The following is a 46,010-nucleotide window of genomic DNA, read 5'->3' as shown; positions in this document are numbered from 1 at the left end:
ACGCCCAGCATCCGCCTGGCCTGGTCGTAGTACGGCTTCAGCTCCTCCTGCCAGTCGGTGATGTGCCCCCACTGGCGGTCGGCGAAGAAGGCCGGCGGCGGCACGTAGAGGGTGTTGGCGTAGTTCAGCGAACCGCCGCCCACCCCGGCGCCGGCCAGGATCATCACCTTGTCCATCAGATGGATGCGCTGGATGCCGTACAGGCCCAGCGCCGGGGCCCACAGGTAGTTCCGCAGGTCCCAGGAGTTCCTCGGCAGCGTCTCGCGGGTGAAGCGCCGCCCCGCCTCCAGCACCCCGACCCGGTAGCCCTTCTCCGTCAGCCGCAGCGCGGACACCGAACCGCCGAAACCGGAACCGACCACGATCACGTCGTAGTCGTACGGCTGCGGCGGGCCGGACGGCTGCTGCGCTGCTTCGTCCTGCGGTCGGGACACGGGGGACCTCCGGTGGTGCGTATCGGTTCCTGGGAAGGAGGCGGAAGAGGGGCGGGAGCGGGGCGGCGGGAGGGCGGGGCGTCAGCGGAAGCGGAACGCCTTCATCGCGCGCAGGGAGGCACTCATGAAGGCCGCGTACCTCTCGTCGTCCATACCGAGCGACGGGGCCATGGGCAGCAGCCGCTGGGTGGCGACGGTCTGCGCCTCGGTGTACTTGAGGATGCCCTCCGAACCGTGCCGGCGGCCCACCCCGGACTCGCCCATGCCGCCCATCGGCGACTGGACGCTGCCGTACGCGGCGGCGTAGCCCTCGTTGACGTTGACCGTGCCGGTGCGCAGCCGGGCGGCGATCTCGCGGCCCCGGCGGGTGTTCTTCGTCCAGACGCTGGAGTTGAGGCCGTAGGGGGTGGCGTTGGCCAGCGCGACCGCCTCGTCCTCGTCGGAGAAGCGGTAGACGGAGACGACGGGGCCGAAGGTCTCCTCGCCGCAGACGGCCATGGGTGCGGTGACGCCCTCCAGGACGGTCGGCTCGTAGAACAGCGGACCGACGTCGGGGCGTGCCCTGCCTCCGGCCAGGACCTTCGCGCCCTTGGCCACGGCGTCGTCCACGTGCCGCACCACGTTCTCCAGCTGCCGCCGCGAGACGAGCGACCCCATGTCGGCGCCGTAGGCCAGCGCCGAGCCCAGGCGCAGCGCCCCGGTGCGTGCGGTGAACCGTTCCAGGAAGGCGTCGGCGACCGAGGCGTGCACGTAGAGCCGCTCGATGGAGATGCACAGCTGCCCGGCCGAGGAGAAGGCCGCTCGCACCGCGCCCTCGGCCGCGCGGTCGAGGTCGGCGTCCTCCAGCACCAGCATGGCGTTCTTGCCGCCCAGCTCCAGCGAGGTCCCCACCAGGCGGAACGCGGCCCGCTGGGCGACCTCGCGGCCGGTGCGGGTGGAACCGGTGAAGGAGACGTAGTCGGCGTGGTCGACGACGGCCGGGCCGACGACCGGTCCCTCGCCGATCACGATCTGCCAGACCTCGGCGGGCAGCCCGGCCTCGATCAGCAGGTCGCGTGCCCACAGGGCGGTCAGCGCGGTCTCGGTGTCGGGCTTCATGACGACGGCGTTGCCGGCGGCGAAGGCGGGCAGCGCGTCGCCGACCGACAGCTCCAGCGGGTAGTTCCACGGGGCGATCTGCCCGACCACGCCCTTGGGGTGGCGCAGCTCCCGCACCCGGGTGAGCACCGGGATGGCGCCGGTGTGGTTCCGGGGGCGCAGGTACGCCGGGGCCTTGCGGCCGTAGTGGCGTGCGGCGACGGCGACCGCCTGCACCTCCTCGTGTGCGTGCAGCCGCGCCTTGCCGGTCTCCAGCTGGACCAGGTCCAGCACCTCCGACTGGCGGGCCAGCAGCAGGTCGTGGAAGCGCAGCAGGACGGCGGCGCGCTCGCGCACCGGCCGCGCCGCCCACGTCCGCTGCGCCTCGCGGGCCCGGGCGTAGGCCTCGGCGACGTCCGCGGGGGTGGATTCGGGCAGGTCGGCCAGCTTCTCGCCGGTGAAGGGGGTGTGGCACGCGGTGCGGCCGCTGCCCGTCAGACCGCGGGTCAGCCGGGCGACCAGCTCGCCGGTCACCACGTCGGCGGCGGTGCGGGCGGCGGCGGGGGCGGCGGCGACCGGGTTGCCGGCCGCCGTGGGCGCGGCGGGGGCGGCGGTGACCGCAGGGGCCTCAGGGGCCGCGGGAGCCTCAGGGGCCGCGGGAGCCTCGGGAGCTTCGGGGCCGGTGCCCGTCGTCTGCGCCGCCCCGGTGGCGGCGGTACCTGGCGAATCCGTCATACCGGGGAGGGTACGGCGTGGAAAACCTTCTGTGTACCCGGCGGTAACCACTTTTCACGGAATCTGCCAGTGAACACTGGCACAGAACTCGTGCGCCTCCGGACGGCGGTCCGGACGGCGGTCCGGGATGCGACCGGAAAACGGTCTTGAGCGTCGGCCGGGCGGGCGGCCGGGCGGCCGGGGACGGCTCAGCCGGTGGCGCGGTAGGTGTCGGCGATCGTGTCGAAGAGGCGGTTGATGTCGTCCTTCCGGCTCTCCGGCCCCCTCACCAGCAACGAGTGGTAGCGGCCGTCCACGACGACCGCCCGGTCGCACATGTAGGTGCTGTCCGCGCCCTCGCGCCAGCTGAACCGGCCCTCGGCCATCACCGTCCGGCCCACCTGTATCCGCCGCATCCCGGAACTGGTCGCCCAGTCCGCCGCGCGGTACGCGTCCAGCTCCCGCTGGTCGTCGGTGAGGTACGCCATCGGGTCCGAGCCGTACTCCTCGGTGGTGTCCCGGCCGGGCACCACGACGATCTCCAGGTCCCCGTGTGTGAAGACCGTCCGTCCCCGGCCGTCCGGCCCCGCCCGCCGGGCGTCCTCGGGGAGCGCGATCCGGAAGCCGGCCGCGTCCTCGTGCAGCGCGTAGCCGTCGAGCCCCTCCACCGGATCGCCGGCCTGCGGCCGCTCGGTGCCGGGCGCCTTCGAGCCCCCGGGCCCGTCCGGTTCCCCGGCCTCGGCCTCCCGGGGCGGGGCTTCCTCACCGGGCTCCCCCGGCTGCTCCGGCTGCGCGCCCACGCTGCCGGGCCGCTGGTCGGCGCTGTTCCCGGAGGAACCGGCGCCGCCGCCGGGCATGTACACGGCCGCGTACACCAGCGTCCCGGTCAGCAGCAGGAGGACCAGCCCGACCAGGACCATGCCCAGCCGGCGCGGTGACCTCTGTTTCCGGGCACGCCGGTGCCGGGCGTGGGTGGCCACCGGAGAACGCTCCGCCCGCTTCCTGCGCACCAGCTCGCCACGGCGCCTTATGATCGGCAGCCGCCTGGGGTCGGCGGGCCGGCCGGCCTCCAGCGAAAGCGGCGCGGTGACCGTGTGCAGTCCGACCTCGGGCTCGGGCGCGGAACGGATCAGGGAGCGCAGCCAGCCGCCCAGCTCCTCGAAGTCGGGCCGCTCGGTCGGGTCCTGGCGCAGCAGCGACTCCACGACGGGCCGCAGCGCACCGCACTCCTCGGCGAACGCGGGCGGCTCCGCGCACACCATCTGCACCAGCTCGGCCACCGACTCCTCGGGGTAGGGCGCGTGCCCCTGGACGGCCCGGAACAGCAGCGCGCCCAGAGCCCACAGATCGGCCGCCGGGCCGACCGGCGGGGCCAGCCGCCAGTTCTCGTAGACGGGCCCGGCCTGCTCGGGGGCCCAGCGCTCGGTGACGGCGCCGACGATCGCCGTCCTGGTCTGGCGGGCGCGTTCGGCGGCGAGCGCGGTGGTGGGGCCGCGGTAGCGGTCACCGTCCTCATCGCCCCAGCTCCGCGCCGGCGGCGTCCGCTCGCCGTGCGGCTCCTCGCCGTACGCCTCGCCGTACGGGGTCGAGCCGCCGGGGGGCACCGGGCGCAGGTCCCCGGCCTGTCCGCCGTCCGCGTCCCTGCGCGCCTCGACCTCGGCCCGGGCGGCGGCGGCGCGCGTACCGGCCCGGTACGCGGCGATGGCGCCGCTGCGCGCGGCGCGCTCGGCCGCCGGGCCGCCGGGCTCCGGGCGCCCGCCGCCGTCGTCGTGGGGCGTGGGGTGGCCGTGCGCCCCGTACTCCTCCGCCTCAGGGCCCTCGTCGGCGCCGGGACCGGCCAGCTGGCGGGGCACACCGCCCGCCGGGCCCTGGTCCGCCCCCCGGTAGCCGGGCGGCAGGCCGGGGACGCCGGCCCCGGGCACATCGTCCGCCGGACCGTCCGCGGGGTCGTCCACATGGCCGCGCGGCAGCACGCTCGGCGGCGCCGGGAGGGGGTCGTACCCGCACAGCGCCTCCTCCGCCGCGCCGGCGGCCAGCCCGGTGAGCACGGCGCGGCCGTCGTCGCAGACGAGGACGGTACGGGGGGTGATGTTGCGGTGGACCCAGCCGTGCGCGTGGACCGCGCGCAGGGCCGCGAGCAGGTCGGCCGCCAGCTCCGCCGCCCGGTGGGGGCTCAGCGGGCGCTCGGCGAGCAGGGCGGCCAGCGGCCGGGCCGCGACCAGCTCGCTGACGATCCACAGGCCGTCGCCCTCGACGAAGACGTCGAAGACCTGGTCGAGCCGGGGGTGGTCGGGTATCCGGGAGGCGGCCAGCGCCGCCTCCACCGCGCGCCGCACGGCGGGGTCGGCCGGACGCCGCGTGGCACGGCCCGCGCGGTCGTGCCCGTAGCCGCCCCCGCCGAGGAACTCGGCCTCGACGACCTCCGGCAGCGGCACCTGGCGGACCAGCACCTCCTGCCCGCTGGCCGTGTCGTACGCGCGGGACTCCACCAGCTCGTACTCGTCCGACGGCGGACGCGGCAAGCGGTACCGCTCGGCCAGCAGCCGGCCCGAGTACTCGTCCACGGCGCCCTCCCCACACGACCTGGTGCCCTACGGTCCGTCAAGACCCGTTCGCGGCGGCCGGATAGCGGACGCACAGGGTCTGCGTACTATCACGATACGTGCCCGGGCGGCCTCGCGTCGCCCGCCGGCCGGTTGTCCGTCTCAGTCCCGGGGGCGGAACGTCCGGAACGCGGTCTCCCGCGCCGTGCGGCACTTCTCGCCGTCCCACCTGTCCACCTCACAGGTGATCATGATGGCGTAGCCGTGGGTGTCGTCGACCCGGAAGCCGCGGTTGAGGACGCGCACCCGCTTCCCGCTCTCCAGGCGTTCGAACGTCCAGTCCGCGACGGTCGGGTAGTCCCGCCACTTCACGGGCTCGATGTCCACCCGGGAGTAGCCGGTGCTGTCTCCTCGCACGGCGGGTTCCAGGGAGCGCCAGGCGCCCGCCGCGCTGTCCCCGGGGCTGCCGTTGAAGTCGACCTGGATCTTGGGGTAGCCGCCGCCGGGCGGGGTGTACTCGCCGCCGGAGTTCTTTCCCGCTATACGGGTGCGCTCGTAGCCCTCGGGCATGGCCATCGAGAAGTGGAAGCGGTCGTCGGTGACCGTCTCGTAGCCCTCGGGCAGTCCCTCGCCGCCCTGTCCGCCCTTGCCGCCGTCCTCGCCGTCTTCCCGCCCCTCCCGGCCGTCCTCGTCGGCGGACGGCTCGGTGGACGGCTCGGTGGACGGCTCGGCGGAGGACGCGCCCGGTCCGCCGTCCTTGTCGTCCCGCCCGTCCCCGTCGGCGTCCTGCCCGTCGGTCGGAGCCGCGGACGTGCCGGTTCCGGCCCGCCCGCCGGCCTCCTCGTCATCGCCCGCGAACGCGAAGGCCAGGACGGTGCCGAGCAGGGCCAGCACCACGACGGCGACCACCGCGAGCCCGGCGGGCTGCCGTGCCGTACGGGCCGCGCGGGCCACACCGGCCGGGACGGCGGTGGTGGCCGCGGCGCCGCCGGCCGCTCCGGGGGCGCCCGCGGCGCCCTTCCCACCGGTCTTCTCCCCGGCCTCCCCGGCCTTCCCTTCCTCGCCGCGCCCGGCCGAGGCGGCCGAGGCGGCGCGTACGGACCGCAGCGCCCCACGCAGCCGCTCACCGCCCGCGCCGGCCGTGGCAGCCGTGGCAGCCGGGCCGCCCGCGTCGGCCGCCCCGGCCTCGGCCACCGGGAGCACGGTCGTACGAGTGCCCTCCGGCTCCTCCTTCTTCTTCTCCTTCTCGTCCCCGGCGCGCGGCCCGCGGGCCGCGCGCTCCAGCAGCGCCCGCGCGCCCGGCTCGTCCAGCCGCTTGTCCGCGTCCTTGTCCAGCAGGCCGTGGATGACCGCCTCCAGCGCCCCGGCGCGCTTGGGGGGCTCCAGCGGCTCGGTCATCACCGCGGTCAGGGTGGCGATCGCCGACCCCTTGTCGTACGGCGGGTGGCCCTCCACCGCCGCGTACAGCAGCCCGCCCAGCGACCACAGGTCGGAGGGCGGGCCGGGGCGCTGACCGCGCGCCCGCTCCGGCGCTATGTAGGAGGGCGCGCCGACCAGCATGCCGGTGGAGGTGAGGGAGGGGTCGCCCTCGATCTGGGCGATGCCGAAGTCGGTGAGGACGACCCGGCCGTCCTCGTCGGCGATCAGGACGTTGGAGGGCTTCACGTCACGGTGCAGGATGCCCTCGCGGTGCGCGGCGCGCAGCACGTCGAGGATCGCCAGGCCCACCTCGGCCGCCCGTCGCGGCTCCAGCGGGCCGTCCTCGCGCAGCACGTCGGCCAGGGAGCGGCCGTCGATCAACTCCATGACGATCCAGGGGCGGTCGTCCTCGTCGACCACGTCGTAGACGGTGACGGCGCTGTTGCTGCGGATGCGCGCGATGGCCTTGGCCTCGCGCAGTGTGCGGGTGATCAGGCGTCGCTTCTCCTCCTCGTCGATGCTGGAGGGGAAGCGCAGTTCCTTCACCGCGACGGTACGGCCCAGGACCTCGTCCTCGGCCCGCCACACGGTGCCCATTCCGCCGCGGCCCAGGACGTCGCCCAACCGGTAACGCCCGCCCAGCAGCCGTCCGGCCTTCTTGCCGCGGCCGTCCACGTCGCTCATGCGTCCCCTCACACTCAGCCCGCCCCAGCAGTGGCCCCATTCTCCCCCACGGGGCGGACCGCGGCGCACGCGGCCGGGGACACACAACCGGAACGGCGGTGCGCGGGGCGGGGGCTGACGCCCCGGCGTCCGCGGGCGCGCCGGCCGCGCCCGCGGACCGGCCGCGGACCGCGGGCGGACCGGCCTTCCGGCGTCCGCCGGCGGACGGCCCGTCACCGGCGGACGGTCCGTCACCGGCGGACGGTGCGTCACAGCGGCTGGAGCGGCACGATGTCCGGGGCGCCCAGGCGCGCGGCGTCGGCGGTCTGGTCGTCGGGCTGGCGCTGGGACTCCCGCTCGGCCTCGACCCGCTTGTGGTAGTGCTCCACCTCGCGGTCGATCTGCCCGGCGTCCCAGCCGAGCACCGGCGCCATCAGCTCGGCGCACTCCCGCGCGCTGCGCGTGCCGCGGTCGAAGGTCTCGATGGAGATGCGGGTGCGGCGGGTGAGGACGTCGTCCAGGTGGCGCGCCCCCTCGTGGGTGCAGGCGTACACCACCTCCGCCCTGAGGTAGTCGTCCGCGCACGGCAGCGGCTCGCCCAGGCTCGGGTCGGCGGCGACCAGCTCCAGCACCTCGTCGGTCAGCGAGCCGTACCGGCCCAGCAGATGCTCCACGCGCGCCACGTGCAGCCCGGTGCGGGCGGCGATGCGGGCGCGGGCGTTCCACATCGCGTGGTAGCCCTCGGCGCCGACCAGCGGCACCTCCTCCGTGGTGCACTCTGCGACGCGGTGGTCGAGCCCGTGGACGGCCTCGTCGACCGCGTCCTTGGCCATCACCCGGTACGTCGTGTACTTGCCGCCCGCGACGACCACCAGGCCCGGCACCGGGTGGGCGACGGTGTGCTCGCGCGAGAGCTTGCTGGTGGCGTCCGACTCCCCGGCCAGCAGCGGGCGCAGTCCGGCGTACACGCCCTCCACGTCGTCGCGGGTGAGCGGCACGGCCAGCACCGAGTTGACGTGGTCGAGCAGGTAGTCGATGTCGGCGCTGGAGGCCGCCGGGTGGGCCTTGTCCAGATCCCATCCGGTGTCGGTGGTGCCGATGATCCAGTGCCGGCCCCAGGGGATGACGAACAGCACGCTCTTCTCGGTGCGCAGGATCAGCCCGGTGGTGGAGTGGATGCGGTCGCGGGGCACCACCAGGTGGATGCCCTTGGAGGCGCGGACGTGGAACTGCCCGCGTTCGGCGGTCAGCCGCTGGGTGTCGTCGGTCCACACGCCGGTGGCGTTGACGACCTGTTTGGCCCGGATCTCGTACTCGCCGCCCTGTTCCAGGTCCTCCACCCGGGCGCCGACCACGCGCTCGCCCTCGCGCAGGAAGCCCACCACGCGGGCCCGGTTGGCGGCGTGGGCGCCGTAGGCGGCCGCGGTGCGCACCAGGGCGGCGACGTAGCGGGCGTCGTCCATCTGCGCGTCGTAGTACTGCAGGGCGCCCACCAGCGCGTCCTTGCGCAGGGCGGGTGCCACCCGCAGGGCCTGGCGGCGCGTCAGATGCCGGTGGTGGGGCAGGCCGCGGCTGCGCCCGGAGGCCGTGGCGAGCACGTCGTACAGCGCCACGCCGGAGCCCGCGTACAGCCGCTCCCAGCCCCGGTGCCGCAGCGGGTAGAGGAAGGGGACGGGCCTGACCAGGTGGGGGGCGATCCGCTGGAGCAGCAGCCCGCGTTCCTTGAGCGCCTCGCGCACCAGCGCGAAGTCCAGCATCTCCAGATAGCGCAGCCCGCCGTGGATGAGCTTGCTGGAGCGGCTGGAGGTGCCCGAGGCCCAGTCGCGCGCCTCGACGATGCCCGTCGACAGGCCGCGGGTCGCCGCGTCCAGGACGGTGCCGGCGCCGACCACCCCGCCACCGACGACCAGTATGTCCAGCTCGCGCTCCGACATGCGGGCGAGCGCCTCGGCCCGCTCGGCCGGTCCCAGTGCCGCTGTCCTCACCACTGCCTCCCTGATATGCCGATACCCCGGTCGATCGCCCGTCCGTACAGCTGTCCGTACGCCTGTCCGTACCCGCCCTGGCACCTACCCGTTCGTCCGCCGATCCCACGACTTCGACCCGGGCGGACACCGCTCCGCACGCAATCCACCATATCTGTCATATATGCGCTTAACCTGACATCGCCCCACAAGCCAGCCAGCCCCACGATTCCGCCGACGGGGGAAGGGACGCCGCCTCATGCCCGCAGATCTCGCCGTCCTCGGTCTGGGTCATCTGGGTCTTCCCGCGGCCCAGGCCGCCGCGGCCGCCGGTATCCGCACCATCGGCTACGACCCCGACGAGCACGCCGTGCGCGAGCTGGGCGCCGGGCGTCCGCCGGCGGGCGGCGGGCTGTCGGCGGCCGAGGTGCGCAAGATGGCCTCGGCCGGCTTCCGCGCCACCTCGGACCCGTCCGTGCTGGGCCGGGTCCGCACCGCCCTGATCTGCGCACCCACCCCGCAGGGCGAGGGCCGCGCCCCGGACCTGGGCGCGGTACGGGCGGCGGCCCTCACGCTCGGTGAGCGGCTGCGCCCGCGGACCACGGTCGTGGTGGAGTCCGCCGTCCACCCCGGCGGCACCGAGGAGTACGTCGCCCCGCTGCTGGAGAAGGCCTCGGGGCTGCGGGCCGGGCACGACTTCCACCTCGCCTGCGCCCCCTCCCGCCTCGACCCCGGCAACCGCTCCCACGGCTACGCCAACACCCCTCGGGTGATCGGCGGGTTGACCCCGGCCTGCACGGAGGCCGCCGCCGCCTTCTACGGGCGGCTGGTCGAGAAGGTGGTGCGGGCCCGCGGCCTGCGCGAGGCCGAGACGACGGCGGTACTGGAGACCAACTTCCGGCATGTGAACATCGCCCTGGTCAACGAGATGGCCGTGCTCTGCCACGACCTCGGCGTGGACCTGTGGGACGTGATCCGCTGCGCTGAGACCAAGCCGTTCGGCTTCCACGCCTTCCGGCCGGGCCCGGGCGTGGGCGGCCACGGCGTCCCCGTCGACCCCGCCTGCCTGGACCGCGCGGGGCGCACCCCGGGCTATCCGCTGCGCCTGGTCGAGGTCGCCCAGGAGGCCAACGCCCGGATGCCGCGCTATGTGGCCCAGCGCGCGGCGGCCCTGCTCAACGAGCACGGCAAGTCGGCCCGCGGCGCCCGCGTCCTGCTGCTGGGCGTCACCTACAAGCCCGACCTGGCCGACCGGACCGGCTCCCCCGCCCCCGAGATCGCCCTGCGGCTGATGGAACTGGGGGCGCAGATCGGCTACCACGACCCGCATGTGCCGCAGTGGCGGGTGGCCGGCCGTCCCGTCCCGCGCGCCGACTCCCTCCACGAGGCCGCCGCCGCGGCCGACCTCACCCTGCTCCTCCAGCACCACCGCGTCTACGACCTGCAGAGCCTGTCGGCCAAGGCCCAGCTCCTACTGGACACCCGCGGCGCCAGCCCGACGGGGGCGGCCCACCGGCTGTGACGCGGGCGCCCGTCACGGTCGGCGCGCACACGGGGAACAGGGGAACACAGCAAAGGGGCCGGGCCCGGTGGTGCGTCCACCGGGCCCAGCCCCTTCGGCCGTACGAGTTCCGCCGTACGAGTTCCGCCGTACGAGTTCCGCCTTACGGGCCGCCCGCGCTCAGCGGGAGACGGTGACCTCCACGCGCTGGAACTCCTTGAGCTCCGAGTAGCCGGTGGTGGCCATGGCCCGGCGCAGGGCGCCGAAGAAGTTCATGTGGCCCTCGGGGCTGTGCGAGGGGCCGAGCAGGATCTCCTCGGTGGTGCCGACGGTGCCGAGGTTGACGCGCCTGCCGCGCGGCACGTCCTCGTGGACGGCCTCCATGCCCCAGTGGTGCCCGTGGCCGGGCGCGTCGGTGGCACGGGCCAGCGGGGAGCCCATCATCACCGCGTCCGCGCCGCAGGCGACGGCCTTGGGCAGGTCGCCGGACCAGCCCACGCCGCCGTCGGCGATGACGTGGACGTACCGGCCGCCGGACTCGTCCAGGTAGTCGCGGCGGGCCGCCGCCACGTCGGCGACGGCGGTGGCCATCGGCACCTGGATGCCCAGCACGTTGCGGGTGGTGTGCGCGGCGCCGCCGCCGAAGCCGACCAGCACACCCGCGGCGCCGGTGCGCATCAGGTGCAGCGCGGCGGTGTACGTGGCGCAGCCGCCGACGATGACGGGGACGTCGAGCTCGTAGATGAACTGCTTGAGGTTGAGCGGTTCGGCCGCCGAGGAGACGTGCTCGGCGGAGACGGTGGTGCCGCGGATGACGAAGATGTCCACACCCGCGTCCACGACCGCCTTGGAGAACTGCGCGGTGCGCTGCGGCGACAGCGCGGCGGCCGTCACCACGCCGGAGTCGCGCACCTCCTTGATCCGCTGCCCGATCAGCTCCTCCCGGATGGGGGCGGAGTAGATCTCCTGGAGCCGGCGGGTCGCCACGGCCTCGTCCATCTCGGCGATCTCGTGGAGCAGCGGCTCGGGGTCCTCGTAGCGCGTCCACAGGCCTTCGAGGTTGAGCACCCCCAGACCGCCCAGCTCGCCGATGCGGATCGCGGTGCGCGGCGAGACGACCGAGTCCATCGGTGCGGCCAGGAACGGCAGCTCGAAGCGGTAGGCGTCGATCTGCCAGGCGATCGAGACCTCCTTCGGGTCCCGCGTGCGGCGACTGGGCACCACCGCGATGTCGTCGAAGGCGTACGCCCGCCTCCCGCGCTTGCCGCGGCCGATCTCGATCTCAGTCACGTGCTGTGCCCTTCCTACGGTCTACGCCCCCAGTATCCCCGAGCGGGGCACCGGGGACGCGCACCGGGTGAGCCGGCGGCGGTCACGGCCCGGGCGGGCCGTGACCGCCGCCGGCCGGCCCGTCTCAGCGCCGGGAGTAGTTCGGCGCCTCGGTGGTCATCTGGACGTCGTGCGGGTGGCTCTCCTTGAGCCCGGCCGCGGTGATGCGCACGAAGCGGCCGTTCGCCTTCAGCTCCGGCACCGTCCGGCCGCCGACGTAGAACATCGACTGGCGCAGACCACCGACGAGCTGGTGCACCACCGCGCCCAGCGGGCCGCGGTAGGGGACCTGGCCCTCGACGCCCTCGGGGACGAGCTTGTCGTCGGCGGCGACCGCCTCCTGGAAGTAGCGGTCCTTGGAGTAGGACTTGGCCTGGCCGCGCGACTGCATCGCGCCCAGCGAGCCCATGCCGCGGTAGGACTTGAACTGCTTGCCGTTGATGAACAGCAGCTCGCCCGGCGACTCCTCGCAGCCCGCCAGCAGGCTGCCGAGCATCACGGTGTCGGCGCCGGCGACCAGGGCCTTGGCGATGTCGCCGCTGTACTGCAACCCGCCGTCGCCGATGACCGGGACGCCGCTCTCCCGCGCGGCGAGCGCGGCCTCGTAGATCGCGGTGACCTGCGGGACGCCGATGCCGGCGACGACGCGGGTGGTGCAGATCGAGCCCGGCCCGACGCCGACCTTGACGCCGTCGGCGCCGGAGTCGATCAGCGCCCTGGCGCCGTCGCGGGTGGCGACGTTGCCGCCGACCACGTCGACCGAGGAGTTGGACTTGATCTTGGCGACCATCTCGCCGACCAGCCTCGAGTGGCCGTGCGCGGTGTCCACGACGATGAAGTCGGCACCCGCCTCGATCAGCGCCTGGGCCCGCTCGAAGGCGTCACCGGCCACGCCGACCGCCGCGCCGACGATGAGGCGGCCCTCGGCGTCCTTGGCGGCGTGCGGGTACTTCTCCGCCTTGACGAAGTCCTTGACGGTGATCAGGCCCTTGAGCACGCCCTCGCCGTCGACCAGCGGCAGCTTCTCGATCTTGTGGCGGCGCAGCAGCTCCATGGCGTCCGCGCGCGAGATGCCCACCTTGCCGGTGACCAGCGGCATCGGCGTCATGACCTCGCGGACCTCGCGGCTGCGGTCGGTCTCGAAGGCCATGTCGCGGTTGGTGACGATGCCCAGCAGCTTGCCGGAGGCGTCGGTGACCGGCACCCCGCTGATGCGGAAGCGGCCGCACAGCTCGTCGGCCTCGCGCAGCGTGGCGTCGGGGCGGATGGTGATCGGATCGGTGACCATGCCGGACTCCGACCGTTTGACCTGGTCGACCTGGTCGGCCTGGTCCTCGATCGAGAGGTTGCGGTGCAGCACGCCGACGCCGCCCTGCCGGGCCATGGCGATCGCCATGCGGGCCTCGGTGACCTTGTCCATCGCCGCGGAGATCAGCGGGACGTTCACCTTCACGTTGCGCGAGACGTACGAGGAGGTGTCGATGTCCTGCGGGGCCATGTCCGACTCGCCCGGCAGCAGCAGCACGTCGTCGTAGGTCAGCCCGAGTGCGGCGAACTTCGCGGGAACCTCGCTGGCACCGCCGGCACTGCCCGCACTGCCGACGTTGTCCGTCATGACGCCTTCCATGGCACCTTCCCCAATACTCTTGCCCGGCGCGGACGTCCATGCTAACGGGCTCGGAAGGAGCCCCGTACCGCCGCGGGACCGCCCGCGGCCGAGGCCGGCGGGACAGCCGCCGGGCCGCTCACCGGATGGCCGGATGGCCGGATGACTGTGATCGGCCCCGGATCACTGCTCCGCGAGGGCGCGCAGCCGCGACAGGGCTCGATGCTGGGCAACGCGCACGGCCCCCGGGGACATTCCGAGCATCTGCCCGGTCTCCTCGGCGGTGAGCCCGACCGCCACCCGCAGCAGCACCAGCTCGCGCTGGTGCTCGGGAAGGTTGGCCAGCAGCTTCCTCGCCCACTCCGCGTCACTGCTCAGCAGGGCCCTCTCCTCCGGGCCGAGCGAGTCGTCGGGCCGCTCGGGCATCTCGTCCGAGGGCACCGCCGTACTGCCCGGCCCGCGCATGGCGGCCCGCTGCAGATCGGCGACCTTGTGCTGGGCGATGGCGACCACGAACGCCTCGAAGGGTTTTCCGGTGTCGCGGTAGCGCGGCAGTGCGCACAGCACCGCCAGACAGACCTCCTGGGCCAGGTCGTCCACGAAGTGCCGGGCGTCTCCGGGCAGCCGGGTCAGCCGCGTCCTGCAGTACCGCAGGGCGAGGGGGTGGACACGGGCGAGCAGGTCGTGGGTGGCCCGCTCGTCGCCCTCCACAGCGCGCCGGACGAGGGCACCGATCTCACCGCGGCCGTCGGCCGGGGATGGCGTCTCGTCGTCACGCATCGGTCCATGGTGCACCCGGCGCGGCCGTTCCGCCGCACCCCGTCCGTGGTTGTGCACTGAAGCGTTATGGGCAGGCGCACTCGCTGTCACGTCCCGCGCCCTCCCCTCACGCCCGGCCGTCACGTCCCCGAGGAACTCCATGCATCCAGGATGCGGCACGCCGGAGATTACGGCACCGGCCCCCGCATCCCGAAGGCCCCGCCTCCCGGTGCTCCGGGACCGACGGGGCGTCTTCGGGGCGCACCGCGCCCACGGCGCACGCGGTGTGCACGGTGTGTACGGCCGGCCGCGGGCGGGGAGCACGGCGGCTCCACCGCTCCGGCGCCGGCGCTAGCGGACGAGGCCCCAGCGGAAGCCGAGCGCCACTGCGTGCGCCCGGTCGGAAGCCCCGAGCTTCTTGAACAGCCGCCGCGCATGGGTCTTCACCGTGTCCTCGGAAAGGAACAGCTCGCGTCCGATCTCGGCGTTGGAGCGGCCGTGGCTCATGCCCTCCAGCACCTGGATCTCGCGGGCGGTGAGCGTCGGCGCGGCGCCCATCTCGGCCGAGCGAAGCCGCCGCGGCGCGAGCCTCCAGGTGGGGTCGGCCAGCGCCTGGGTGACCGTGGCCCGCAGCTCGGCGCGCGAGGCGTCCTTGTGCAGATAGCCGCGGGCGCCGGCGGCGACGGCGAGCGCGACGCCGTCCAGGTCCTCCGCCACGGTCAGCATGATGATGCGGGCGCCGGGGTCGGCCGACAGCAGGCGCCGTACGGTCTCGACACCGCCCAGGCCGGGCATCCGGACGTCCATGAGGATGAGGTCGGAACGGTCGGCGCCCCAGCGGCGGAGGACTTCCTCGCCGTTGGCCGCGGTCGTCACACGTTCCACGCCGGGCACGGTCGCGACCGCGCGGCGCAGCGCCTCTCGGGCAAGCGGGGAGTCGTCGCAGACGAGGACGGAAGTCATGATCGCCCTCCGCAGCTCATGCGCATCACCTTAGGCCTCCAGGGCTGGTACGAATCGTCACCTGTGCGGTTGACCGCCCCGGACATCCGTCCGGCACTTGTCTGTGTCAACCGCCTCCGCACACTCAACGACGGTCACCCGAAAGAGTTACGGTCTTCGGCGCCCGCTTTCAACACCCTACGTGATGGCGTCGACACGGAGGGGGTATCCCGCGCTGATCAACAGCCGTGTCGTCATTTGCCCTGTTTGGCGGGTTTTCTTTTTATTACTCGCGTATGTCCCGAAAATCTCGAAGATGCATATTTACATCTACTCATACCGTGGATGTACGGTCGTGACTGTTCTCGACTGGTTCACCAGCATCAGTTCGCTTCGAGAGGACAAGCCATGGCAGATTTCTCCCGCCTTCCGGGTCCCAACGCCGATCTGTGGGACTGGCAGCTGCTGGCCGCCTGTCGAGGAGTCGACAGCTCGCTGTTCTTCCACCCCGAAGGGGAGCGCGGAGCGGCCCGCAGCGCACGCGAGGCGTCCGCGAAGGAGGTGTGCATGCGCTGCCCGGTCCGGGCGGAGTGCGCCGCCCACGCGCTCACCGTGCGTGAGCCGTACGGGGTGTGGGGCGGACTGACCGAGGACGAACGCGAGGAACTCATGGGCCGGGCCCGCACCAGGCTGGTCGGCGCGGCCGGGGCGTAACGCCGCTCCCCGCGCGCCCTCCGGGTGCTCCCCCGGCGCCCGGCGGGCCCGGACGCCCCGTGGACGCGGGCGCCGGACGGGCCGGGTACCGGACGCCGGACGCGGTCCGCGTCAGCGGCGGGCCGCGTCCGACAGCCGGTCCAGCATGGCGGCGACCGCCGGCACCCGGGCGAGGTCCGGCAGCGTCAGCGCCACCACCTCGCGCCGCACCCGCGGACTGATGCCCACGGTCCGCACACCGCGGGGCCGCACCGACTCCACCGCCAGCCCCGGCAGCACGGCCACGCCCAGCCCCGCCCCCACCAGCCCCACCACGGCCGGGTAGTCGTCGGTGGCGAAGTCGATCCGCGGAGTGAAGCCCGCCCTCTCGCACACCTCCACCAGATGGCCGCGGCAGCGCGGGCAGCCCGCGATCCAGGACTCCCCGGCCAGTTCCGCGAGCCCGACGCCGTCCCCCGCCTCCGCCGCACGCGCCAGGCGGTGGTCCTCGGGGACCAGCCCCACCAGCCGCTCGGTCAGCAGCGGCCGCACCACCAGGTCCGCCCACTCCGGATCGCTCTCCACCGGCCCGGCGGCGTCCGGGTAGCGGTAGGCGAGGGCGATGTCGCACTCGCCCTCGCGGAGCGCCTCCGCCGAGCGCGGCGGCTGCGCCTCGGTCAGCGACACCCGGGCCCCGGGATACTCCGCGCGCATCGCGGCGACGGCCGCGGGCACGATCGCGGAGCTGGCACTGGGGAAGGACACCAGCCGGACCCGGCCCGCCCGCAGCCCGGCGATGGCGGCCACCTCCTCCTCGGCGGCGGCCAGCCCGGCCAGGATCCCCGCCGCGTGCCGCACCAGCGCCTCGCCCGCCTCGGTCAGTCGCGTCTCACGGCCGGCCCGCACCAGCAGCGCGGTGCCCGCGGTCTGCTCCAGGGCCTTCATCTGCTGACTGACGGCGGGCTGCGTGCAGCCCAGCGCACGGGCGGCGGCCGAGAGGGAACCGGTACGGGCCACCGCGCGCAGCACACGGAGATGGCGTGCCTCGATCACTCCCCCACCATAAGCGGCCCACCGCGCGCGGCCCGCTGTCCGTTCGCGCTCTTCGAAGGCGTCCTTCTACCCTGCGCGGCATGCGGCTTCTCTCCGTGAACCTCGCCCGCCCCAGATCCGTCGGCTACACCAACGCCCCGGGCGGTCTCACCGGCATCGACAAGCGCCCGGCCGACGGCCCGGTCGCCGTGGCCGCCCCCGGCTCCGGTGGCGGCAGCGGACTGGCCGGGGACGTCATCGGCGACCCGGTCTTCCACGGCGGTGACGACCAGGCGGTGTACGCCTTCGCCCGGGAGGACCTGGACGGCTGGGAGAAGGTCCTCGGCCGCGAACTGCCGGGCGGGGTCTTCGGCGAGAACCTCACCACCGCCGGCGCCGACGTGAACGGGGCGCTGATCGGCGAGCGCTGGCGGATCGGACCGGACGCGGTGCTGGAGGTCTCCTGCGCCCGCACCCCCTGCCGCACCTTCGCCGGCCGGCTGGGGGAGACGGGGGTCCTGCCGTCGGAGCGGGGGGCGGGGTGGATGAAGGCGTTCACCCGGGCCGCCGCGCCCGGGGCGTACCTGCGGGTGGCCGAGCCCGGTGAGATCCGCGCCGGGGACCGGATCGAGATTCTGCACCGGCCCGGCCACGGGGTGACCGTCTCCCTGCTCTTCCGTGCCCTGACCACCGAGCGGGCCCTGCTCCCCCGCGTCCTGGCCGCCGGCGACGCGCTGGCCGCCGCCGCGCGGCGAGAGGCGCTGGAGTACACCGCGAAGTACGCCTCCTGACGTATCCGGAAAGCGGTCCGCCGGCCCCGGCCGGATAGCGTGCCCGTATGACGACTGCACTGATCACAGGGGCCACGGCCGGTATCGGCGCCGCCTTCGCCCGGCGGCTGGCACGCGACGGGCACAACGTGGTGCTGGTCGCCCGGGACACCGAGCGGCTGCGGCGGCACGCCACCGAACTGCACGACCGGCACGGCGTCGAGGCGTCCATAATCACCGCCGACCTGGCCACCGACGAGGGCATCGCGGCGGTCGAGGAGCGGCTCGGCGACCGGAAGCACCCGGTGGACCTGCTGGTCAACAACGCCGGATTCGGCAACAGGGGCCGCTATCTGGAGGTGCCGATGGCGGACGAGCTGCGGATGCTCAAGGTGCACTGCGAGGCCGTGCTGCGGCTGACCTCGGCCGCCGCGGAGAGCATGCGCGAGCGGGGCCGCGGCGGCGTCGTCAACGTGGCCTCGGTCGCGGCCTTCGTGCCGCGCGGCACCTACGGCGCGTCCAAGGCGTGGGTCGTGCAGTTCACCCAGGGCGCGGCGCGGGACCTGGGGCCGTCGGGGGTGCGGCTGATGGCGCTGTGCCCGGGGTTCGTGCGCACCGAGTTCCACCGGCGCGCGGGGATGTCGGCACAGAGCGTGCCGGGCTGGATGTGGCTGAACGCCGACCGGGTGGTGGACGCGGCCCTGGAGGATCTGGCCAGGGGGAAGACGCTGTCCGTCCCGGACCCGCGCTACAAGGCGCTGCTGGGCCTGGCCCGGCTGGCACCGCGCGGCCTGGTCTCGCGCGCCTCCTCCACCACCGGGCGCTTCAGCCCGAGGTGAGGAACGCACCGCCGCTCTTACGGCCGCCCCGACCCCGTCCCGCGACACGACGCGACACGGCACGGCGAGGCCCGGCCCCCTGCGTCAGGGGACCGGGCCTCGCCGCAGCGGCGGACGTACCGCGGGAGCCGTGCCTCAGTGGGCGTGGCCGTGACCGGCGGCCTCCGGCTCCTCCTCGGCCGGCTTCTCGACGACCAGGGTCTCGGTCGTCAGCAGCAGCGACGCGATGGAGGCGGCGTTCTCCAGGGCGGAGCGGGTGACCTTGACCGGGTCGATCACGCCGGCCTTGACCAGGTCGACGTACTCGCCGGTCGCGGCGTTGAAGCCGTGGCCCTTCTCCAGCTCGGCGACCTTGGAGGTGATGACGTAGCCCTCCAGGCCGGCGTTCTCGGCGATCCAGCGCATCGGCTCGACCAGGGCCCGGCGGACGACCGCGACACCGGTGGCCTCGTCGCCGTCCTTGCCCAGGCTGTCGCCCAGCACCTTGGAGGCGTGGACCAGCGCGGAGCCGCCACCGGAGACGATGCCCTCCTCGACCGCGGCGCGGGTCGCGGAGATGGCGTCCTCCAGACGGTGCTTCTTCTCCTTGAGCTCGACCTCGGTGGCCGCACCCACACGGATCACGCACACGCCGCCGGCCAGCTTCGCGAGACGCTCCTGGAGCTTCTCGCGGTCCCAGTCGGAGTCGGTGGTCTCGATCTCGGCCTTGATCTGGGCGACGCGGCCCTGCACGTCCTCGGCCTTGCCGCCGCCGTCGACGATGGTGGTGTCGTCCTTGGTGACGGTCACGCGGCGGGCGGTGCCCAGCACGTCCAGACCGGCCTGGTCGAGCTTGAGGCCGACCTCCTCGGCGATGACGGTGGCGCCGGTCAGCGTCGCCATGTCGCCGAGCATCGCCTTGCGGCGGTCGCCGAAGCCCGGGGCCTTGACGGCCACCGCGTTGAAGGTGCCGCGGATCTTGTTGACCACCAGGGTGGACAGGGCCTCGCCCTCGACGTCCTCGGCGATGATCAGCAGCGGCTTGGAGCTGTTGGTCTGGATGATCTTCTCCAGCAGGGGCAGCAGATCCTGGATGGAGGAGATCTTGCCCTGGTGGATCAGGATGTAGGGGTCGTCGAGGACGGCCTCCATGCGCTCCTGGTCGGTGACCATGTAGGGCGACAGGTAACCCTTGTCGAAGGCCATGCCCTCGGTGAAGTCCAGCTCCAGACCGAAGGTGTTGGACTCCTCGACGGTGATGACGCCGTCCTTGCCGACCTTGTCCATCGCCTCGGCGATCAGCTCGCCGACCTGCTTGTCCTGGGCGGACAGCGCGGCCACGGCGGCGATGTCGGACTTGGAGTCGATCGGGCGGGCGGTGGCGTGCAGGTCGTCGGAGACGGCCTTGACCGCGGCGTCGATGCCCTTCTTCAGGGCGGCCGGGGAGGCTCCGGCGGCGACGTTGCGCAGGCCCTCGCGGACCAGCGCCTGGGCCAGCACGGTGGCGGTGGTGGTGCCGTCACCCGCGATGTCGTTGGTCTTGGTCGCCACCTCCTTCACGAGCTGGGCGCCCAGGTTCTCGTACGGGTCCTCGACCTCGACCTCGCGGGCGATGGTGACACCGTCGTTGGTGATGGTCGGGGCGCCGAACTTCTTGTCGATGACGACGTTGCGGCCCTTGGGGCCGATCGTCACCTTCACGGTGTCGGCGAGCTTGTTGACGCCGCGCTCGAGGGCGCGACGGGCGTCCTCGTCGAACTTCAGGATCTTCGCCATGGTTGCTTGGGTCCTCTCGGAGTCCTCGTCAAAGGAACCGCGCCCCGGCCCCGGACGTCTCGGACGCGGGTACCAGGGCGCGGATCACAGGCAGTCTTCGCGGTGCTTACTTCTCGATGATCGCGAGAACGTCGCGCGCCGAGAGGACGAGGTACTCCTCGTTGTTGTACTTCACCTCGGTGCCGCCGTACTTGCTGTACAGCACGATGTCGCCGACCTTGACGTCGAGCGGCAGGCGGTTGCCGTCCTCGAAGCGGCCCGGACCGACGGCGAGGACGGTGCCCTCCTGGGGCTTCTCCTTCGCGGTGTCCGGGATGACCAGGCCGGAAGCCGTGGTCTGCTCGGCGTCGAGCGGCTGGACCACGATGCGGTCCTCGAGCGGCTTGATGGCAACCTTGGAGCTGGTGGCGGTCGTCACGATCCGACCTCCCCCTTCGGAGATCTCGGCGGGGTTTGGATGTCTGGGGTGGCGACCTGGTAGATCCGTCGTCGCGGGTGCCGGATCTGCCCGTCGCTTGAGTTGGCACTCTCCATGGGGGAGTGCCAATGCTGAGACTATGACGGCGTTAGCACTCAGTCAACCGGAGTGCCAACGCACGGCGCGTTGCGCGCCGGTGCGCCGGTATGTTGGCGGCCTAGTCCGGGGCTGCGCCCGGACCCCACCACCCCTTTGAGGGCCGCATCCCCGAGGACAGCCCGCCATGGACGAAGCACCACTGCCCCGGTGGTTCCACCCCGGCCCGCCGGGCGGATGGACGGCCGACGACCTGGACCGCCTTCCCGCCTGCGCTCCCACCCATGTCGAGCTGATCGACGGCGCGCTCGTGGTGCCACCGCCGCAGACGTGCTTCCACAGCCGGGTGACACGGCGGCTGGCGAACGCGGTCGAGGACTGGGCACCTCCACCGCTGTGGGTGTCGACGCGGATGTCGGTCCGGCTGGGCGAGCGCCAGCGCCCCGAGCCGGACATCCTGGTGGTGGACGCCCCGCCCCGCGCGGAAGGCACCTGCCACCTCCCCGGGGATGGGGATGTCGTGCTCGTCGTGGAGATCGTCTCGGACGAGTCGGTGGTGCGGGACCGGGAGAGCAAGCCGCTGAAGTACGCCGGGGCGGGCATCCGGCACTTCTGGCGGGTGGAGGAGGAGAACGGCGATCCGGTCGTGCACGTCTATGAACTGGATGACACCACCGGCGCGTACGTGGCCACCGGTATTCACCGCGACAAGCTCGTCGTCCCCGTGCCCTTCCCCATGGAGATCGACCTCACCACGCTGTTCACCCGCTGAGGGCGGCCGCCGCTGCGATGATGGGCCGGTGCACGCGCCGACCGACGACGATCTCAGCGACCCCGTCTCCGTCTTCCACCGCCTGCTGACCGACGAGGGGCAGGCCCTGCTGGCGAAGCTGCGGTCCTACGACCCCGGGCGGGAGCTGGCCGTCGCCACCCGGCTGCGCCGCGACCACCCGGCCGAACTGGTCTCGGCGGCCATCGCCCAGGCCCGGCTGCGGCAGCGGGCGGCGGCGAAGTTCGGGGCCGATGACGCGGCGCGGATGTACTTCACCCCCGACGGCGTGGAGCAGGCCACCCGCGCGAGCGTGGCCGCGTACCGCGCCGGCCGCTTCGCCGCCCTGGGGGTGCGGTCCCTGGCCGACCTGTGCTGCGGCAACGGCGGCGACGCCGTCGCGCTGGCCCGCGCCGGGATCGAGGTCCTGGCCGTCGACCGCTCCCCGCTGGCCTGCGCCGTCGCCCGCGCCAACGCCGGGGCGCTGGGCCTGTCCGACCTGATCGAGGTGCGCTGCGCGGACGTGACGGAGGTGGACACGGCCGGCTTCGACGCCGTCTTCGCCGACCCGGCCCGCCGCGGCGGACGCGGCCGGATCTTCGACCCCGAGGCGTACTCGCCGCCGCTGTCCTGGGCGGTGGAGGCCGCCCGGCGCGCCCCGCTCGCCGCGCTGAAGGTGGCCCCCGGCATCCCGCACGAGGCGGTGCCGGACGGCGCGGCGGCGGAGTGGATCTCCGACGGCGGAGACGTGAAGGAGGCCGTGCTGTGGTTCGGCGCCGCCTCGCGCGAGGCGCCCCGGATACGCGCCACCCTGCTGCCCGGCCCCCGGACCCTGGACTCCGCCGGCCTGCCGGATCCCCCCTCCGGCCCCGTCGGCCGCTATCTGTACGAGCCGGACGGCGCGGTGATCCGCGCACACCTGGTCGCGGAGGTGGCCGAACTGGTCGGCGGACGCCTGATCGACCCGACGATCGCCTACGTCACCTCCGGCGAGCACCGCCCGACGCCGTACGCGACCGCGTACGAGATCACCGACACCCTCCTCTTCAACGTCAAGCGGCTCAAGGCGCTGCTGCGCGAGCGCGGTGTCGGGACGCTGACGGTCAAGAAGCGCGGCTCGGCGGTCGAACCGGAGGAACTGCGCCGGAAGGTGAAGCCGTCCGGCCCGCACTCGGCCACCGTCTTCCTCACCCGCGTCGCGGGCGCCCCGACGATGCTCCTGGGCCACCCGCTCCGCTGACGAGGACACCCGTACGGGTGATGGTCACGCGTTCCGGTCCGAGTGCCGCACGGGCTGCCGAACAACCGCTCGCGGGGCACCCGGTGCGGCGTAGCCTGACATCAGCGACACGGGGAGGACAGCCATGGCCGCCGATCCCATCACCGAGCCGATGAACGAGCCGATGAACGAGCCGCATGACCCCATCGATCTGTTGGCCGCGCTCGAAGGGGCATCCGATGTGCCGCTGCGGGCCGAGTACATCGAAGGAATCCCCGTCTTGACGCCACCGGCCGACCACAGGCACAACGCGGGTGCCTTCCGGATCGCCGTCCAGCTCTCCTCTGCTGGAGCGCACTTCGCGGGCATTGGCAACGGCTACTGCGCCGATACACGAGGTGGAGCCGTAAGAACCCTCGTGATCCCGGACTTCTATGTCATGCGCCGTGAACCCACCGAACTCGACGAGGCGTACCGCAGGGCGCACCGGGGCTGGTACTCCATCGAACTGCTCGCGCTGGCCGGGGAGATCACCTCCACCAACCACGAGACCGACACCGGACCGAAGTACCGCGGCCACGCCGCCGCCGGGGTGCCCGTCTACGTGCTCGTCCACCGGCAGGAGAAGAAGGCGTACGCCTTCTCCGACCCGGTGCGGGAGGAGGACCCGGCCAAAGCCCACTACGCGACACGGGTCGAGGTGGACCTCGGCCGCCCCCTCCCCCTGCCCGGCCCCTACCCGGCGCTGGACACGGCTCCGCTGCTGGAGGACTGAGACCGCGCGACCGGTCACGGCACGTCGGCGTCCGCGCTCTCGAAGCGCCAGCGGTGGACCGGGCGGTGGAGCAACTCCTGCGGTGGCGAGGGGAGTTCGGGGAGTTCGGCGTCGTAGGGCGCCTCCCACCAGGTGATGACCAGGACGCGGTCGGCCGGGGCGGTGAAGGTCTCGCGGCGCGGGGGCGCGGGGTCGAGCGCCTGGCCGCGGGCCCACTCCAGCAGCTCGGCGCCGCGGCCGTCCGCCGCGCGGGCCTCCCACATCAGGGCGACGGTCATGAGTAGAGGTTCTCCGCGCTCGTCTCGTGCACGTGGTCGTGGCTGTGGCCGTGCGCGTCGCTGTGCGAGGCGCCGGGGACGTGCGGTTCGGTGACCGGCAGGGAGGAGTCCGCCGACAGGTCCCAGTCGGAGGGGGCCCGGTCGCGGGCGACCATCTCGGCGCCCAGGGCCGCGACCATCGCGCCGTTGTCGGTGCACAGCTTCGGGCGCGGCACCCGCAGGGTGATCCCGGCCGCCTCGCAGCGCGCCTGGGCCATCGCGCGCAGCCGTGAGTTGGCCGCGACGCCGCCGCCGATCATCAGGTGCTCCACCCCCTCGTCCCGGCAGGCGCGCACCGCCTTGCGTGTCAGCACGTCGGTGACCGCCTCCTGGAAGGACGCGGCGACGTCGGCGACCGGCACCTCCTCGCCCGCGCTCCGCTTCGCCTCGATCCAGCGGGCGACGGCGGTCTTCAGGCCGGAGAAGGAGAAGTCGTAGGGAGCGTCGCGCGGGCCGGTCAGCCCGCGCGGGAAGGCGATGGCGTCCGGGTCGCCCTCGCGGGCGTAGCGGTCGATGACGGGTCCGCCGGGGAAGCCGAGGTTCAGCACCCGGGCCACCTTGTCGAACGCCTCGCCCGCCGCGTCGTCGATGGTGGCGCCCAGCGGGCGCACGTCGGAGGTGATGTCGGAGGACAGCAGCAGCGAGGAGTGGCCGCCGGACACCAGCAGCGCCATGGTCGGCTCGGGCAGCGCGCCGTGTTCGAGCTGGTCGACGCAGATGTGCGAGGCGAGGTGGTTGACGCCGTACAGCGGCTTGCCCAGCGCGTACGCGTACGCCTTGGCCGCCGAGACGCCCACCAGCAGCGCGCCGGCCAGACCGGGGCCGGCGGTGACGGCGATCCCGTCGAGGTCGCTCGCGGCGACGCCGGCGTCCTTCAGGGCGCGCTGGACGGTGGGGACCATCGCCTCCAGATGGGCGCGGCTGGCGACCTCGGGCACCACGCCGCCGTACCGGGCGTGCTCGTCCACGCTGGAGGCCACCGCGTCGGCGAGCAGCGTGTGCCCGCGCACGATGCCCACGCCGGTCTCGTCGCAGGAGGTCTCGATGCCGAGGACCAGGGGTTCGTCAGCCATGGGTGGTCGTTCCTTGGTGTTCCGTTGCGGGGTCGGGGGCCGGATCCGGTGCGGTGTCCGGTGCGGTGTCCGGTGCGGTGTCCGGTGCGGTGTCCGGTGCGGTGTCCGGTGCGGTGTCCGGTGCGGTGTCCGGTGCGGTGTCGGCCGGGCGGCGCATCACGAGGGCGTCCACGTTCCCGGGCTGGTAGTAGCCGCGCCGCAGGCCGACGACCTCGAAGCCGAAGCGCTCGTACAGGCGCCGGGCGCGGTCGTTGTCCACCCGGACCTCCAGCAGGACCTCGTGGCACTCGAAGTCGGTGGCGGCGGTGAGCAGCGCGGTGAGCAGCCGGGCGCCCAGTCCGGTGCCCCAGTGGTCGCGGGCGGCGGCGATGGTCTGGACGTCCCCGGTGCCGCCCGCGACGGCGAGCCCGCCGTAGCCGACGACGCGGCCCGCGCCGTCCTCGGCGACGAGGTAGCGGCGGGTGGCGTGCGGGCCGCGCGCGTGGGCGAGTTCGGACCAGAACAGGGCGGGCGACCAGGCGTCGTACGGGAACAGCTCCCGTTCCAGCTCCAGCACCGGTTCGATGTCCCACCAGCGCATCTCGCGCAGGGCGGGCTGTTCGGGGACCTGCCCGGGTGGCTGCTCGGCGGCCTGCCCGGCGGGCTGCCCGGGTGGCTGCTCGGCGGGGGCGGTCACCGGGGCGTGACCACCTTGTAGTTGGCGGGCACCCTTGCGTCCGGGCGCCGCAGGTACAGCGGCAGCGGCGGCAGGAAGCCCCCCGCCTCCCCGTCCGCTTCCCCTTCGGTCTCCCCACCGGAGCCGGCCGCGAGCCGCTCGGTGGCAAGCGCCGCCAGCGCGGCCGCCGAGACATGCTCGGGCAGGTCCTCGCGTACGCCGGTGAAGGTGTCCGCGTACAGCCGTGCCCCCATGCCCACCGCGGGAACGCCGGCAACCAGTTCGGCGATGTCGGCCGGGCGGTCCACGGCCGGGTCCCCGAGACGGGTGCGGGCGTCGGCGTAGCGCGCCCAGTACACCTCCTTGCGGCGGGCGTCGGTGGCGACGACGAAGGGGCCCTCCAGTCCGGCCTCCCCGGCGGCGTGGGCGATGCCGTCCAGCGTGCACAGGCCGTGGACGGGGATGCCGCGGGCGGCTCCGATGGTCGTCGCCGTCATCAGTCCGACCCGCAGGCCGGTGTACGGGCCGGGGCCGACGCCGACGACGATGCCGGTCACGTCGCCGAGCGCGGCGCCGGCCTCGGCCAGGACGCGGTCGACGGCGGGGAGCAGCAGTTCGCCGTGGCGGCGGGCGTCCACCTCGTCGGCGGCTGCGAGGGTCCTCGTCCCGTCGTGCAGGGCGACGGTGACGGCGGGGGTTGCGGTATCCAGAGCGAGCAGGAGCACGCTCTCAGCCTACGGCGCGCAGCGGACCGCCGGTGCCCGCCCGCAGCACGGCGACCGCTACCGACTGCTACCGTCGGACTTACGATCACACCGGTCTTCCGGGGCTCCGACGGGGTTCCGGGTACGTACCGGCGGGGGAAGCGGCGAGTACCGGAGGCGGGCGAGACGGTGGCACGGAACAGCGCGGGTACGTTCGTGGCCGGGCTGACCGCGGCGGCGCTGGCCGTCGTCGGCTTCCTGGCCTACCAGGCGTCCGCCGCGCAGGACCGGCACGGCCCCGCCGGCGAACGCGGGGCCGCCGCCTCGGCCTCCCCTTCTCCCTCCTCCGACGCCGCGCGGAAGGATGCCCGGGCCCGCGAGGACCGCGAGAAGTCCGGGGAACGCGAGGAGGCCGCACTGCCGGCCGACTCCGGCACCGGCGAGCGCGTCGTGTACTCCCTGCGCGGCGACCGGGTCTGGCTGGTGGGCGCGAACGAGCAGGTCACCCGGACCTACCGCGTCGTCCCCGGTGCGGTGGACCCGCTGCCGGGCGAGTACACCGTGAGCGAGAGCGGCCGTACCGAGCGCGTCACCGGGTCCGACGGAGTGCCCGTCGCCCATGTGGTGCTGTTCACGCAGGTGGAGGGGGTCGTGGTGGGCTTCAGCGCCGCCGTGGACGGCTCCCTGCCCGAGGGGCGGCCGAAGGAGGGCACGGGCGGCATCCGCTCCAGGACCGCGGACGGCGAGGCGATGTGGCGGTTCGCCACGGCGGGCACGAAGGTCGTCGTCGTCCCCTGAGCCGCTGAGCCGCGAGCCTCGCCGGCCTGTGTTTGCTCTCCCCCTGTTCGAACAAACGGTGGACAGGCAGGCAAGCGGCTGGAAGTGGGGCGGAACATGGCTCTCGGGACGGACAGGACGCCCGGTGGGGGCGGGAGCGGGCAGCGGCCCGCGGACGCCGGGGACACCGGCGACCGGACGGTGCGGGCCGCCCGGCGGGCCGACGAGTCGGCCCGGGCGGCGCGGGAGGAGCGCCGGGAGAGCGAGAAGGAGCGGGCCGACCGGCGGTGGACGGAACTGCTCCAGGAGGTCAGGGTCGCCCAGATGGGCATCCAGATCCTGCTCGGCTTCCTGCTGAGCGTCGCCTTCACCGAGCGGTTCACCGACCTGGGGCCCGTGGACCGCAACATCTACGTCGTCACCGTCGTCCTCGGCTCGGCCGCGACCGGCACGCTGATCGCCCCGGTGGCCCTGCACCGCTTCGTCACCGGCCACCGGATGAAGCCGCAGACGGTGGAGTGGGCCGCCCGCCTGACCATCACCGGGCTGGTCCTGCTGCTGTGCACGGTCACCTGCGCACTGCTGCTGATCCTGCGTGTGGTGCTGGACAACGGCATGGCCTGGTGGATCGTCGGCGCGCTGTTCATGTGGTTCGTGGGCGCCTGGTTCCTGCTGCCGGCCTGGGCGCGCCGCGTCGGGCCGGGGCGGAAAGAGCGGGAAGGGCAGGAGCAGCGCTCCTGACGCCTCCCGCTCCGTACGGGCCCTCAGGCCGCCTCGGCCCGGGGGCCCTCAGGCCGCCTCAGCCCGGGGGCCCTCGTCGTCCGGACGCTCTCCGGGAGCGGTACGGCGCTCGGGGGCCGGCGGTGTGGAGACCGCGTCGGCCGCGGCGCACGAGGCCAGCAGGTCGCGCATCGGCACCGCCGCGGCGCCCGGCAGGCGCCCGGACGCACCGGCGGACGTGTTCCGCGCGGTCGTGTCCTGCGCGGTCGTGTCCTGCGCGGGCGTGTCGGGCTCTCGCCTCTCTGCCTCCATGGGTCCTCCCGTGGCTCATGGGGCGGGAGTGGTAAGGCGTACCTAACCACCCTTCCGGCCTCCATGTGAACACGCCGGAGGCACCGTGCGCAACATCTTGCCGACACGGTGTCGGAACCCGGTCCCGGCGCGGTACGGGGCGCGGTACGTGCGGGCTGCGGCCCTACGCGCCCTGCTCCGGCTCCGCGAGGACGGACAGGTCCTGGTCCGACCAGCGCCCGCCGACGCCGGTCACCGTCACCGTCCGCACGTCCTCCCCGGAACCGTCCTCCCCGGAGCCGTCCTCCACGCCGTTCCCGGAGCCGCCGGCCGGCTCCGCCCCCACGGACCGCTCGATGACCACGTGCAGCCGGTCCTCCGACAGTTCCTCGACCTTCCCCTCGCCCCACTCCACGACCACCACCGACTCCGGCAGCGAGACGTCGAGGTCCAGATCCTCCATCTCCTCCAGGCCGCCGCCGAGCCGGTAGGCGTCCACGTGCACCAGCGCGGGCCCGCCGCCGAGCGGGGGGTGGACCCGGGCGATGACGAAGGTGGGCGAGGTGACCGCGCCGCGCACGTCCAGCCCCTCGCCCAGTCCGCGGGTGAGGGTGGTCTTGCCCGCGCCCAGCTCGCCGGTGAGCAGGACGAGATCGCCGGGCCGCAGCAGCCGGGCCAGCCGCCGGCCCAGCTCCCGCATCCGGTCGGGGGTCGCGACGCGGATCCCCACGGTCCGTTCGAAACCCTGGGGGCCCTGGGGCCCGTCAGGACCCGGGGGGCTCTGCCGGGGGTTCTGCCGGGGGTTCTGCCGGGGGTTCCGCCGGCTCTCCGGAACGGCCCCGGGGGCGGTCCCCGCGGCCCGGTGGTGCGGTGTGTCCATGGGTGTGGATGGTACGCGTCAGCAGCTCGGCCAGGCGGTCGCCGACCGCCTCGGGGTGCTCCAGCATCACCAGGTGTCCCGCGCCCTCCACGACCACCAGCTCCGCGTGCGGCAGCGCCCCGGCCATCGCCTCGCTGTGCTCGCGCGGGGTGAGCAGATCGCGGTCGCCGGTGAGGATCAGCGCGGGCCGCCCCTCGCCGAAGGCTGCCAGCGCGGCGGTCTTGTCGTGCTCGGCGAAGGCGGGGTAGAAGTCGGCGACCACGTCGACCGGCACCGACTCGATCAGCCGCTCCGCGAAGCGCGCCACCCCCGGGTCCACGTCGCGGCTGCCGAACGAGTACCGCTTGACCAGCCCGGTGAAGAGGTCGGCGGTCGCCCGCCGGCCGCGTTCCACCAGGTCGGCCCGTGCGGCCAGCGTCCTGAGCACCCCGGGCGCCATCCGCCGCAGCGCCCGGGCCCCGGCGGCGGGCAGCCCGAAGGTCACCTCCGTGAGGTTGCCCGCCGAGGTGCCCAGCAGGGCCACCGCGGCGACGCGCTCGGCGACGTACCCGGGGTGGTGGTGGGCGAGGGCCATCACCGTCATCCCGCCCATCGAGTGGCCGACGAGGACGACCGGACCGGTGGGGACGGCCGCGTCGAGCACCGCCTTCAGATCGCGTCCGAGCCGGTCGATGGTGACCGTCTCGCCGGCCCGCCCGCGCCCGGAGCGGCCGTGGCCGCGCTGGTCCCAGTAGACGGCGCGCAGGGCGGGGGTGGCCGGCGCGGTGGGCGTGACGCCGCGCAGGGCGGCGCGCTGGAAGTGCCAGACGTCCTGGGCCAGGCAGTAGCCGTGGCTGAAGACGACCGTGGGCGCTCCCTCGGGTATCGCGCCCTCCGGTTCGTCGGTCTCGTAGTACAGCTCGGTGCCGTCGTCGGCCACGGCCCGGCCCGGGGTGCCGCGCAGCGAGCCGTACGGGCCGGCCGCGTCCAGGGCCAGGCGCGCCCGGTGGCGCACCGCCCGGTGCACGGTCAGCCGCTCGACGGCCACTCCCGCCGCCACGCCGGCCGCGGCCAGTCCCAGCACCGCGCCGGCCACCCCCGCGCGGCGCGCCCACCCCCTGCCGCCTGCGTCCCTCATGCCCGCGTCACGCCTCCGCGTTGAGATGGACGCGCGGCACCCGGGCGCCGATCCGGGTGACGATCTCGTACCCGATGGTGCCCACCGCGCGCGCCCAGTCCTCGGCCGTCGGCTCACCCGCGTCGCCCGGCCCGAACAGGACGGCCTCGTCGCCCTCCGCGGCCGCGTCGCCGCCCAGGTCCACCACGAACTGGTCCATGGCCACCCGTCCGGCGACCGTCCGCCACTTGCCCGCCACCAGCACCGGCCCGCTCCCCGAGGCGTGCCGGGGGATGCCGTCGGCGTAGCCGGCCGGGACCAGGGCCAGGGTCGTCTCGCCGGGGGTGGTGTAGTGGTGGCCGTAGCTCACCCCGTGCCCGGCGGGCACCCGCTTGACCAGGGCGAGCCGGGCGCGCAGGGTCATCACCGGCCGCAGCCCGAAGTCCGCCGGCACGCCGACCTCGGGCGAGGGCGCGAGGCCGTAGACCGACACCCCGGTGCGCACCAGGTCGAAGTGCGCCTCGGGGAGCGTGAGGGTGGCGGGCGAGTTGGCGATGTGCCGCACCTCCGGGTCGAGCCCGGCGCGGGACGCCGCGGCCAGTGCCTCACGGAAGACGGCGAGCTGGGCGGCGATGGAGGGGTGGCCGGGCTCGTCGGCGCAGGCGAAGTGCGACCACACCCCGGCGACCTTCACCGTGCCCTCGGCCTCGGCGGCACGGGCGGCGGCGGTCAGCGCCTCCCAGCCGGCGGGCTGGCAGCCGTTGCGGCCCAGCCCGGTGTCGATCTTCAGGTGGACGCGGGCGGTACGGCCGCAGGCGCGGGCGGCGGCCGTGACCTCCCGCAGCGCCCACGGGTCGCTCGCCGACACGTCGACGTCCGCCTCGATCGCCTCCCGCCAGGGACCGCCGGGCGTCCACAGCCAGCACAGCAGCCGGCCCCGGTCCCCGGCGGCGCGCAGCGCCAGCGCCTCCTCGGGGGTGGCCGTGCCCAGCCAGGCCGCACCCGCCTGCCGCGCGGCGCGGGCGCAGGGGACCATGCCGTGGCCGTACGCGTCGGCCTTGACCACGGCCATCAGCCCGGCCCCGGTCCCGGCCGCGCGCTCGCGCAGGGCGCGCACGTTGGCGCGCAGCGCGGCCAGGTCGATCTCGGCGCGGACCCGGTGCGCGTCCGGGCGGGGCCGCGCTGCCGCGCCGGTGGCGAGGGGCTCACTTACGACGTCCATCGCCCACCAGTGTCTCAGGTCCGCCTCCGGCCGCCTCCCGGCATGCGCGGCCCGGCATGCGCGGCCCGTGTCCCGCCGCGGGTCCCGGAGCCCGCCGCCCCGGCAGCCGGGGGAAGACGGCCGGTGGGCCGAGGCGGGCGGGCGCCCCGGGGACGGGCCCGGCACAGGCGCCCCGGCGCCGCACCGCCGGGGCGCACCGGGCGGTACGCCCGCACGACGGACCGGCGAGGGTGGACCAGCGAGGACGGACCCGGCCCGTGTCCCCGCCGCGAGGCCCGCGACGTACCCCGGCACTCGTCCACCGCGACCGCCACGGCTCCCGGCTCACCCGGCGCCCGCGGCCTCCACCACGTCCCGCCAGGCCGGGCGCAGCGCCTTGGCCACGTCGAGCGCACTGGTCAGCGGCGCCGCGCGGCGGCCTGCCAGGCCGTGGAGGTAGGCGCCCGCCACCGCCGCGTCCACGGGCGCCAGGCCGCAGGCGAGCAGCGAGCCGGCCAGCCCGGAGAGCACATCGCCGCTCCCGGCCGTCGCCAGCCAGCCGGTGCCGGTGGGGTTGACCCGCAGCGGGCCGTGGCCGCCGGGCGGGGCGACCACCGTGGTCGAGCCCTTGAGCAGCACCGCCGCCCCGTACCGCCGCGCCAGTTCCCGCGCCGAGGCCAGCCGCGCCGACTCGACCTCCTCCCGCTCGGCGCCCAGCAGCGCCGCCGCCTCGCCGGCGTGCGGGGTGAGCAGGACGGGGGCCGTGCGCTCCCGCAGCGGCCCGGCGTCCATCAGCCGCAGCCCGTCGGCGTCCACCAGCACCGGTACGTCCGAGGCCAGCACGTCCCGGACGATTCCGCGCGCCTCGTCCCCGTCGCCGAGCCCCGGCCCGACGACCCACGCCTGCACCCGGCCGGCCCGCGAGGGCGGGCCGGAGGAGACCAGCGTCTCGGGGAAGCGGGCGATCACCTCCTCGGCCGCGGGCCCGGCGTAGCGCACGGCGCCCGCGCCGCCGCGCAGCGCCCCGGCCACCGCCAGCACCGCCGCGCCCGGGTAGCGGGCGGAGCCGGCCGCGATCCCGACCACACCGCGCCGGTACTTGTCGCTCTCGGCCGACGGGCGGGGCAGCAGGGCGGCCACGTCCGCGTGCTGCGCGGCGCGCACCACCGGCTCGGCCGCCTCCAGATACGGGCCCAGGCCGATGTCGACCAGCCGCAGCGCCCCGGCGTGCTCGCGCGCCGGATCGACCAGCAGGCCCGGCTTGTACGCCCCGAAGGTCACCGTCGCCGCCGCCCGTACCGCCACACCGCGCACCTCGCCGGTGCCGGCGTCCACACCGCTGGGCAGGTCCACGGCGACGACGGGCACTCCGGCCTCCGCGACGGCGTCGGCGATCTCCACCGCGCCCGGCCGCAGGCCGCCCCGGCCGCCGATGCCGACGATGCCGTCCACCACCAGGTCGGCCCGCCGCACGAGCGCGGGCACGTCTGCGGGCACGCCCTCCAGCACGGTGTGGGCGGCCGGGGCCGCGACGGCCCGGCCGCCGGCCGCCCGCAGCGCGGCGAGCCCGCCGGTGTGGACCTTCTCCGGGCTGAGCAGCACGGCGGTCACCCCGGCGCCGCGCCGGGCCAGGTACGCCCCGGCGAAGAGCGCGTCCCCGCCGTTGTCGCCGCTGCCCACCAGCAGGGCGACCCGGGTGCCGTAGACGCGCCCCAGCATCCCGGCGCAGGCGGCGGCCAGCCCGGCGGCGGCACGGCGCATCAGCGCCCCGGCGGGCAGGCGCGCCATCAGCTCCCGCTCGGCGGCCCGTACGGTCTGCACGCTGTAGGCATCTCTCATGCCCTCAGTCTGACCGCCCGCCGCCGGGTCCACCCGCCTCCGGCCGTCCTCCGGCGTCTTCGGCGATCGGCTCCCGGCTCCCGGCGATCAGCTCTCGGCGATCACGACGGCCGTCGCCACCCCCGCGTCATGGCTGAGGGAGACGTGCCAGTGGCGCACCCCCAGCTCGGCGGCGCGGGCGGCGACGGTGCCGGTCACCCGCAGCAGCGGCTGCCCGTGCTCGGAGGCGTGCACCTCCGCGTCCGTCCACACCAGCCCGCCGGGCGCGCCCAGCGCCTTGGCCAGGGCCTCCTTGGCGGCGAACCGCGCCGCCAGCGAGGCCACCGAGCGCCGCTCCCCGCCGGGCAGGGTCTGCTCGGCGGGGGTGAACAGCCGCTCGGCCAGGGCGGGGGTGCGGGCCAGCGCGCCGGCGAAGCGGTCGACGGAGGCGACGTCGATCCCCACCCCGACGATCACCCGCGGCCCCCCGTCCGCCGGGAGCGCCCCGTCCGCCGGGAGCGCCCCGTCCGTCCGCTGCGCGAACTCATTCCACCGTCACCGACTTGGCCAGGTTACGTGGCTGGTCCACCTCGTTGCCGCGGGCCGTGGCCAGCTCGCAGGCGAAGACCTGCAGCGGCACGGTGGCCACCAGCGGCTGGAGCAGGGTGGGCGTGGCGGGGATGCTCACCAGGTGGTCGGCGTACGGCACGACCGTCTCGTCGCCCTCCTCGGCGATGACGATGGTCCGCGCGCCCCGGGCCCGGATCTCCTGGATGTTGGAGACGATCTTGTCGTGCAGCACGGACCGGCCGCGCGGCGACGGCACGACCACCACCACCGGCAGGTCCTCCTCGATCAGCGCGATCGGGCCGTGCTTGAGCTCGCCGGCCGCGAAGCCCTCGGCGTGCATGTACGCCAGCTCCTTGAGCTTGAGCGCGCCCTCCAGGGCGACGGGGAAGCCCACGTGGCGGCCGAGGAAGAGCACGGTGTTCTTGTCCGCCAGGGAGCGGGCCAGCTCCCGCACCGGCTCCATGGTGGCCAGGACCTTCTCGACCTCCGTGGAGATCTGCGACAGCTCCCGGATCACCGAGCCGATCTCGTCGCCCCACTTGGTGCCGCGCACCTGGCCCAGGTAGAGGGCCACCAGGTAGCAGGCCACCAGCTGGGTCAGGAACGCCTTGGTGGAGGCGACCGCGACCTCGGGCCCGGCGTGGGTGTAGAGCACCGCGTCGGACTCGCGCGGGATGGTGGAGCCGTTGGTGTTGCAGATGGCCAGCACCTTGGCGCCCTGCTCGCGGGCGTGGCGCAGCGCCATCAGGGTGTCCATGGTCTCGCCGGACTGGCTGATGGCGATGACGAGCGTGCGCTGGTCCATGATCGGGTCCCGGTAGCGGAACTCGCTGGCCAGCTCGGTCTCGCAGGGGACGCGCGTCCAGTGCTCGATGGCGTACTTGGCGATCATCCCGGCGTGGTAGGCCGTGCCGCACGCCACGATGACGACCTTGTCCACCTCGCGCAGCACGTGGTCGGGGATGCGCACCTCGTCCAGGGCCAGCCGGCCGGCCTCGTCGATGCGGCCCAGGAGGGTGTCGGCGACCGCCTTGGGCTGCTCGGCGATCTCCTTGAGCATGAAGTAGTCGTAGCCGCCCTTCTCGGCGGCCGAGGCGTCCCAGTCCACGTGGTAGGCGCGGGTGTCGGCGGGGGCGCCGTCGAAGTCGGTGACGGTGACCCGGTCCCGCCTCAGCTCCACGACCTGGTCCTGGCCCAGCTCGATGGCCTCGCGCGTGTGGGCGATGAACGCGGCGACGTCGGAGGCGAGGAAGTTCTCGCCCTCGCCGACGCCGACCACCAGCGGCGAGTTGCGCCGGGCGCCGACGACGGTGTCGGGCTCGTCGGCGTGGACGGCCACGAGGGTGAAGGCGCCCTCCAGCCGGCGGCACACCTGCCGCATGGCCTCGGCCAGGTCGCCGCAGGAGGAGAAGTTCTCGGCGAGCAGGTGGGCCACGACCTCGGTGTCGGTCTCGGAGGTCAGCTCGTGGCCGCGCTCGGCCAGCTCGGCGCGGAGCGCGGCGAAGTTCTCGATGATGCCGTTGTGGACGACCGCGACCCGCCCGGAGTTGTCCAGGTGCGGGTGCGCGTTGGCGTCGGTCGGCCCGCCGTGGGTGGCCCACCGGGTGTGGCCGATGCCGGTGGCTCCGGCCGGCAGCGGGCGCTCGTCCAGCAGCTTGCCGAGGTTGCCCAGCTTCCCGGCCTTCTTCGCGGCGGCCAGCCCGCCGTCGGCGAGGACGGCAACGCCCGCCGAGTCATAACCGCGGTACTCCAACCGCTTCAGTCCCGCGATGACGACGTCGAGGGCGGACTGCCCTCCCACATAACCAACGATTCCGCACATGCGATGCAGCCTAAGGGCAGCCGGGGGCGAGGGCTGTCAGCGCCCTCGCCCTATTCGTCCGACCGCCCGCCTGACGATCTCCAGGTACTCGGCCTCCTCGCACCGCGGCCGGCCGCCCGGCCGGTACGTCTCCAGCACGTCGCCGGGGTGCTCCCCCAGGTCCTCGTCGGGCAGTTCCTCCAGGAGTTCCTCCCACGCCCGGGCGTCGCGTGCCTCGGCAGACCTGCGCGCGACCAGGCGGCGTCGGGCTGCGCGGGAGCGCTGGAACGGAATCGGCATACGGATCCCCTCCGGGGCGGTGGTACGCGAACCCCGCCGGGAGCGGGCAGGGGTTCGCACGGCGGCTTCACACACATGGAGCAAGTGCGCGAACGCGGTCAACGTATCCGCGCCGGACCTCCGCGTACACCCCCTCGTGCGCACATCTGTGCTGCTGATCACACTCGAACGGCCGTGAGACCGGACGCGTACGGCCCGACAATGGGCCCGTGTCCACCCCCGTCACCGCCCCCGGACCCTCCGCCGCGTCCGGCGCCCTGCCGCAGCAGCGCCGCGGCCGGCCGTCCGACACGAGCCCGTTCGTCGACCTCGGACGGGCCGAGTGGAGCGCCCTGCGGGAGAAGACCCCGCTGCCGCTGACCGCCGCGGAGGTGGAGGAGCTGCGCGGTCTGGGCGACGTCATCGACCTCGACGAGGTGCGGGACGTCTACCTGCCGCTGTCCCGGCTGCTCAACCTCTACGTCGGCGCCACCCACGGGCTGCGCGGCGCGCTCAACACCTTCCTGGGCGACGCGGGCGGCGGGCACGGCGCCCAGCGCGGCACCCCGTTCGTCATCGGGGTCGCGGGCAGCGTCGCGGTCGGCAAGTCCACGGTGGCCCGGCTGCTGCGGGCGCTGCTGGCCCGCTGGCCCGAGCACCCGCGGGTGGAGCTGGTGACCACCGACGGCTTCCTGCTGCCCAACGCGGAGCTGCACCGGCGCGGGCTGATGTCGCGCAAGGGCTTCCCCGAGTCCTACGACCGCCGCGCCCTCACCCGGTTCGTCGCGGACGTCAAGTCGGGCCGGGAGGAGGTCACCGCGCCCGTCTACTCGCACCTGATCTACGACATCGTCCCCGGCGAGGTGCTGACGGTGCGCCGCCCCGACATCCTGATCGTCGAGGGCCTCAACGTCCTCCAGCCGGCCCTGCCGGGCAAGGACGGCCGCACCCGGCTGGCCGTCGCCGACTACTTCGACTTCTCCGTCTACGTGGACGCGCGCACCGAGGACATCGAGCGGTGGTACCTGGACCGTTTCCGCAAGCTGCGCGAGACGGCCTTCCAGAACCCGTTCTCCTACTTCCGCAGGTACACGCAGGTGTCGCAGGAGGAGGCGCTGGACTACGCACGCGGCATCTGGCGGACGATCAACCGTCCGAACCTCCAGGAGAACATCGCCCCTACCCGGGGCCGCGCCGGCCTGATCCTGCGCAAGGGCCCGGACCACAAGGTCCAGCGCCTGTCGCTGCGCAAACTCTGACGCGGGACGCCCGCACGTCGGCGGGGAGGCGGCCCTCGGCCGCCCCCGCCCCGCCTTCCGTCGTGCCGGACCGCGCGCCCACGCGGAGCGCGCCGGACGCGCAACGTCAGCCCAGCGCCGACTTGACCTCGTCCGCCAGCCGCTGCGCCACCGCACGGGCCTGCTCCAGATCGGCCGCCTCCACCATCACCCGCACCAGCGGCTCGGTGCCGGAGGAGCGCAGCAGCACCCGGCCGGTCTCGCCCAGCTCCTTCTCGGCCTCGTTCACGGCCGTGGCCAGCCGGGCCGAGGAGGAGACCCGGGTCTTGTCCACGTCCCGCACGTTGACCAGCACCTGCGGCAGGCGCCGCATGACGCCCGCCAGCTCCGCCAGGGGCCGGCCGGTGGCGGCCACCCGCGCGGCCAGCATCAGACCGGTCAGGGTGCCGTCGCCGGTGGTGGCGTGGTCCAGCACGATCACGTGCCCGGACTGCTCGCCGCCCAGCGAGTAGCCGCCGCGCTTCATCTCCTCCAGCACATAGCGGTCGCCGACCGCCGTCTGGAGCAGCTCGACGCCCTCGCGCTCCATGGCGAGCTTGAAGCCGAGGTTGGACATCACCGTGGCCACCACGGTGTTGCCCCGCAGCGTGCCGGCCTCCTTCATGCCCAGGGCCAGCACGCTGAGGATCTGGTCGCCGTCGATCTCCTCGCCGGCCGCGTCCACGGCCAGGCAGCGGTCGGCGTCGCCGTCGTGGGCCACGCCCAGGTCGGCGCCGTGCTCGACGACGGCCGCGCGCAGCCCGTCGAGGTGGGTGGAGCCGCAGCCGTCGTTGATGTTGAGCCCGTCGGGCTCGGTGGCGATGGTGACCACCTCGGCGCCCGCCCGCGCGAACGCCTCCGGGGAGACCCGCGCCGCCGCGCCGTGCGCGCCGTCGATGACGACCTTGAGCCCGTCGAGCCGGTTGGGCAGGACGCCGACGAGGTGGGCGACGTACTTGTCGAAGCCCTCGTCGTACTCCTTCACCCGGCCCACCCCGGCGCCCGTCGGGCGGTCCCAGGGCTCGCCGGAGGCGTGCTCGCGGTAGGTGCTCTCGATGCGGTCCTCCAGCTCGTCGGCGAGCTTGTGGCCGCCGCGGGCGAAGAACTTGACGCCGTTGTCGGGCATGGGGTTGTGGCTGGCGGACAGCATCACGCCCAGGTCGGCGCCGAGCGCGCCGGTCAGGTACGCCACGGCCGGGGTCGGCAGCACGCCCACCCGCAGCACGTCCACGCCCGCGCTGGCCAGCCCGGCCACCACGGCGGCCTCCAGGAACTCCCCGGACGCGCGCGGATCACGTCCGACCACCGCCACCGGGCGATGGCCCTTGAACGTACCCGCCTCGGCGAGCACGTGCGCCGCCGCGACCGACAGACCGAGCGCCATTTCGGCGGTCAGGTCGGCGTTGGCGACTCCGCGCACACCGTCCGTACCGAAGAGTCGTCCCACCGTGGTTCCTCCGAGTTCCGAGCTGAGCTCCGGGCGCGCCGAGGCCCGGTCGATCCAGATATACGCCCCTTGGCGGCGGATGCGGCACGGCCGTGACCGCGGCGTGCCGACGGTCGCCCCACCGGACCCGCCGGTCCGGAGGCGGGCGGGGGCCCGAAGACGAGCGCCCCGACGCACCGTGACGGTGCTGTCGGGGCGCTCATCAGCGGATCCCAGGGGGTCCAGCGGACAGCGAGGCGCTGATCAGCGCTTGCTGTACTGGGTGCCCTTGCGGGCCTTCTTCAGACCGGCCTTCTTCCGCTCGACCGCGCGGGCGTCGCGGGTCAGGAAGCCGGCCTTCTTCAGCGGGCCGCGGTTGTTCTCCACGTCCGCCTCGTTCAGGGCGCGGGCCACGCCCAGGCGCAGCGCGCCGGCCTGGCCGGAGACGCCGCCGCCGCTGATGCGGGCGATGACGTCGTAGCGGTTGTCCAGCTCCAGAACCTTGAACGGCTCGTTGACTTCCTGCTGGTGCACCTTGTTCGGGAAGTAGGCCTCCAGGGTGCGGCCGTTGATCTTCCACTGGCCGCTGCCCGGCACGATGCGCACGCGGGCGATGGCGTTCTTCCGGCGCCCGGTGCCGGCGCCCGGCTGGGGCTCACCGAAACGGGACGCGAGGGACTCGGTGGTGTACTCCTCGACGCCCTCGGGGGTCTCGGTGGTGTACTGCTCGACCTCTTCGATCGGGGTCTCGGCGGTGGTCTCGGCCACGGTTCTCCTCAGCTCTCTTCAGTCTTGGTTGTGGCCGGACTACTGCGCGACCTGGGTGATCTCGAACGGGACCGGCTGCTGGGCGCCGTGCGGGTGGTTCTCGCCCGCGTAGACCTTCAGCTTCGAGAGCATCTGGCGGCCCAGGGAGTTCTTCGGGAGCATGCCCTTGATGGCCTTCTCCACGGCCTTCTCCGGGTTGTTCCTCAGCAGGTCGTCGTAGCGGACGGACCGCAGACCGCCGGGGTAGCCGGAGTGGCGGTAGGCCAGCTTCTGGGTCCGCTTGTTGCCGGAGAGGTGCACCTTGTCGGCGTTGATGATGATGACGAAGTCACCAGCGTCAACGTGCGGCGCGTACACCGGCTTGTGCTTGCCCCTCAGAAGGGTGGCGGCCTGGGTGGCCAGACGGCCCAGGACGACGTCGGTGGCGTCGATGACGTGCCACTGGCGCTGGACGTCGCCGGGCTTGGGGCTGTACGTACGCACGGTCGTAGCCTTCGCTTCTTCAGTGAGTGTTTCCTGACAAGGTCACCGGAGATCACGACAGCCCTGACCGCACTCCGGTGACGCAAGCCGGTGCGGGTCGCTGGTCATCGTCCTGGTGGACCAGGCGTAGCGGCCTCTCACGTGAGAACGAGCAAGCCAATACGCACAACGAACCAGCAGGATACCGGCCGTCCTCCGCACGGGTCAAAACGCCCCCTCCCGGCGGATGCGCCGAAGCCCTCCCGCACGCCCCTCAGCGCGCCCGCGCCACCCGCCCCTCGTCCCAGACCGGCTCCGGCGCCTCGCGCACCCTGCCGTCCGCGCCGAAGACCAGGAAACGGTCGAAGGAGCGGGCGAACCAACGGTCGTGCGTCACCGCCAGCACCGTCCCCTCGTACGCCTCCAGCCCCTGCTGGAGCGCCTCGGCGCTCTCCAGGTCCAGGTTGTCGGTCGGCTCGTCCAGCAGCAGCGCCGTCGATCCGGCCAGTTCCAGCAGCAGGATCTGGAAGCGGGCCTGCTGGCCGCCCGAGAGCTTCCCGAAGGGCTGCTCGGCCTGGCGGTCCAGCTCGTAGCGGCGCAGCGCGGACATCGCCGCGCCCCGGTCCTTCGCGTGCTCGGTCCACAGGACGTCGAGCAGGGTGCGCCCCTCCAGCTCGGGATGGGCGTGGGTCTGGGCGAAGTGGCCGGGGACCACCCGGGCGCCCAGCTTCCACTCGCCGGTGTGGGCGACGTCGCCCCCGGCCAGCAGCCGCAGGAAGTGCGACTTGCCCGAGCCGTTGGAGCCCAGCACCGCGACCCGCTCGCCGTAGAAGACCTCCAGATCGAACGGCTTCATCAGCCCGGTCAGCTCCAGACCGGCACAGGTGACCGCCCGCACCCCGGTGCGCCCGCCGCGCAGCCGCATCCGGATGTCCTGCTCGCGCGGCGGCTCCTGCGGCGGGCCGGCCTCCTCGAACTTCCGCAGCCGGGTGCGGGCCGCCTGGAGCCGGGAGGCGAGCCCGTCGTTGTAGGCGGCCTTCTGCTTGAGGGTGTTCACCAGTTTCTTGAGCTGCGCGTGCTGCTCGTCCCAGCGCCGCCGCAGTTCCTCGAAGCGGGCGAAGCGCTCCTTGCGGGCCTGGTGGTAGGTGGCGAAGCCGCCGCCGTGCACCCACACATCCGACCCGGCCGGGCCCGGCTCCACGCTGACGATCCTCCGCGCGGCCCGGGCCAGCAGCTCGCGGTCGTGGGAGACGAACAGGACCGTCTTGCGGGTCTCGGCCAGCCGCTCTTCCAGCCAGCGCTTGCCGGGGACGTCGAGGTAGTTGTCCGGCTCGTCCAGCAGCAGCACCTCGTCCGGGCCGCGCAGCAGCGCCTCCAGCACCAGCCGCTTCTGCTCGCCGCCCGACAGGGTGCGCACCTGCCGCCACTGCGCCTTGTCGTAGGGGACGCCGAGGGCTGCGGTGGTGCACACGTCCCAGGCTGTCTCGGCCTCGTAGCCGCCGGCCTCGGCCCAGTCCGCCAGTGCCTGCGCATAGCTCATCTGGGCGGCCTCGTCGTCGACCTCCATGATCCTCAGCTCGGCGGCGTCCACCGCCTCCGCCGCCTGGCGCACCCGCGGCCGGGCCACCGAGACCAGCAGGTCGCGCACCGTGCGTTCGTCCCGGACCGAGCCCACGAACTGCGGCATCACCCCGAGCCCGCCGCCGACGGTCACCGTGCCGCCGTGCGGCTTCAGCTCCCCGGCGATCAGCCGCAGCAGCGTCGTCTTCCCGGCTCCGTTGGCGCCCACCAGGGCCACCACCGAGCCCTCCCCCACCCGGAACGAGACGTCGCCGAGCAGCACCCTCCCGTCGGGCAGGTAGTACTCCAGGTGCGCGGCCTCGACGTGTCCCATCCCCCGACTGTGAACGCGCCGGCGGCCCCGCGGCAAGCGAATAAGATGCGGGGCATGAGCTTTGGGCAGGGGGGGCCGGGCTGGGGCCCGGGAGGACCGTCCGGACAGCCGGGGCCGCCGGGACGGCCAGGACCGCCGGGGCCGTTCGGGCAGCCTGGGCAGTCCGGGCCGCCGGAGCCGTCCACACCGGACTGGGCGGCACTCGCCGAGCGCAGCGAGCGCACCCGCGCCCGGCGCCGCCGCTGGCTGATGATCGGCGGCGGGGCGGTGGCCACCGCCGTCGTCGCCGCGATCGTCGCGGTCGCCGTCGTCAACGAGAACGGATCGGGCTCCGGCCCCGCCGCCGCCTCGGACTCCCCGGCGCCGTCGGCCTCCGAGACCCCGCCGCCCGGCCCGGAGCAGCCGGAGCCCACCTTCTCCTCCGAGCCGCCTCCCCCGCCGCCGGACCCGCGGGACTTCCTCTCCAGCGCCGAGAAGGACACCGCCCCGCTCGGCGCGCGCACGCTCTTCCCCGGTGACTCGATGAAGGCCAACGGCCGCACCTACGACAAGGGCGCCACGGCCTCCACCAAGAGCTGTGCGTCCGGCACCCAGGGCGCGCTCGGCGCGGTGCTGACGAACAACGGCTGCCGCGAGCTGATCCGGGTGACGTACGTGCGCGAGGGGGTGGCGGTCACCGTCGGCGTCGCGGTCTTCGACGACGCCGAGGCCGCGCGCAAGGCCAAGGAGCAGTCCCGGCCCAACGTCGCCTCACTGCCCGGCTCGGGCGTGCCCACCTTCTGCCGGGGCGGCGTGACCTGCCGCACCTCCGCCAACGCGCTGGGCCGCTACGCGTACTTCACCATCTCCGGCTACACCAGCGGCAAGGACGTCACCGCCTCCGAGACCGCCGCCCGCCAGGCCGGCCTGGACGCGGCCGACTTCGCCTTCGCCCGCATCCTCAAGCGCGGCCAGGAGCAGGCGGCGGCCTCGGTCACCGGCTGACCCGTGGCCCTGGACCGGGCGAGCCGGTCCAGGGCCACGGGCATCTCGGGATCAGTCCCGCTGTGCTCCCGCCGGGAGCGTGCGCAGCGTCACCTTCGTGGCCGTCTTCCGCTCGAAGGACCAGTCGAGCATCCTCGTCGCGTCCCGGTAGCGGTCGGAGCTGTTCAGGATCACTCCGACGACCGTGCGCTTGTCACGCGTCGCCGCGAAGACCAGGCAGGGCCCGGCCTTGGAGCCCGTACCGGTCTTGATGCCGATCACGCCCTTGTACGAACCGAGCAGCTTGTTGGTGTTGTACCAGGTGTAGGTGCGGCCGTTGGTCGCCTTCTGGACGGTCCTGGTCGCCTTGACCACCGCCCTGAATGTGGAGTTCCCCAGCGCGTGCCGCGCCAGCTTCGCCATGTCGCGGGGGGTCGAGTAGTTCTTGCCACTCTTGGGGATGCCGTCGAAGGAGTCGAACTTCGTGTTCTTCATCCCCAGACCGGCGGCCTTCTTGTTCATCTTGGAGATGAACGACTTGGTGCGGGCGGCCGTCGTGCTCCCGCTGCCGAAGGTGTCGGCCAGCGCGTACGCCGCGTCGCAGCCGGAGGGCAGCATCATCCCGTACAGCAGCTGGCGCACCGTGAGCTTGTCGCCCGTCTTCAGGTCCGCGGTGCTGGCCCCGTACTTGGTCACGTAGTCGCGGTAGGCCTTCTTCACCGTGACCTTGCGGTTCAGGTCGACGCCCTTGGTGGTCACCACGACCGCCGCGGCCATGATCTTGGTGGTGCTGGCCATCTCCCTCCGGGTGTCGGCGCCCTTGCCCCACAGGGGCTTGTCGGGCCCGCTGTCCAGCAGGAAGGCACCCTTGGCCGCTATCCCGGACGGTCCCCCGGCCGCCTGGGCGGGTGCCGCCGTCGGGCCCGCCAGGAGTACGGCGCAGGCGGCCGCCAGCACCACGCCCGCCCTGCGGATCCCCCTTGTACGAAGTCTCAATGGACGCTCCGTCATCGTGGTCGACGGGCCCACACGACGCGGGCCCGACTACTGGACGACCGAGCGGCACCGGCGGTTGCCCACCGGATCCGGCCAACCCGTCTACGGGAGTTCCGCCGACGCGCCGGGGTTCTCGTACAGCCGAGGCGGGCGCGCCCACCGACGGCCCGGAAAGCCTCCGGGCGATCGTCAAGTTCCGCGACGTACCGGTTGCGCTGCTCCCATCGGGCACCGCACGGCGTACCGACCCGCCATGGCCGGGGGACCAGGGTTCCGTTGTTCTCGCGGTCGGCCCGGAAGAACCGGCATGGGTCTGATGCCCTGATTCGGCTGTGACGGTGATGGATCGGTAGGTAGACGCGCAGGCACGACTCCCGGTGATCATGGAATGTCGAGTTCGCTGATCACCACAATGGAAAACCGTGCCTGCCGCACCATCATCGCCCATTCCAGCCGCGCTGGGCCAACTCGCCGGATCCGATCCGGCCCGCCCCGACGAACTACCCGGCCTGCTAGACCTGCTGTCCCGCCTGCCCGACCCACGCCGCCCGCGGGGCCGACGTTACCGGCTGTCGTACATCCTGGCCCTGGCCGCCTGCGCGGTCCTGACCGGAGCCACATCCCTCACCGCCATCGCCGAGTGGGCCGCCGATGCCCCTGACCATCTCCTTCTCCACTGCGGGGCCACGCTTCGCGATCCGGACCGGCCCTACCGGGCGCCCAGCGAAGCGACCGTGCGCTGGGTACGGCAGCGCGTCGACGGCGACGCCCTCGACGCCGCGATCGGCGGCTGGCTCACCACCCGCGCGGACGCCGCCCGCGCCACCGCCCAGGACGGGCACCGGCCGTCCCGCCCGGTGCGGGCGGCCATCGCGGTGGACGGCAAATCCCTGCACGGCGCGGTCCGCGCCGACGGCCGCCGCGTCCACCTGATCTCCGCGCTGCGCGGCGCCGGCATCGTGCTCGCCCAGCGCGAGGTCGACGCCAAGAGCAACGAGATCACTGCGTTCCGGCCACTGTTGGACCCCCTCGACCTCGACCTGACCGGCGCGGTGGTGACCTCCGCCGCCCTGCTGACCCAGACCGACCACGCGAAGTTCCTCGTCGAGGAGAAGGGCGCGCACTACATCGCCCTACTCAAGAGCAACCACCCGCGACCCCACACGCGCTGGTGAAGGGCCTTCCCTGGAAGAAGGTGCCGCTGATTGACCGCACCCGCACCGCCGCCCACGGCCGCCACGAGATCCGTCGTCTGAAGGCCGTCACCGTGCCTAGGCTGCCGTTCTCCCATGTCGGCCAGGCGCTGCAGATCGTCCGCCGCGGCACACCAGGCGCACCGGGAAAGTGACCCTTGAACGCGTCTACGCGCTCACCAGCCTGACCACGCACCAGGTGACAGCCGCTGACCTGGCACAACATGTTCGTGGGCACTGGGCCATCGAGATTCGGAAGCACCATGTCAGGGATGTGACGTTCGGGGAGGATGCCTCGCGGGTGTGGGCCGGCAGTGCCCCTCGGGCGATGGCCTCCTTGCGGAACCTGGCCATCGGCGCACTCCGCCTGGCGGGTCGGGACAACATCGCCGAGGGTCTGCGCCATCACGGCCGGGATATGACCCGACCGCTGGCGCTCCTCGGACTCACATGATCATTCCCGGCCGATCGCGAGAACGACGGAGCCCTGCCCGAACACCTCATCCAGCGCATCCGGCGGGGCCTGCGGCACATCCAATACCGCAGCGACCTCATCGACGGCTGCCTGGCCGAGACCGGCCTGACCACCAGACCCGGATGAACCCTTACGACATCACGAGTTCAACCTCAGTGAACGCTTCTCATCCTGTGGTTCGTGGGTGATGGCGGCTGGTGGTCGGGGGGCCGTAACGCGGCAGGGCTCCTGGTCGTTGCGGCTGGTGATCTCACTCGCCAACGTCTCGACACAGGAGCCCTGTTGGTCCCGTATCGTGCCATGCTCGACGTCCCCCACGAAGTCGTGGAGCACGTTTCCTGGCTCATCTACGCCCGAAGGCGTGAGCTGAACTCCCGCTGGCGGAAGCTGGGCTGCTTCCGCCAGGCCCTGCTGGTCCTGGTGCACCTGCGCAAGAACGAGACCCTGGCCCAGGCCGCAGCGGGGTTCGGCATCTCCACCGCCACCGCCGGCCGGTACGTGAGCGAAACGGTCGACCTCCTCGCCGAGCGCGCCCCGAGCCTGCACGAGGCCCTGCGCGAGCTGCCGCCGGAGGGGTTCGTCATCCTCGACGGCACTTTGATCACTACCAACCGCATCGCGGCGGACGAGCCGTACTACTCGCAGAAGCACCGCCGCCACGGGATGAACGTGCAGGTCATCGCCCGCCCGGACGGCACCCCGCTCTGGTTCTCCCGCGCGACACCGGGCCGCACGCACGACCTGACCGCAGCCCGCGCCCACGGTGTGATCCAAGCCTGCCTGTCCCGTCAGCTCCTCGTCCTGGCCGACCGCGCCTACCAGGGCGCCGGCGCGACCGTCCGCACCCCCTACTACGGTCATCGCGACCTGCCCGAGCACTACCAGCAGTACAACCGCGACCACGCCCGGCTGCGCGCCCCGGGCGAACGCGCCTTCGCCCGCCTCAAGCAATGGCGGATCCTCCGCAAGGCCCGGTGCAGCACCAACCGCATCGGTCGCACGGTCGCCGCCGTTCACGCCATCGAGATCGCCTGGCGCTCAGGATGAGAAGCGTTCA

43 protein-coding genes and 1 pseudogene are annotated in these 46,010 nt (G+C 73.8%); 15 read left to right on the top strand and 29 right to left on the bottom strand.

Annotated elements, in window-relative coordinates; genetic code table 11:
* The 5 genes from CUT83_RS08890 to CUT83_RS08870 all read right to left on the bottom strand — a co-directional run.
* A partial coding sequence (locus CUT83_RS08890) for an NAD(P)-binding protein (protein ID WP_143688520.1) occupies positions 1-434 on the bottom strand: 434 nt, incomplete at its 3' end.
* 81 nt (positions 435-515) lie between these two features.
* Positions 516-2,246: a succinic semialdehyde dehydrogenase gene (locus CUT83_RS08885; RefSeq protein WP_101255316.1), complete on the bottom strand. Its 1,731-nt coding sequence runs from the start codon at positions 2,244-2,246 to the stop codon at positions 516-518.
* A 188-nt stretch (positions 2,247-2,434) separates the two neighbouring features.
* On the bottom strand, positions 2,435-4,789 hold the full coding sequence (locus tag CUT83_RS08880; RefSeq protein WP_101255315.1) for a serine/threonine kinase C-terminal domain-containing protein: 2,355 nt from the start codon (positions 4,787-4,789) through the stop codon (positions 2,435-2,437).
* A 141-nt stretch (positions 4,790-4,930) separates the two neighbouring features.
* Positions 4,931-6,871 (bottom strand): serine/threonine-protein kinase, encoded by a 1,941-nt coding sequence (locus CUT83_RS08875; protein ID WP_101255314.1) that lies wholly within the window; start codon positions 6,869-6,871, stop codon positions 4,931-4,933.
* A gap of 248 nt (positions 6,872-7,119) precedes the next feature.
* The gene (locus CUT83_RS08870) at positions 7,120-8,835 is read right to left on the bottom strand and encodes a glycerol-3-phosphate dehydrogenase/oxidase (protein WP_101255313.1); all 1,716 of its coding nucleotides are present in this window, start codon (positions 8,833-8,835) and stop codon (positions 7,120-7,122) included.
* A gap of 238 nt (positions 8,836-9,073) precedes the next feature.
* Between CUT83_RS08870 and CUT83_RS08865 the strand changes: the two genes are divergently transcribed.
* Positions 9,074-10,336 carry a nucleotide sugar dehydrogenase gene (locus CUT83_RS08865; RefSeq protein WP_101255312.1) on the top strand — a complete coding sequence of 421 codons (1,263 nt, stop codon included), beginning with the start codon at positions 9,074-9,076 and terminating at the stop codon, positions 10,334-10,336.
* A gap of 159 nt (positions 10,337-10,495) precedes the next feature.
* Here CUT83_RS08865 and CUT83_RS08860 read toward each other — a convergent pair whose 3' ends face one another.
* From CUT83_RS08860 to CUT83_RS08845, 4 genes are all read right to left on the bottom strand, one after another.
* The gene (locus CUT83_RS08860; RefSeq protein WP_101255311.1) at positions 10,496-11,605 is read right to left on the bottom strand and encodes a GuaB3 family IMP dehydrogenase-related protein; all 1,110 of its coding nucleotides are present in this window, start codon (positions 11,603-11,605) and stop codon (positions 10,496-10,498) included.
* Positions 11,606-11,729: 124 nt separating this feature from the next.
* On the bottom strand, positions 11,730-13,259 hold the full coding sequence (gene guaB, locus CUT83_RS08855) for an IMP dehydrogenase (protein WP_101255322.1): 1,530 nt from the start codon (positions 13,257-13,259) through the stop codon (positions 11,730-11,732).
* A 174-nt stretch (positions 13,260-13,433) separates the two neighbouring features.
* Positions 13,434-14,030, bottom strand: coding sequence for a sigma-70 family RNA polymerase sigma factor (locus CUT83_RS08850; RefSeq protein WP_277347750.1), 597 nt, complete (start codon positions 14,028-14,030; stop codon positions 13,434-13,436).
* A 330-nt stretch (positions 14,031-14,360) separates the two neighbouring features.
* Complete coding sequence (locus CUT83_RS08845; protein WP_003948568.1) at positions 14,361-14,972, bottom strand: response regulator transcription factor; 612 nt, start codon at positions 14,970-14,972, stop codon at positions 14,361-14,363.
* Between the two features lie 387 nt (positions 14,973-15,359).
* On the opposite strand from CUT83_RS08845, the gene CUT83_RS08840 reads away from it, so the two are divergent.
* On the top strand, positions 15,360-15,665 hold the full coding sequence (locus tag CUT83_RS08840) for a WhiB family transcriptional regulator (protein WP_093660691.1): 306 nt from the start codon (positions 15,360-15,362) through the stop codon (positions 15,663-15,665).
* Between the two features lie 111 nt (positions 15,666-15,776).
* On the opposite strand, the gene CUT83_RS08835 is transcribed toward CUT83_RS08840, so the two are convergent.
* Entirely contained in the window at positions 15,777-16,697 is a 921-nt protein-coding gene (locus CUT83_RS08835; RefSeq protein WP_101255310.1) for a LysR family transcriptional regulator, read from the bottom strand.
* Between the two features lie 80 nt (positions 16,698-16,777).
* Here CUT83_RS08835 and CUT83_RS08830 point away from each other — a divergent pair, with 80 nt between their 5' ends.
* On the top strand, positions 16,778-17,467 hold the full coding sequence (locus CUT83_RS08830) for an MOSC domain-containing protein (RefSeq protein WP_101255309.1): 690 nt from the start codon (positions 16,778-16,780) through the stop codon (positions 17,465-17,467).
* 47 nt (positions 17,468-17,514) lie between these two features.
* On the top strand, positions 17,515-18,285 hold the full coding sequence (locus CUT83_RS08825) for an SDR family NAD(P)-dependent oxidoreductase (RefSeq protein WP_101255308.1): 771 nt from the start codon (positions 17,515-17,517) through the stop codon (positions 18,283-18,285).
* Between the two features lie 135 nt (positions 18,286-18,420).
* Here CUT83_RS08825 and groL read toward each other — a convergent pair whose 3' ends face one another.
* Together groL and groES are read right to left on the bottom strand one after the other, a co-directional pair.
* The gene (groL, locus tag CUT83_RS08820; RefSeq protein WP_101255307.1) at positions 18,421-20,040 is read right to left on the bottom strand and encodes a chaperonin GroEL; all 1,620 of its coding nucleotides are present in this window, start codon (positions 20,038-20,040) and stop codon (positions 18,421-18,423) included.
* Positions 20,041-20,146: 106 nt separating this feature from the next.
* On the bottom strand, positions 20,147-20,458 hold the full coding sequence (gene groES / locus CUT83_RS08815; protein ID WP_093660681.1) for a co-chaperone GroES: 312 nt from the start codon (positions 20,456-20,458) through the stop codon (positions 20,147-20,149).
* 283 nt (positions 20,459-20,741) lie between these two features.
* On the opposite strand from groES, the gene CUT83_RS08810 reads away from it, so the two are divergent.
* The 3 genes from CUT83_RS08810 to CUT83_RS08800 all read left to right on the top strand — a co-directional run bounded on the left by CUT83_RS08810 (position 20,742) and on the right by CUT83_RS08800 (position 23,317).
* Positions 20,742-21,326 carry a Uma2 family endonuclease gene (locus tag CUT83_RS08810; protein WP_101255306.1) on the top strand — a complete coding sequence of 195 codons (585 nt, stop codon included), beginning with the start codon at positions 20,742-20,744 and terminating at the stop codon, positions 21,324-21,326.
* Positions 21,327-21,354: 28 nt separating this feature from the next.
* On the top strand, positions 21,355-22,563 hold the full coding sequence (locus CUT83_RS08805) for a class I SAM-dependent methyltransferase (protein ID WP_165869641.1): 1,209 nt from the start codon (positions 21,355-21,357) through the stop codon (positions 22,561-22,563).
* A gap of 124 nt (positions 22,564-22,687) precedes the next feature.
* Positions 22,688-23,317 (top strand): Uma2 family endonuclease, encoded by a 630-nt coding sequence (locus CUT83_RS08800; RefSeq protein WP_101255304.1) that lies wholly within the window; start codon positions 22,688-22,690, stop codon positions 23,315-23,317.
* A gap of 14 nt (positions 23,318-23,331) precedes the next feature.
* On the opposite strand, the gene CUT83_RS08795 is transcribed toward CUT83_RS08800, so the two are convergent.
* The 4 genes from CUT83_RS08795 to tsaB form a co-directional block, all read right to left on the bottom strand.
* Positions 23,332-23,595, bottom strand: a complete 264-nt coding sequence (locus CUT83_RS08795) for a hypothetical protein (protein WP_101255303.1) — start codon at positions 23,593-23,595, stop codon at positions 23,332-23,334.
* On the bottom strand, positions 23,592-24,707 hold the full coding sequence (gene tsaD, locus CUT83_RS08790; RefSeq protein ID WP_101255302.1) for a tRNA (adenosine(37)-N6)-threonylcarbamoyltransferase complex transferase subunit TsaD: 1,116 nt from the start codon (positions 24,705-24,707) through the stop codon (positions 23,592-23,594). The genes CUT83_RS08795 and tsaD overlap by 4 nt, the downstream gene beginning before the upstream one ends.
* The gene (gene rimI / locus CUT83_RS08785; protein WP_101255321.1) at positions 24,700-25,287 is read right to left on the bottom strand and encodes a ribosomal protein S18-alanine N-acetyltransferase; all 588 of its coding nucleotides are present in this window, start codon (positions 25,285-25,287) and stop codon (positions 24,700-24,702) included. Before rimI ends, tsaD begins: the two co-directional genes overlap by 8 nt.
* 92 nt (positions 25,288-25,379) lie before the next feature.
* Positions 25,380-26,087, bottom strand: coding sequence for a tRNA (adenosine(37)-N6)-threonylcarbamoyltransferase complex dimerization subunit type 1 TsaB (gene tsaB / locus CUT83_RS08780; protein WP_101255301.1), 708 nt, complete (start codon positions 26,085-26,087; stop codon positions 25,380-25,382).
* Positions 26,088-26,255: 168 nt separating this feature from the next.
* Here tsaB and CUT83_RS08775 point away from each other — a divergent pair, with 168 nt between their 5' ends.
* Entirely contained in the window at positions 26,256-26,864 is a 609-nt protein-coding gene (locus tag CUT83_RS08775; protein ID WP_101255300.1) for a hypothetical protein, read from the top strand.
* A gap of 96 nt (positions 26,865-26,960) precedes the next feature.
* A complete protein-coding gene (locus tag CUT83_RS08770; RefSeq protein ID WP_240958401.1) occupies positions 26,961-27,584 on the top strand; it encodes a DUF6328 family protein in 624 nt (207 codons plus the stop codon).
* Positions 27,585-27,632: 48 nt separating this feature from the next.
* On the opposite strand, the gene CUT83_RS08765 is transcribed toward CUT83_RS08770, so the two are convergent.
* From CUT83_RS08765 to CUT83_RS08730, 8 genes are all read right to left on the bottom strand, one after another.
* The gene (locus tag CUT83_RS08765; RefSeq protein ID WP_101255299.1) at positions 27,633-27,875 is read right to left on the bottom strand and encodes a hypothetical protein; all 243 of its coding nucleotides are present in this window, start codon (positions 27,873-27,875) and stop codon (positions 27,633-27,635) included.
* Positions 27,876-28,038: 163 nt separating this feature from the next.
* A complete protein-coding gene (gene tsaE, locus CUT83_RS08760) occupies positions 28,039-28,554 on the bottom strand; it encodes a tRNA (adenosine(37)-N6)-threonylcarbamoyltransferase complex ATPase subunit type 1 TsaE (RefSeq protein ID WP_101255319.1) in 516 nt (171 codons plus the stop codon).
* Between the two features lie 64 nt (positions 28,555-28,618).
* Positions 28,619-29,851 carry an alpha/beta fold hydrolase gene (locus CUT83_RS08755; protein WP_101255298.1) on the bottom strand — a complete coding sequence of 411 codons (1,233 nt, stop codon included), beginning with the start codon at positions 29,849-29,851 and terminating at the stop codon, positions 28,619-28,621.
* Between the two features lie 7 nt (positions 29,852-29,858).
* Positions 29,859-31,052: an alanine racemase gene (gene alr / locus CUT83_RS08750; protein ID WP_101255297.1), complete on the bottom strand. Its 1,194-nt coding sequence runs from the start codon at positions 31,050-31,052 to the stop codon at positions 29,859-29,861.
* A 324-nt stretch (positions 31,053-31,376) separates the two neighbouring features.
* The gene (locus CUT83_RS08745) at positions 31,377-32,870 is read right to left on the bottom strand and encodes an NAD(P)H-hydrate dehydratase (RefSeq protein ID WP_101255296.1); all 1,494 of its coding nucleotides are present in this window, start codon (positions 32,868-32,870) and stop codon (positions 31,377-31,379) included.
* Between the two features lie 87 nt (positions 32,871-32,957).
* Positions 32,958-33,326 (bottom strand): holo-ACP synthase, encoded by a 369-nt coding sequence (locus tag CUT83_RS08740; RefSeq protein ID WP_101255295.1) that lies wholly within the window; start codon positions 33,324-33,326, stop codon positions 32,958-32,960.
* Positions 33,327-33,393: 67 nt separating this feature from the next.
* Positions 33,394-35,241 (bottom strand): glutamine--fructose-6-phosphate transaminase (isomerizing), encoded by a 1,848-nt coding sequence (gene glmS, locus CUT83_RS08735; RefSeq protein WP_101255294.1) that lies wholly within the window; start codon positions 35,239-35,241, stop codon positions 33,394-33,396.
* A gap of 36 nt (positions 35,242-35,277) precedes the next feature.
* A complete protein-coding gene (locus tag CUT83_RS08730) occupies positions 35,278-35,520 on the bottom strand; it encodes a hypothetical protein (RefSeq protein ID WP_240958403.1) in 243 nt (80 codons plus the stop codon).
* A 257-nt stretch (positions 35,521-35,777) separates the two neighbouring features.
* Between CUT83_RS08730 and coaA the strand changes: the two genes are divergently transcribed.
* Entirely contained in the window at positions 35,778-36,758 is a 981-nt protein-coding gene (gene coaA / locus CUT83_RS08725) for a type I pantothenate kinase (RefSeq protein ID WP_093851518.1), read from the top strand.
* Between the two features lie 106 nt (positions 36,759-36,864).
* Here coaA and glmM read toward each other — a convergent pair whose 3' ends face one another.
* From glmM to CUT83_RS08705, 4 genes are all read right to left on the bottom strand, one after another.
* The gene (gene glmM / locus CUT83_RS08720; protein WP_101255293.1) at positions 36,865-38,223 is read right to left on the bottom strand and encodes a phosphoglucosamine mutase; all 1,359 of its coding nucleotides are present in this window, start codon (positions 38,221-38,223) and stop codon (positions 36,865-36,867) included.
* A 243-nt stretch (positions 38,224-38,466) separates the two neighbouring features.
* Positions 38,467-38,970 carry a 30S ribosomal protein S9 gene (gene rpsI, locus CUT83_RS08715; RefSeq protein WP_093851435.1) on the bottom strand — a complete coding sequence of 168 codons (504 nt, stop codon included), beginning with the start codon at positions 38,968-38,970 and terminating at the stop codon, positions 38,467-38,469.
* A gap of 39 nt (positions 38,971-39,009) precedes the next feature.
* Complete coding sequence (rplM, locus tag CUT83_RS08710) at positions 39,010-39,453, bottom strand: 50S ribosomal protein L13 (RefSeq protein WP_101255292.1); 444 nt, start codon at positions 39,451-39,453, stop codon at positions 39,010-39,012.
* 253 nt (positions 39,454-39,706) lie between these two features.
* On the bottom strand, positions 39,707-41,326 hold the full coding sequence (locus tag CUT83_RS08705; RefSeq protein ID WP_101255291.1) for an ABC-F family ATP-binding cassette domain-containing protein: 1,620 nt from the start codon (positions 41,324-41,326) through the stop codon (positions 39,707-39,709).
* Positions 41,327-41,380: 54 nt separating this feature from the next.
* Between CUT83_RS08705 and CUT83_RS08695 the strand changes: the two genes are divergently transcribed.
* Positions 41,381-42,310 (top strand): hypothetical protein, encoded by a 930-nt coding sequence (locus tag CUT83_RS08695; protein WP_158238981.1) that lies wholly within the window; start codon positions 41,381-41,383, stop codon positions 42,308-42,310.
* A gap of 51 nt (positions 42,311-42,361) precedes the next feature.
* Here the strand turns inward: CUT83_RS08695 and CUT83_RS08690 are convergent, their stop codons facing one another.
* Positions 42,362-43,300 (bottom strand): D-alanyl-D-alanine carboxypeptidase family protein, encoded by a 939-nt coding sequence (locus CUT83_RS08690; RefSeq protein ID WP_101255317.1) that lies wholly within the window; start codon positions 43,298-43,300, stop codon positions 42,362-42,364.
* 407 nt (positions 43,301-43,707) lie between these two features.
* On the opposite strand from CUT83_RS08690, the gene CUT83_RS30860 reads away from it, so the two are divergent.
* The 4 genes and pseudogenes from CUT83_RS30860 to CUT83_RS08675 all read left to right on the top strand — a co-directional run bounded on the left by CUT83_RS30860 (position 43,708) and on the right by CUT83_RS08675 (position 46,000).
* A complete protein-coding gene (locus CUT83_RS30860) occupies positions 43,708-44,460 on the top strand; it encodes an ISAs1 family transposase (protein ID WP_240958405.1) in 753 nt (250 codons plus the stop codon).
* A gap of 20 nt (positions 44,461-44,480) precedes the next feature.
* Positions 44,481-44,633 carry a hypothetical protein gene (locus CUT83_RS30855; protein ID WP_241524779.1) on the top strand — a complete coding sequence of 51 codons (153 nt, stop codon included), beginning with the start codon at positions 44,481-44,483 and terminating at the stop codon, positions 44,631-44,633.
* 338 nt (positions 44,634-44,971) lie between these two features.
* Positions 44,972-45,079 (top strand): annotated as a pseudogene (locus CUT83_RS30850) (transposase); the annotation flags it as partial.
* A 174-nt stretch (positions 45,080-45,253) separates the two neighbouring features.
* Positions 45,254-46,000 carry a transposase family protein gene (locus tag CUT83_RS08675; RefSeq protein WP_101254054.1) on the top strand — a complete coding sequence of 249 codons (747 nt, stop codon included), beginning with the start codon at positions 45,254-45,256 and terminating at the stop codon, positions 45,998-46,000.
* Positions 46,001-46,010: the final 10 nt, after the last annotated feature.

The organism is Streptomyces barkulensis, assembly GCF_002843305.1.
In the GTDB taxonomy this organism is placed as follows: domain Bacteria; phylum Actinomycetota; class Actinomycetes; order Streptomycetales; family Streptomycetaceae; genus Streptomyces; species Streptomyces barkulensis.
The sequence above is the reverse complement of the archived record's forward strand: the minus strand, read 5'-3'. Positions and strand labels throughout refer to the sequence as shown.

Excerpts from the sequence above, each read along its gene's own strand:
- CUT83_RS08885 (WP_101255316.1), bottom strand. The coding sequence starts at position 2,246 with ATGACGGATTCGCCAGGTACCGCCGCCACCGGGGCGGCGCAGACGACG.
- CUT83_RS08875 (WP_101255314.1), bottom strand. The coding sequence starts at position 6,871 with ATGAGCGACGTGGACGGCCGCGGCAAGAAGGCCGGACGGCTGCTGGGC.
- CUT83_RS08865 (WP_101255312.1), top strand. The coding sequence starts at position 9,074 with ATGCCCGCAGATCTCGCCGTCCTCGGTCTGGGTCATCTGGGTCTTCCC.
- guaB (WP_101255322.1), bottom strand. The coding sequence starts at position 13,259 with ATGACGGACAACGTCGGCAGTGCGGGCAGTGCCGGCGGTGCCAGCGAG.
- CUT83_RS08850 (WP_277347750.1), bottom strand. The coding sequence starts at position 14,030 with ATGCGTGACGACGAGACGCCATCCCCGGCCGACGGCCGCGGTGAGATC.
- CUT83_RS08845 (WP_003948568.1), bottom strand. The coding sequence starts at position 14,972 with ATGACTTCCGTCCTCGTCTGCGACGACTCCCCGCTTGCCCGAGAGGCG.
- CUT83_RS08840 (WP_093660691.1), top strand. The coding sequence starts at position 15,360 with ATGGCAGATTTCTCCCGCCTTCCGGGTCCCAACGCCGATCTGTGGGAC.
- CUT83_RS08830 (WP_101255309.1), top strand. The coding sequence starts at position 16,778 with ATGCGGCTTCTCTCCGTGAACCTCGCCCGCCCCAGATCCGTCGGCTAC.
- CUT83_RS08825 (WP_101255308.1), top strand. The coding sequence starts at position 17,515 with ATGACGACTGCACTGATCACAGGGGCCACGGCCGGTATCGGCGCCGCC.
- groL (WP_101255307.1), bottom strand. The coding sequence starts at position 20,040 with ATGGCGAAGATCCTGAAGTTCGACGAGGACGCCCGTCGCGCCCTCGAG.
- CUT83_RS08810 (WP_101255306.1), top strand. The coding sequence starts at position 20,742 with ATGGACGAAGCACCACTGCCCCGGTGGTTCCACCCCGGCCCGCCGGGC.
- CUT83_RS08800 (WP_101255304.1), top strand. The coding sequence starts at position 22,688 with ATGGCCGCCGATCCCATCACCGAGCCGATGAACGAGCCGATGAACGAG.
- CUT83_RS08795 (WP_101255303.1), bottom strand. The coding sequence starts at position 23,595 with ATGACCGTCGCCCTGATGTGGGAGGCCCGCGCGGCGGACGGCCGCGGC.
- tsaD (WP_101255302.1), bottom strand. The coding sequence starts at position 24,707 with ATGGCTGACGAACCCCTGGTCCTCGGCATCGAGACCTCCTGCGACGAG.
- rimI (WP_101255321.1), bottom strand. The coding sequence starts at position 25,287 with ATGCGCTGGTGGGACATCGAACCGGTGCTGGAGCTGGAACGGGAGCTG.
- CUT83_RS08770 (WP_240958401.1), top strand. The coding sequence starts at position 26,961 with ATGGCTCTCGGGACGGACAGGACGCCCGGTGGGGGCGGGAGCGGGCAG.
- CUT83_RS08765 (WP_101255299.1), bottom strand. The coding sequence starts at position 27,875 with ATGGAGGCAGAGAGGCGAGAGCCCGACACGCCCGCGCAGGACACGACC.
- tsaE (WP_101255319.1), bottom strand. The coding sequence starts at position 28,554 with ATGCGGGAGCTGGGCCGGCGGCTGGCCCGGCTGCTGCGGCCCGGCGAT.
- CUT83_RS08755 (WP_101255298.1), bottom strand. The coding sequence starts at position 29,851 with ATGAGGGACGCAGGCGGCAGGGGGTGGGCGCGCCGCGCGGGGGTGGCC.
- alr (WP_101255297.1), bottom strand. The coding sequence starts at position 31,052 with ATGGACGTCGTAAGTGAGCCCCTCGCCACCGGCGCGGCAGCGCGGCCC.
- CUT83_RS08745 (WP_101255296.1), bottom strand. The coding sequence starts at position 32,870 with ATGAGAGATGCCTACAGCGTGCAGACCGTACGGGCCGCCGAGCGGGAG.
- glmS (WP_101255294.1), bottom strand. The coding sequence starts at position 35,241 with ATGTGCGGAATCGTTGGTTATGTGGGAGGGCAGTCCGCCCTCGACGTC.
- CUT83_RS08730 (WP_240958403.1), bottom strand. The coding sequence starts at position 35,520 with ATGCCGATTCCGTTCCAGCGCTCCCGCGCAGCCCGACGCCGCCTGGTC.
- CUT83_RS08705 (WP_101255291.1), bottom strand. The coding sequence starts at position 41,326 with ATGGGACACGTCGAGGCCGCGCACCTGGAGTACTACCTGCCCGACGGG.
- CUT83_RS08695 (WP_158238981.1), top strand. The coding sequence starts at position 41,381 with ATGAGCTTTGGGCAGGGGGGGCCGGGCTGGGGCCCGGGAGGACCGTCC.
- CUT83_RS08690 (WP_101255317.1), bottom strand. The coding sequence starts at position 43,300 with ATGACGGAGCGTCCATTGAGACTTCGTACAAGGGGGATCCGCAGGGCG.
- CUT83_RS08675 (WP_101254054.1), top strand. The coding sequence starts at position 45,254 with ATGCTCGACGTCCCCCACGAAGTCGTGGAGCACGTTTCCTGGCTCATC.